A 57,671-nucleotide genomic window follows, 5' to 3' on the forward strand; every position below is an offset into this window, starting at 1 on the left:
GGGCCTGCCGACGTTTGGCTGATACAATGGTCGCCCGCGCATAGGTTATTGCCGGAATGAGCGAGGCTATGATGGCCACCAATACGGCGATCAGGCCAAGCAGGATCGCTTCTTTCGATATCCCGATCGGAATGGATTTCCGATCAACGAACGCCAGGAATCCGCTGGCTGAACCGATACTTTTGGCCATAAACCATCCAAGAAAAGGTCCTATAACGAGCGCAATCGCTCCCAAAAATATGCCTTCAAGCAGATAGAGAGAGAAGATCTGCCGGGCAGAAGCTCCGCGACTGCGCAGGACTGCGATGTCACTTTCCTGCTTCTGCAGCGACTGTCTGGCATTCATGGCGATAAAATAAAAGACCATCGCAATCATCGGTGCTGCCAGCGTGAACAGCATGGTCTGCAATTGCAGACTCTGACTGCGGAATTGCTTCAGCAGATCTCCGAAGGTAATATCCACTTTTGTATCCTTCAACCGCTGATACAGATCGATATCGAGCCTTTCCAGCATAGAGGTCAGCCCCGGGAGCTGGCTCGTTTGAATTTCTTTCAGATCAAATGCATAATACCAACGGGAATTCTGAAGCGGAATCCCTTTTTCCTTCAGCAAAACATCATTAAATACCGATTCATCCACATAAAGCCCATTCATCATGCCGTCAAATCCCTGCACCCAGTATGGGCTGCTTGGATCATCCGCTTTAAATGAACCTGTAATCTTCACACGCAACGTAATATCAAGACCGCTGTATACCGGATATTCCAGAACATCTCCGATATGCAGATCGTTGCGATACATTCCCTCTTCCAGCATGACCGCTTCAATGATATCGTCCTTGACCTGGTTGCCCGGCTTCACACCCGAAGAATAATTAACCTGTGCATCCAGGCCTGTCATCGTGCCGAGACTCATACTGCGGACCCGGCTGGCATCCACTTTGGTTGGATCTTCCGGGTTCACCTCCGTACTGCGGATGGAACGGGTGTTCACATACGTATGAAAAGGAAAACCAATATCGCGCGGCACATCCTCACGAATATATCGATCCACTTCTTCCAAACCACGTGTGTCTGTCTTCACACCACCAGGTGCCTGGTAACTCATCAGCAACGAGCCGGCTGGCAGTCCCTCACTGTTATCCTGCAGCGTCTGGGCCACGACCCGCTTCAGCGCACCATCGGCATACATCGGAATACTGACGGTGAACGCTACCGCCACAATCAGTCCGATCAGTGTGCTGAACGTCATCCAGCGAGTGTTCCACATTTTGCGGAACAACAGTCGAAGCAATGGCAGCCCCATTAGCGGCCCACTACTTTCTGTCCGACAGTCAGACCTTTCAGAATCTCCACGTCCGTAGACGTCTGCTGCCCGACTTCCACGTCCACTTCACGTTTGCTTCCATCACTTTCCACCACTTGCACGTACGTTCTTGAACCGATGGAGCGCAGAGCAGATACCGGAATTACAATCGCGTTCTCTGTACGCTGGGTGACAATCGACACCGTCAGCGGTGTGCCGCGTTCAACACCCTTGGGCATCTTCGCCAGCGAGACGATAACATATTTATCGAGGCTTTCTTTCGCTGGAGGTGTTCCACCTTCCCCCGTACCTTCGCCGCTGCCGTTGCCACTTCCCGATGCTTGAACTACAGGCATAACTTTAACTTTACCAGCTACTTTGCCTGCACCATTAATGTCCACATCCGCCTTCATGCCTGCTGAGAACTTCTCCAGATCTTCCTTGGCAAATGTAGCCGCCACAACCAGATTGGAAGTATCCGCTATGGTCGCAATTGGGTCATAGGCTTTAACAGCTGCGCCTTTCTCCACCTGCACGGCAATGATCGTTCCCCCGAACGGAGCGGTCAATGTGGCTTTACCCAATTTTTCCTCCAGATCGGCAAGTTCCTGACGAAGCTCTTCAAAGGCAATCGTGGACTCTTCGAACTCCACCGGGTCCATCTCATCCCGTTTACGAAGCGTTTCCTTCATTTGAACTTCCGATTTGCGAATCTGCAGGTTTTTGGCCCGGATTTCCTTCTCCACACTCTCTACATCAAGAACAGCGAGAAGTTGACCTTTTTTCACTTTATCTCCCGGTTTAACATTCAACTCTTTGATATGCATGCCATCCAGCGTAAAATATACCTTTTCTTCCCGCTGGCTCATCATCTTGCCGCTTCCGCTTACTTTCTTCTCCAACGTCTCTGTCCGAACTTCATATTCCGGCTTCTTGGAGATCGTTGGCGGTGTAATTGGCGGAAGTACTTCTTCCTCTGTTTCTGCCGGCAGCAAAGAACAGCCGGACATCGTTGCAGCCACTATCGCACTAAGCACAATAAGCGCTGCGCGTTTCCCCCTCTTCGGAGCGGCCCCCTTACTTAATAAATCTGCCGTCCGCCATTTCATAAACATGGTCTGCAACCTCCAAAATCGTAGGATCGTGTGTAGTCATACAGATGGTCACTTGTTCAACTTCAATAATATTGCGAAATACCGCCATCACCTGTGCTCCCATTTTGGAATCGAGTTCCGCTGTCGGCTCATCTGCGAGCAATAATCTCGGTCTGTGGGCTATTGCCTTGGCGATGGCCACCCGCTGCTGCTCTCCCCCGGACATCTCGAATGGACGGTGCTTGACCCGTTTGGTGAGTCCAACCAGATCCAGACAATGACCTACCCGGTCCTTCCATTCCGAACGCGGCACGTCTGCCATCCGCAAGGACAGCTCTACATTTTCCCAAGCTGACAACAAGGGCATCAGCGCATACGCCTGAAAAATAAAACCGATTTCCTTACGCCGCAAAGCGGTCCGCCGCCGGTCTCCCCAATCCTGAAGAGGCTGGCCGGAGAACAGAATATCTCCACTTGATGGTTGATCCAGCCCACCCAGCATATTGAGCAGCGTTGTTTTCCCTGAGCCTGATCGCCCTTTCAACATCACCAGCTGCTGCGGATTCACTTCCATATCAATGCCTTTGAGTACATGAATAATGCGGCTTCCTGTTTGAAAACTGCGATGAACATTGCGAACCTCCAGCACAGGTCCGTCATATGGAGGCAATAGCTCCTTTTGCGAGGAGTTGGGCTTCGCCTCCGGTTCAGCAGCTGCAACGGCGATCTCATCCAGGCTGGTTTCACTGGTTATGTCGTGCGAGTCAATGGATGGGTGCTGCGTTTCACTTATGTATGTCGTGGCATCCTGCCCGACTGAATCTTGCTGCTCCGTTTGCCCGACTGCACTGTCCTCGCCTGACTGGCTCTTGGCAGGTCTGATTTTGGAAAATAATTTCTTCATGCCAGCAATCACGCTCATCCTTTCTTCATTTCCCTTTCACTTCATCAAGGCACTAAAAATAGAAATCTATTCCATACTACACTGCATTATAAACGACGGATCACAACTAAAAGTTACAAGCTTTTTACAACGTTCCAGTGAAAAAGTTAATATTTTGATGAACAAACGAAAAAAGCACCCCAACGAACGGGATGCCTCTTGCCTATTCCATGAATTTGCCACTATGACGGCAATCGTTACAATTTTGATACCGTTCACAAGCAAACTGTTCAATCCGCTGTGAATGATATTATTTACCAAATGAAGAAGGATCTTCACGCCAGGATTTGAGCAGTTCAAAATCACTCTCCTGAATGGTCCCCTCAGCCAAAGCCACATCCATCAAAGCGGTGTAATTGGACAGAGTTTGCAGCGGAATTCCTGCTTCTTCAAAAGCTTTAATCCCTTTGTCCAGCTGATAGCTAAAAATCGCCAGCACCGCCAGCGGAGTCGCCCCGGCTACGCGTACTGCTTCTGCGGCTTTGATTGAACTGCCTCCAGTCGAGATCAGGTCTTCAATGACAACAACCTTCTGCCCTTCAGTGATCAGACCTTCAATCAGGTTCTCTTTGCCATGTCCCTTGGCTTTATCACGAATGTAAGCCATGGGCAGATTCAGCTTCTGAGCCACCCATGCAGCATGCGGGATACCTGCGGTTGCTGTACCTGCGATGACTTCTGCGTCGGGATATTGATCACGAATAATCGCAGCAAAGGCTTCAGCGATGTCGTTGCGAATCTCGGGATAAGACATCGTTAAGCGGTTATCGCAGTAGATTGGTGATTTGATGCCGGATGTCCAGGTAAATGGCTGCTGCGGACGCAGCGCCACCGCTTTAATTTTCAACAATTGGGAAGCAATATGGTTAGGAATCTCAGTAAGTTCGATCATGCGTTCAACATCTCCTTCAAAATGGTTTCTGCCGCTTCACGCGGATGGGGAGCGCCCGTAATTGGTCTGCCTACAACAATGTAATGGCTTCCTCTGGCAATGGCTTCACCCGGTGTCAGGACACGAGTCTGGTCTCCGAGGCCACTACCTGCAGGACGAATGCCTGGTGTGACTGTGTGAAAGTCACTGCCACAGGCTGCCCGGATCGCAGGTACTTCCAACGGAGAAGCAACGACACCATCGAGACCTGCCTCACGAGCCAGTCCTGCATAACGGACTACTGCTGCCTCAACGCTTCCCTGGATGCCGATCTCGGCATTCATCGTTTCCTGACTGGTACTGGTCAGCTGGGTAACCGCAATAATCTCAGGTCTGCGAAGAGAAGGATCAGCAGCCAGAGCCGCCTCAGCACCTTCACGGGCAGCACGCATCATGCTTGTACCTCCAGCTGCATGCACATTAAACATATCGACACCCAACCGGGTTATGCTTTCAGCCCCTCCACGTACCGTGTTTGGAATATCATGCATCTTCACATCAAGGAATACCGAGTATCCCTTTGACTTCAGCTCTCGAATGAAGTTCGGGCCAGCCGCATAGAACAGCTGCATGCCCACCTTCAGATAACAGGGAATACCTTCGAGGGCCTGTACCAACGCCTGCGCCTGCTCCGCACCGGGATAATCGAGTGCCACCATCAGACGGCCAGCCATTTCGTTGAAATTCGGGTGATTCATCATTCAGCGCTCCTTCCACAAACTTAATCGTTCCGTTTTTGCCCGATATAAAGGACATCCCGCCAGCCCGAAGGCTGACTGATGTCCTTGATCAGTGACAAATCGTCTTATTTATTTTACAAGGGCCGGCATAGCCTCAGAGGAGAAATTGATCGTTTGCAGCATGATCAACAGGGCACGGATCGTATCCAGTGAAGTCATACATACAATGCCATTCTCTACTGCCTCACGACGAATACGGAATCCGTCACGCTGCGGGGTTTTACCTTTGGTGAGTGTATTGAACACAAAGTTTGCTTCGCCGCTGCGAATCATATCGAGAATGTTCGGCGAACCTTCACTTAATTTGTTCACCGTCGTCACCGGAATGTTCGCTGCTTCAAGCGCAGTCGCCGTGCCTCCGGTAGCCATGATTTTGTATCCCAGTCTGTAGAAACCTGCAAGCAGGGGAACCGCTTCTTCTTTGTCTTTATCTGCTACCGTTACCACGATTGCTCCAGTGGCTGGAATCTTCATGCCTGCACCGATGAGACCTTTGAACAACGCTTTGGCGTAGTTCGGGTCACGCCCCATAACCTCACCTGTGGATTTCATCTCAGGTCCAAGCGTTGGTTCCACACGACGCAGCTTCGCGAAGGAGAAGACTGGAACTTTTACAGACACATGATCCGACTCGGGCCACAAACCATCGACATAACCGAGGTCTTTCAGCTTCACGCCCAGAATGGCTTGTGTTGCCAGGTTAGCCATCGGAATGTTGGTTACTTTGCTCAGGAAAGGTACGGTACGGGATGAACGCGGGTTCACCTCGATGATGTACACTTGGCCATCATGGATAACAAACTGGATGTTAACCAAACCGATCGTCTTCAGTTCTTTTGCAATCTTGATTGTAATCTCTACAATTTTCTCTTTCAGATCCTGGGACAGGTGCTGTGGCGGATACACCGCGATGGAGTCACCGGAGTGAACCCCTGCGCGCTCGATATGCTCCATAATACCCGGGATCAATACCGTTTCACCATCACAGATCGCGTCAACCTCAACCTCTTTACCCATCATGTAGCGGTCGATCAGGACCGGATGCTCCGGATTGATTTTAACGGCCTGCTCCATATATGTCAGTAATTCAGCATCGGAGTAAACAATCTCCATTGCACGACCGCCGAGTACATAAGAAGGACGAACCAGTACCGGGTAGCCCAGACTTTGAGCCGTTTCAACCGCATCATCTACCGAGATGACTGTTTTACCTTTTGGTTGTGCAATTTCCAGACGGGAGAGCAAACGCTCGAACTTCTTGCGATCCTCCGCTTCATCAATGTTTGCCAGATCGGTTCCGAGTATCGTTACACCAGCGGCACGCAGAGGTGCTGCCAGGTTGATTGCCGTTTGGCCACCAAACTGTACGATAACACCTACAGGCTGTTCCTGTTCGATAACGTTCATGACATCTTCGAAGAACAGGGGTTCAAAGTACAGGCGATCGGATGTATTAAAGTCCGTAGACACCGTCTCCGGGTTGTTATTAATGATTACCGCTTCATAGCCTGCTTTTTGCAGAGCCCATACGGCGTGTACTGTCGAGTAGTCAAACTCAATCCCTTGACCGATCCGGATTGGACCCGAACCTAGTACAACGACTTTTTTCTTGTCAGAAGGGATGACTTCATTCTCCGTTTCGTACGTCGAGTAATAGTATGGCGTTGTTGCTTCAAATTCAGCTGCACACGTATCTACCATTTTGTAAACTGGGCGAAGGTTCTCTTCTTCACGACGTGCTCTGACTTCAGCTTCTTTCGTCAACGTACCTCCTGGTTGACCTTGAGCACGCAGCTCAGCGATGGCACGGTCAGTGAATCCAAGGCGTTTGGCTTGATATAGTGTCTCGGAGGACAGTTCCGATTCCTCACGAATGCGATCTTCGAATGCGATCAGACCTTCGAGCTTATCCAGGAACCACCAGTCAATTTTCGTCAGATCTTGAAGCTGTTGCAAGGTATACCCTCTGCGGAAGGCTTCAGCGATCAGGAAGATACGCTCATCATCGGCTTTGACCAGACGCTCGTTCAGCGTTGCTTCATCAAGTGTTTCGGCATCTTTCAGATACAGACGGTGTACACCGATTTCCAGGGAACGCACGGCTTTGTGAATCGACTCTTCGAATGTCCGGCCAATCGCCATAACTTCGCCTGTTGCTTTCATCTGTGTACCCAGTTTGCGGTTCGCCGAAATAAACTTGTCGAACGGCCAGCGTGGGATTTTGCTCACGATATAATCCAGTGTTGGCTCAAAGCATGCATACGTTTGGCCCGTTACCGGATTCACGATTTCGTCCAGTGTATAACCCATGGCAATTTTGGCAGCCATCTTGGCAATCGGATATCCCGTTGCTTTAGAAGCTAGTGCCGAAGAACGGCTTACCCGTGGGTTCACTTCGATAACATAGTATTGGAAGCTGTGCGGATCAAGCGCAAACTGTACGTTACATCCACCTTCGATGTTGAGGGCGCGGATAATTTTCAGGGAAGCCGACCGCAGCATTTGATATTCACGGTCAGACAGTGTCTGGCTTGGTGCTACAACGATACTGTCTCCTGTATGAACACCTACCGGGTCAAAGTTTTCCATGTTGCAGACCACGATGCAGTTATCGTTTTTATCCCGCATAACCTCATACTCGACTTCTTTCATGCCTGCAATGCTTTTCTCGACCAGACATTGGCCGATCGGGCTATAACGAATGCCCGCTACAACTGTCTCACGCAGTTCTTCTTCGTTGGCACAGATCCCGCCGCCTGTTCCGCCAAGCGTATAGGCTGGACGGACGATGATTGGATAACCGATCTCATTTGCAAACTCAAGAGATTCTTCAAGTGTTGTCACGATAACACTCTCAGGTACAGGCTGTTCCAGTTCACGCATCAGATCACGGAACAAGTCACGATCTTCCGCTTTTTCAATGGAGGTGAGCTGTGTTCCAAGCAATTTGACATTCTCACGTTCAAGGACGCCTGCACGTGCCAGTTCCACGGCCATGTTCAGACCCGTTTGGCCGCCAAGGGTTGGAAGCAAACCGTCTGGACGTTCCTGACGAATAATTTGCGTTACAAAATCCAGTGTAATGGGCTCAATGTATACTTTGTCAGCCATGTTCGTATCCGTCATAATTGTAGCCGGGTTGCTGTTGATGAGTACAACTTCCACGCCTTCTTCTTTCAGTGCCTGGCATGCTTGTGTACCGGCATAGTCGAACTCGGCCGCTTGACCGATGACGATTGGACCTGAACCAATCACCAGGATTTTTTTGAGATCTTTGTTAATCGGCATGTTATTGTGCTCCTTTCACTGCGGCTGCCAATACGGCTTGACGCGCCTGTTGCGGGTGAGTGATCTTGTGCTCCCGAATCATCTCGATGAAGCGATCAAACAGATAGCTGTTATCATATGGTCCTGGCGCTGCTTCCGGGTGATACTGTACGGAAAACGCCGGGAAAGTTTTATGTTTCAGACCTTCGATGGTCTTATCGTTATTGTTGATATGTGTCACTTCAAGCTCCGTATTTTTCACGGATTCTTCGTTTACGGTGTAACCGTGGTTCTGGGATGTGATGAAGCAACGTCCGCTCTCCAGTTCTTTAACCGGGTGGTTTCCGCCGCGGTGTCCAAATTTGAGTTTCTCTGTATCGGCACCTGCCGCAAGTGCGAACAGTTGGTGCCCCAGGCAGATTCCGAAGATCGGATATTCGCCGAGCAGTTCACTGATCATTTTAACGGCGTGAGGTACGTCTTTCGGATCCCCAGGGCCGTTGGACAGCTGGATGCCATCCGGGTTCATGCGACGAATTTCGTCCGCTGTTACATCATGTGGAACTACGACAACGTCACAGCCCCGTTTGCTGAGTTCACGCAAAATCCCTGTTTTTGCACCGTAGTCAACCAATACAATGCGTTCAGCCGTTCCCGGGCTGTTGTAAACATGTTGAGTAGAAGTCATAGGAACCTGGTTACGCAGCTCAGCGATGCTGGTGTCTCCCATCATCTCCAGCAACTCTTCCACAGGTTTCGATCCTGTTGTGAGAATTCCTTTCATTGTGCCGTGGTGACGAATCCGGCGAGTCAGCATGCGTGTATCAATCTCGCTGATGCCTACGATACCGTACTCCTTAAGCAAATTGTCTACGCTGTATTCCGCACGCCAGTTACTTGGTGTCGGCTCATGACGGCGTACCACAAAACCGTGTACGAATGGACGGATCGACTCGAAGTCGTCACGCGTAATACCGTAGTTACCAATCAGTGGATACGTCATGGTTACGATTTGACCGCAATAAGAAGGATCCGAAAGCACCTCTTGATAGCCTGTAATTCCCGTATTAAAAACGACCTCACCTGTTGTTTCACCTTCAGCACCGAACGCTTTCCCGGTGAACAGTGTGCCGTCTTCCAACAATAATCTTGCCTGTGCCTGCATCCCATTTCACTCCTCTGTGTTTATCAACGTTGAATACTTTGAGTTGAACATGGGGGACGTTACGTTTGGTGCGGCTCCGTGGGCAGAAAACCCTTTGATCGCTGTTATCCCCGGATTACTTTGATCCCATTTTTCAAATGGTGTAATCCGGTGATAAAGGCGAACGCTTTGCTTCTTCGGGTTCTTTCTGCCCACTCCGCAGTTACGTTGGTGTCCATGTTCAAAAGCATTATTCAACTTTTCTTTGTTTCGTATATTGAACTCTCGGCATGATCTGCCTCGAGTTAGTTGAAAAGTGTTACTGGTGTAAAAATTAAATTTTAGAGTTATTAAATGCTGCTTGTTGTTTTTAATAAGTTAAAGATGTTGTAGAAGTTTAATGATTTAATGAGTTGCTATGGTACCTGTTTATTGCTGTACCGTGTTGTTCCACACGCTTTTGCCGTCCACCCATGTTTGTACCGGCCAGCCTTTCAGCTTCCAGCCTGTGAATGGCGTGTTTCTTCCTTTGGTAGCAAAAGCTGCCGGGTCAACCGCTTGTTCCTGGTTCAAGTCAATCATGGTAATGTCTGCAGGTGCTCCTTCTTCCAGCTTGCCAGTATCCAGTCGGAATACTCGTGCCGGATCAGCTGTCATTCGTTTGACGAGAAAATCCAGACTCCAAAGCCCTTTTTCCACAAACTTCGTGTATAGCAGCGGGAAAGCAGTTTCGAATCCGACGATGCCGAATGGTGCCAGCTCCATACCTTTTGCTTTCTCTTCTTCGCTATGCGGCGCGTGATCGGTAACGATCATGTCCAGCGTTCCATCCAGCAAACCTTCGATACAAGCCTGCACATCACGTGGCGAACGAAGAGGCGGGTTCATCTTCCAGTTGGCATCCATGCCCGGGATATCTTCATCCGACAATACCAAGTGGTGCGGACATACCTCAGCAGTTACTTTAATGCCGATGGATTTTGCCAGGCGAATCAGGCGAACCGATTGCTCCGTACTTACGTGGCAAACGTGGTAGTGTACTCCAGTTGCCTCTGCGAGCAGGATATCACGTCCTACGTGGATAGCCTCGGATTCATTTGGAATACCTTTGATACCGTGACGCTTCGAAAACTCGCCTTCCGTCACATATCCGCCGACTACCAATGAATCATCTTCACAGTGAGCGATAACTGGCATATCCATGCTTGCTGCGAGGCTCATGGCATCTTTCATCATCTGAGCGTTTTGTACGCCCACGCCATCATCCGTGAATCCAATTGCGCCTGCTTCTTTCAATGCGGCGAAATCCGTAAGTTCACGTCCAAGCTCGTTCTTCGTAATCGCTGCATAAGGCAGCACTTTAACCAGATCGGCTTCTTTGGCTTTATCCGAAACCAGCTTCACAACATCCGCGTTGTCTGTTACCGGTCTTGTGTTCGGCATGCAGGCGATCGTTGTAAAACCGCCTTGTGCTGCCGAACGGGCACCTGTCTCGATCGTCTCTTTATGCTCGAATCCAGGTTCACGCAGATGCACGTGCATATCAATCAACCCAGGAATAACCAGTTTGCCTGAAGCGTCGGTTACGCTATGCGCTGATTGCTCTGCTTCCAGTACCGCTTCGTCTTCCACTCCAGCGATCTTTTGAATTTTTCCTTCATCTATAATGATCGTTTTCCGTTCAAGCTCCCCTTGTTGATTCAAGACGTTCGCGTTCTTTATAATCTGTAGCATAATTGCCCTCCGCTTCGGTTCTGTCCGACTTGCCAGGCAAGCCGGATGATTTTCTTTATCGTGTACTCTCTCATTGCTCTATAAGAACTTCCACCCCGTCAGCCTATGACCCACAGCCAGACCCTGTTACCGTTTCATCGCGCGTTCCATGACCGCCATTCGGATGGGAACACCGTTTGCCATCTGCGGGAAGATCCGCGATGCTGCGCTCTCCACTACCGCGTCATCTACCTCGACATTGCGATTCACAGGAGCAGGGTGCATGATAATTGTGCTTGGTTTCAGGCGTGACGCCCGTTCTTCCGTCAATCCGTAGTGTTCGCGATAATCCTCAGCCGAAGTAATCAGGCCGTGTTTATGACGTTCCAGTTGAACTCGGAGCATCATGACTACATCCGCATCGAGTGCTTCTTCCAGCCCAACATAAGGTGCGTGTTCTGCAAGCTCCGGTGCTTGCATCGTTTGTGGTGCGCAGAAGCGCACATCCGCACCAAACTTTTGCAGAGCCCACAGATTGGAGCGGGCTACCCGGCTGTGCAGAATGTCTCCGATGATCGACACACGCAAGCCTTTCAGCTCACCGAATGCCTTCCGCATCGTGTAGAGATCCAGCAGCGCCTGAGTAGGGTGTTCGTTATTCCCGTCTCCGGCGTTCACCAGTGGAACATTCACTTTCTGAGCCAGCTGCTGCAGAACACCCGACGGTTTCAACCGGATTACCCCTGCATCAATGCCCATGGACTCCAGTGTGCGTACCGTATCATAGATGGATTCACCCTTCTCCACGCTGGATGCAGCTGCCGTGAAGTTCAGTACTTGTGCACCCAGACGTTTTTCCGCCATTTCAAATGAGAAGCGAGTACGCGTGCTATTCTCAAAGAACATGTTGGCTACGAAGTGGGATTCCAGTACAGGAACCAGTTTCTCCTTCTGCGCTTCCCAGTGTGCTGCTCTGTTCAGAATGGATTCGATCTCATCGCGACTAAGTTCCTTAAGGCCAAGCAAGCTCCGGTCCTTCAATGCTGGTTGTGTAATCATCATGCTTGTTCCCCCCGGTTCTGAATGATTTTGACCTCGTCCTGTCCGTCCGTTTCTATGAGTGCAACCTCGATCTCCTCTGATTTGGAAGTCGGCACATTCTTGCCGATAAAATCAGGTCGGATCGGAAGTTCCCGGTGTCCGCGGTCTGCGAGAACCGCCAGCTGAATGTTCTGTGGTCTTCCACAGTCCATCAGTGCATCCATCGCTGCGCGAATCGTCCGTCCGGTATAGAGCACATCATCGAACAAAATCACTTTTTTGTCATGAATCGAAAGTGATTCAGGTGTCATCGTCAACAGTTCCTTGCGATTCGCTTTGTTCTCATCCAAGCGATCATCGCGATAAGGGGTCACATCGAGCTCTCCCCAAGGGATTGGCGTACCTTCGATTTCTTCAATCTTGGCGGCGATTCGTTCTGCGAGGTATACACCCCGTGTTCGAATACCGATCAGTACACAGCCCTCAATGCCTTTGTTTTTTTCCAAAATCTCATGGGCAATCCGTGTTAATGCGCGGCGGATCGCGGTTTCATCCATAATGACATGTGTCTCTGTGCTCATGCGTTCAGCCTCCTCAGGATTTCCCTTTCAGATCATGGCCCCGTGACGAGGAGAACAAAAAAGACTCCTTGCCGTGTTTATTGGCAAGGAGTCTCCGAACTTCAGACCGCTCTGAAGAAAGTATACTCTCGGGATGCATCGCTTCATTTGCCGCAGCAAAAAAACGATGTATCGTTCACGTTACCTTGCCAGTCTCACGGGACTGATTTAAAGGTGCTATTCATGTCGTTCATATTGAAGGACCTCACAGGGTTCTATACTCAATATGTCCGTTTGTCTTCATGAATTATGACAGAAAGACAACCCTCTGTCAACACCTCAACATCACAGGCGAAATTCCTCTACTGTATTCCCTTAGAATCAGCAGTTCGGCTGAAAAACATCCAAACACATCACATTTCATTCGTTATTCATAATTATACAATGTTTCTGCATATTTATCCATAGGCAATTGCGGAAAACCTTACGGCCAAAATAATCCTCTGACTGTATTAAACATTGAGACAGGGCCCTGCCCTCTTGGAATATGCAGTGTATCCTGTCATGAATGCCTTCAGTTTTGATGGCAGTTTAATATGTCGATACCTTCTAATTTAAAGTTCAACGTCCAGAAACACGGAATACATGAAGACTCTGCATTAGTACCCAGTAAAATGGGTAAAGTTTATAAACATGAAACCATTCATTTGATGCTGCCATAAAGCCGATATACATAAGGATTTACAAATATGCGACATAGAAATAAGATAGGACCTACATTTATTTACATTTAGGAGGAAGTCATGCGTCACATTTGGCAAGTTTACAAAACAGATTGGTTACATATTTTGAAGGTTCCCACAGGTATATTTCTAATTGTGGCTATTATTTTACTGCCCGGGGTGTATGACTGGGTCAACGTGAAATCCGTTTGGGACCCATACAGCAACACCCAGGGGATCAAAATTGCGGTGACAACCGAGGACAAGGGTGCAACTGTTGCAGGAACCGACGTTAATATTGGAGACGAACTGGTATCCAGCCTGAAACAGAACGAAAAGCTGGGATGGACTTTTGTGGACCAGGCTGAGGCTGGTCGGGGTGTGCAAACAGGAGAGTATTATGCAAGCCTGCTCATTCCCGGGGACTTTTCATCCAAAATAACAGGCATCGTTGACGGGAAGCTGGAGCGGCCAGAAGTAATCTATACCGTTAACGAGAAGGTTAATGCCATTGCTCCAAAAATTACAGGCTCCGGTGTATCTGCGATAACAACACAAATCAATGAAAATTTCACCGAAGCGGTCAGTGAGGCTGTTCTAACCAAGTTAAAGGAAGCCGGGGTTGAAATCAATGCCCAGCTTCCAACTCTGCGCAAAATGGAGAATGGCATTTTCACGCTGGAGAAAAATCTTCCGGCGATACAAGCCGCAGGACAAAAGGTATTAGAAGTGGAAAAGGCCATGCCTGGTATTGTAAAAGATGCACAAAAGATCGTCGAGATCGAAAAAAAACTGCCCGAAATCAATGAAGCCGCACAGTATGTGCTCAAGGTGCAGGAGTACTGGCCACAGATTAATGACGCAGCTTCCGAAGTGCTTGCTATTCAGGGACGGATTCCCGATATTCAAAAAGCCGTTAAACGTATTCGGGAAGTGGATGCAAACTTTGGTCAGGTATCAGGCGTCATCCAAATGGCCCTGGATAAAACCGACAAGGCTCTGTCAATCGTAACGGCCGCAGAGCAAGATCTGGACAACGTATCCCAAATCGCGGGCAACGGGATTGAACTAGCCGAGGGCTTAAATCAGTTTGTGGATTCAAGTGAAGAAGCGTTTCAGGCTATCGGCCCGGCGATCCGGCAAAACCTGCTGCTGGTGCAGCAAATCGCAAACGCTGCGGCAGACGTATTTGGGCAATTGCAAAATTCGGACCTTAGTAAACTGCCGACAGCAGAGGATCTGGACCGCATCGCTGCCCGCCTGGAGATTGCCGTGAAACTCGTTGATAGTATGGCGGAACTACTCAGCAAAATCGACAATTGGCTCCCAAGCCATCCACTGAGCGATAAAATTACACAACTGAACACCATTTCAGATAAATTACAGCTGCAAATCCGCCTGGCGGGAATCATCAGTGATGCAATGCGTCGCAATACAACACCGCCGGCAGACGTCATCGCACAGTTAAATACTCTCTCCAAGGACATTAGCAGCGGTATTGGCAATATCCTGAACACCTACGAGAGCGAAATCTCCCCAGCACTTGCAGCTGGTGCGGATAAGCTGAGATCTATTCTCTCTACTTCAGCAGATACACTCCAGGGAGCAAGGGATCGAATTCCGGATATTGCGGACATTCTTGCATCAGCCAAAGAAGGGATTACGTTTGGGCAGACCGAGTTGACGAAGATCCAGAGCGAGCTGCCGCAAATCCAATCTAAGATCCACGAAATATCAGAGACACTCGCGAACAAAAGTGAAGGCTTTATCCAAGCTTTAAACGCAGTGTCTTCATTAATCCGCAACGATCTGCCCAAGCTGGGGACCAAACTGAACGAAGCGGCTGATTTTGTTCGTAATGATCTGCCTAATGCCGAGAAACAGATAGGCAAAGCATCCAACTTTGTGCAGAACCAGCTGCCGGAGGTCGAAAAAGGAGTCCATCGTGTGGCCGCGCTTGTACGTGATGACCTGCCCGCATTGGAGAGTGCCATCAGTAAGGCTGCGGACAAACTCAGGGAGGTTGAAAGCAATAACCAGTTTGCCGAACTTGCCAAGCTTTTGCGCGGCGACATCGAAGAAGAGAGTGCTTTCCTGGCGAGTCCCGTGCAAATCAAGGAACAGCAGCTTTACCCGATTCCGAATTATGGATCGGCAATGTCACCATTTTATGGCGTGTTATCTTTGTGGGTCGGTTCAACGCTGTTGATCTCCCTGCTTCGCGCCGAAGCTGAGAACCCCGAAGGCAAATTCCGGGGATACGAGTTGTATCTCGGACGTCTTGCTACTTTTCTGACCATTGGATTGCTGCAAGCGGTATGTGTAACCCTGGGGGACATCTTAATCCTCGGAACCTATGTCGCAGATAAACTGTGGTTTGTCCTGTTTGCCATGCTGGTGAGTGCCGTATTTGTCACTATAACGTACACCCTGCTATCCGTTTTTGGGAATATCGGAAAAGGGATCGCGATCATCTTCATGGTGTTCCAGTTCTCCAGCTCCGGTGGTACGTTTCCGATCAGCATGACATCACCTTTTTTCCAGGCATTGAATCCGTTCATGCCCTTCACGTATGCGATCAGTCTGCTGCGTGAGTCGGTCGGCGGCATCTTGTGGGCTACTGCCCTCAAGGATATTTTGTGGTTATGCATGTTCATCGCGCTGAGTCTCATCGTTGCTCTCGCTTTGAAACGTCCACTAAGCCGTCTCACCCAACGTTCAGCCGAGAATGCCAAGAAGACCAAAATTATTGCTTAACCCGTTCAAGCGATCCTCTGCATCATGAACGAAGGAATCACGCTAAACAAGACAAGGCCATCGGACTGTAGATCCAATGGCCTTGTCTTGTTGTATAGGTTTATTAAAATTTCTGATTATTTCACTGTACGTTCCTGTTCCAACTGTTCATAGGATTGCTTGATTGTTGTCAGTGTTTCTACATGACGATAGATATTGTTTCCAGCAGTAACGAGTACACACAGCATGATCAAACCTATTAGCACTTTTTTACCCAACCCCTGACGAAGACCGATCACGAAGCCCCCACCGAGGAGGAAAAACGCAAAGAGATAGTGTCCTGCATACAGGTACATATCATATTGAAATACCGCCAGCCCGAAACCAACAACGATATGAAGTACAAATGCAAACAGAATGTATGGAACAAGAGTCCACACTTCCCGTTCACGGATGCCCTTGATAAACCCAGTGAGTGCCAGCAACAGGATAAAAATACCCGTGAGCTGAACATAGATTGGGTTGGAACGGGACAGATCCGTTACAAACGCTACCATGCCCGGATCAAGCAAATGCACTTTGGGAGACAATATCGGATTGATCGTTAGCAAGCTTAGAGCCTTCCAATGAACTGCAAACTGGAATGGAGTGGCATAGCTTGTTCCCCCATTTTGAATGCCAAGCAGCCAATTGCTGACCCAACTGCGACCGCCAAACGCAATATACTGGATCCCTGTCAATACCACAATGAAAGCAACGGCCAGAGCCATAATTCCGATATACTTTTTCCACCCAGACTTGTTACGCCATGTGCGCAAGTTGAAAAACATGGCGGCTGTAAACGGCACAATGTTGGTCGACGTCAGTCCGAAGTTAATGGATGCCAAGAGCGCATTCGGTATATAACGGACATCTTTCCGCTCACGGCTGTATTGCATATATAGTACAGAGAGCAGGATAACAAACTGTACATACGAATAAGAATCCGGAATCAACGCGGTAAACATCAGATACGAGCTGAAACCGAACATTAAAGCGAAAAGCAACGGTATGGTGATTGGTTTATCTTTTTGATTCAAAAACAGGAATACCAGCACAACCGAGACAGCATTCAAAAGTGATTGCAGGATTAGAAAGAACCAATTCCCACCTAGCAGTTGAGCACCTGCTCCAAGCGTAACCGCCAGAAACGAAATTAACGGATGAATAACCGAAGAACTGTTATCTCCATAATACATGGAAGGATCAAAGTTAAATATATTAAGTGGAAACTGCGTAGTACTAAATGGTGTGTATGACCCAAGAAGCTCAATATGCTCTGCAACGTACGTTACGTAGGAGCCGTTCATCAATCCGTAGAAAAGAGCAAACCCTGCAAAAAGGCAGAATGCTGTCCAATTCGTTTTGCGATTATAAAATATGTAGTCCAAAAATTTCATACATTCACATCCAGTTTCAAAATTCTAGAAAACCAATAAACACAACCCGCCCATAATACAAGCGACACCCACCCAGCGTAAAGGACCCACTGTTTCCTTAAAGGCAAAGCTCGCAATGATGAGTGTCCACACATACGTTAGCGCATTGGCAGGCAGTACAACCGTTAACGGAAGAAATTTCAACAAAACAATGTTCAGCAGCGCACCTGTCCCATAGAATCCAAGCCCCATAAGAACATGGAGCTTTTTGCGGCTGTTGGCGTAGGCTTTCAAACCTGCTCCTCCCATCGCTCCACACAGGGTCATTGCGATCAGTACAGCAATCATCCAGCTATCGATCAACACTGGTCAACGTCACCCCGATTCCAAGCAGCACAACAGCGGCCAGCTTCTGCACCGAAATTTCTTCACCTAGCAAAAAGTATCCATAGATCAGCGCAAACACGTAGCTGGCACACATCAAAGGATAGGCTACAGACAGCTTTTCCAAAGCAAAAGCCTTAATCATCAAAATCGCACCCAGTCCATAACACAGAAAGCCGATGCCCAGATAGATCCACTCGGTCAGACCCCATTTCCAGAACAATTGGCCTGTCGCTGTAAGAAAAGCGGAGACCAGCATCAACAGTTTGCCTGTGTGACGCCCTTTTATTTCCCCCACGTTAATGCCTCCATCTCTGGTACTCGCTTGTTAATAAAGTACCGCTGACTCACTAGCTGCATGACTGGAAGATCGGATAAGGAGTCGGAGTAGGAGCAGGACTGTTCATAATCAATCATCATCTTTTTCTCTTCCAGATAGGCCTGAATTCGGCGAACCTTTTCATCGCCTTTGCAATTGCTGCCTTCAATTCTACAGGTATAGCCATTCGAGTGACGAACCAAATCGGTACCAATGACATGATCCACCCAGGGAAAGTTTTTAAAATATTTCATATAGGCATGCGGAGATGCAGTTACGAGTAACACATGGTATCCCGCTTCCTTACGGTGCTGCATCTCAACACTTGCCTCGGTAAAAATGGCAGTACGCAGTCGAGTGTCAAAAAAATGCTCCAGATCTTTTTCGGTCATGCGCTCAATGCTTTTGAAATAGGAACGTTTGACACGTTCAACGGTCATCAGACCTGCTTTGAACAGCGCCGTATGAAATGCAATTACAGGTAATCTCCATACCTGCCATGGGTAACGCCTAACACCGTAATGCACAAACTGAAACATGGAATCTCTGCGTATAATCGTTTTATCAATATCAAAGATGGCGACTTTCGTGCTTTTCACCCTGATCCCCCTCTACCTTCCAGACTCTAACGTTTATTCAAAAATAGCAAAAATCAAAATAACACTTATGACATACAAAATGACCGTGATCAAGATGGGCTTGTCCTCAAACAAAACTCGATCTGGCGAGCCACCTTGGTTCTTCATATGAATCAGATACAGATAACGGAACATGCCGTATATGACCAAAGGAATCGTCCACATAAGATGAATGGTGCGGTCGGAGGTGAATGTAAATAGCGAATAGCTGATAATGGTCGCCGTTGTGACAATGGTATTGAACTGATCCAATAACGTAATCGAGTAGTTATCCAATACTTTACGGTGCGAGCCGGTATTTCCCTCAAGCAGAGTGAGTTCATTCCTCCGTTTGCCTATGGCCAGGAACAAGGACAGCAGCATCGTACAAATGAGGAACCACGGCGTAAATGGTACATGGATCAGCACACCACCGGCAATCGCACGAAGCACAAATCCAGCCGCAATGGTCATCATATCCAAAATAACGAGATGTTTCAGTACAAATGAGTACGACACATTCAGAAGGAAATAAACAATACATAACACTCCGAATAACGGGTTCATCACGAAGGCTGTCCCGACGGAAAGAATCAACAACAGAATTCCAAACAGCAAGGCGTGAGCCGGATTGACCTGTCCAGAAGCAAGAGGACGGAACATTTTCACCGGATGCTGACGATCTCTGTCGCGATCTACATAATCGTTTAAAATATAAACGCAGCCTGCAACCAGGCTAAATAAAATAAAACCTAGCAAAGTCGATAGAATGGTCTCCGTCCGAATTTCCTCAAAAGAAAAAATCAGTGCGGCAAATAATAGCACATTTTTGGTCCACTGTTTTGGCCTCAATAGTTTGAATAAACCTGTGATGGTACTACTCGTTCCTGCAGCAGGGGATGACACCGTATTGGTACGTGATGATAACAATTTCCATAACTCCCTTCAAAAGCAACTTCTGACTAAATACATAACGTAAAGATTTAATCATATGTTGCTTGTATAATTTTGTAAAGGGATTACAGGAAGAATTTATATATTTTTGCATAAAAAAAGAGACCGTTTCCGGCCTCTTCTTCCTTTACATTACATCATTATGATTATGTGAATTTAAATTAAAATTCGAATTGCACGTCGCTCAGGCGGCGTTTAATTTCAGCGATAACACGTTTCTCTTCCTCTTCCCCTTTAGCTTCAAAGGTAACGGAGAAACGAACAAAGTTACCGGCATCATCCCAAGGCACCGAAGAGATCAGTTTCTCACGGATCAGGAACTGGGAGAAGTCTTCGCCGGATTCAAAGCGGCGTCCACCTTCAATACCTTTTGGAGCTTCAACATACAGGAAGAAGGAGCCTTTAGGCTTCTCAGCCTGGAAGCCCAGCTCATTCAGTGCAGCTACCAGCAGATCGTGACGACGAGAATATTTCTCGGCGATTTTTTCCGTGATTTCCGGGTGGTTCAATCCGTAAGCAGCTGCCTTTTGGATCGCGATGAACTGACCGGAGTCATTGTTGTCTTTCACGTCGCTGAATGCTTTGACAACGAGCGGGTTACCTGCTACAAAACCGATTCTCCAGCCTGTCATGTTGTAGGACTTGGACAGGGAGTGCAATTCAACGCCTACATCCTTCGCACCAGGTACAGACAGGAAGCTGAATGGTTTTTTGCCGTCATATGTCAGTGCAGCGTATGGAGCATCGTGTACAACAACTACGCTATATTTTTTCGCCCATTCAACCACTTCCGTAAAGAACTCAACCGTTGCGCTCGCACCCGTTGGGTTATTTGGATAGTTCAGATAGAGCAGCTTCGCACGTTTCGCGATATCCTCCGGAATGGCCGTCAGGTCAGGCAGGAAGTTGTTCTCCTTGGTCAATTGGATGTTGAATACTTCGCCACCCAGATATTTGGTGTGTGTACCCATAACCGGGTACCCAGGCACCGTCATAATCGTTACATCACCTGGATTAATGAAGCAAGAAGGCATCATAGCCAAAGCTGGCTTAGAACCGATGGAATGCACGATTTCAGTTGAAGGATCGATACCTTCGACATTAAATACATTTTTCAGATAAGCCGCTGCTGCTTCCTTGAATTCGGGAATACCGTTATCCGCATAACCACGGTTTTCGGGTTTGGAGGCTTGCTCCGCCAATTCAGCGACGATACCTGCATCGGCCATCTCATCCGGCTCACCTACGCCGAGGTCAATCAATTCTACATTGGGAAAATCTTTTTTAGCCGAAGCTTTGGCACGTTTGATTTTCTCGAATTTATAGATGTTCGTGTCTTTACCATAGTTGGAGCCGCCAATACGGTCGGCAAAATTAGTCTGAATGTACGTTTCCTGATATTTATCAATACTCATGGTTTTGTTCATCTCCTCATTTGACGCAAATTTCTACACTTAAATATGAAGCATTTGCGCGTTCAAAACCATGGACAAATGTTCCGAACATTTGTACTTTCACGAGCTGTCAGCGGCTGCGTAATGAGGCCAGCACATCTTCCATATCCTGCGGAAGTGGAGCTGTAAATTCAAGATATTCTCCGGTGGTCGGATGAACAAAGCCAAGAATCGCGGCATGCAGAGCCTGCCCCTGCATTTTGATCCCTTTGTTACGTCCATACGTCGGATCTCCAACAAGCGGATGACCAATGAACTTCATGTGAACACGAATTTGGTGCGTACGTCCTGTCTCCAGTTTCAACTCCAACAGGGTATAGTCATTTATACGCTCCGTGACGGTAAAATGCGTGACGGCATGTTTACTGTTACGTTCGGTAACAGTGTACATTTTGCGATCATTGGTGTCTCGTCCAATTGGCGCATCAATGGTACCCTGATCATGACTAAGATGGCCATGAACGAGTGCAATGTATCGTCTATTCACACTATGTTCTTTGAGTTGGGCTGCCAGCGAAGCATGGGCTCGGTCATTTTTTGCAGCCATGATCAGGCCGGATGTGTCCTTATCAATCCGATGCACAATGCCGGGACGCAACTCTCCGTTAATGCCTGAGAGATCCTTGCAATGATACATCAGAGCATTAACGAGTGTTCCAGACGTATGCCCTGGTGCAGGATGTACAACAAGGCCGCGCTGTTTGTTAATAACGATCAAATCACTATCTTCATATACCACGTCAAGCGGAATATCTTCAGCAATGATCTCCACCGTTGCCGGCTCAGGAATTTGGAGTTCTATCAGATCACCTTCGGATAATTTGGCGTTTGCTTTGACTTTAGCCCCGTTTACCGTTACGAACCCGTCTCCAATCCACAATTGAACTTGGGACCGCGATACGTTATCCATGGATTCTGTAATATATTTGTCAATTCGTTCTTTCTTATGTTCTGCAGCAACCGTCCATTCCATACGGTCATTGTCATTCAGCAGGAGCTCATCGTCATGTGTTGACATGTCTCCGTTAGTCTGATCTTCATTTTGCGTTTTACTCATGATGTTCATTCCCTTCGATCTTTGCGGCTGCTTTTTCGCGCCGTCCTTCAAGCAACGTTTCCACAATGATCAGTACCACTCCGATACAGATGGCCGAGTCGGCTATGTTGAAAATGGGAAACGTGTAGCTTCCAAAATTAAGCTGAATAAAATCGACAACTTCTCCGGTCAAAGCCCGATCCAGAAAATTACCAATCGCTCCGCCAAGCACCAAACTAAGCGCCACAGGCAGCAATTTGTGCGGAGTATCTTTTACTTTTTGCAAATACCACACCAAAGCCACCACGACAACCAGGGTAACCACAATAAAGAACCAGCGTTGATCCTGCAAAATACCAAAAGCTGCACCTGAGTTGCGATGTGATGTGATGACAAAGAAATTGCCAATCACCGGAATTTCATCTCTAAGTTCCATCCGGGTTGCTATGAGGAACTTCGTTCCCTGATCCACTAAAAATACGATAAAAGCGAGGATATAATACACCACGTTTGTTTGTCACTCCGTTCTTGTCTTTTCCAAACGATACCAGGCCTAACGCCAGACTTGTTCATTGTAGCACAGCTGTTTGGAAATCGTCCACGACGCGTTAGTCGCTGCATGGATGGCAAAAACGATAACATTTCCCTTCTGTAATTGTGCACGAAATGGTACATCCTACAACAGAGTCAAAAACCGGAGTTCACAAGGAACAGAAAGGGGAAAACGATGTCACATTTCACTGCCAAACAACTGCAATTGTTACGTTCCCAACTGATAACCGAAAAGCGTGATATTGAACATAGACTGGAGCAAAACGAACATTATGGTCTTGGTGACTCCATGAAGCTCCAGACAGGTGAATTATCACCGATTGACAACCATCCCGGTGATGTAGCTACCGAGATGTATGAACGCGAAAAGGATATTTCACTGCTGGAGCATGATGAATTTCAACTGGAGCGCATTGATTCTGCCCTGCATTCCATTGAAGAAGGCCATTATGGGACTTGTGCCGTATGTCAACAGCCTATCCCCTATGAGCGCATGCAAGCTGTTCCATACACCAAATACTGCAAAAAACATCAACCGGAAACCGTTGTCTCCGAAAATCGCCCAGTCGAGGAAGAATTCCTCGCTCCAGCCTTTGGCCGCACTAGCCTGGATGAACGTGATGACCAGAACGGCTTCGACGGCGAAGATGCATGGCAGATCGTTGAAAGCTGGGGCACCTCCAACACGCCGGCCATGGCAGAGGGACGGGACATCGACAGTTACGACGTCATGGCGATTGAAGCCACAGATGAAGTGGAAGGGTGCGTTGAGGCGTATGAGAGCTTTGTCGCAACCGACATTTATGGTCACGATGTGTCCATCGTACGCAATCGGCAATATCGACAGTACCTGGAGAACCGTGAAGGCGATGGTCTGTTAGAACCGGATATGGAACCAGACGATTCGTATTAAGCGCACGGGACAACTAATACGTGTTCAACTCCAGTTGTCGTTGCACAATCCGCACAATATCTGCGATGTAATCACCCACAATGGGCAGATTAAGCGCGCCAAGCACTTGTAACACGTAAATGATCGTTGCTGCAAAAAAAGTGAAACCGATGGCAATCCCCACGCCCCTTGCTGCACCAGACAACAAATTAAGTCCGATCAGTTTCCACGGCCGGTTCAACAACTCTGTATACTGTGCGATTCGTGAACGTTCGAGTTCATTGGCGATCCGGTTAGTGAGCTTGTGAAGTTCTTCAATCTTGTCCTCCGCTTTCTTGGAATGCGTGGATTCTGAACTAGATGGCGATTGGGTATCATGTTCGTTCATAAATTTACTCAGTTCCTTTGATGTATATAGAGTGTCTGCACAATAGAAATCATTGCCCATTTGCAGAAAAACCAAACGAGCCAAGATACAGGATTCATCTCCTACATCTGAGGCTCGTTGGCATATCTGTCTCTATATTCTGTCCTATTTGAAATGGAGTTACTCTGTCTCCGTTAAGTCTGGGATAACTGCTCATTCCCAAAGGAACGCTTTACGTATGAAATACTCTATTATCCCTCGATATATACGCCGAAAGTTTTACCTCCAGCTTCAATGCGCTCCATTGATTCGTTCGTACCGAAGGTTACTTCGGTTACGAGAACATTATCACGCAGCACGTCATCAAAGGATTGAATCGCTTCTTGGAGAGACGGGTCCACATCCAAGGTTAAACGTACTCTTTTCTCAATCGGGAGATCGAGCTTCTTCCGCGTGTCTTGTACTGCACGAATGACTTCACGGACCCAGCCTTCCTGCTCAAGCTCTTTTGTGATTTCAGTATTGAGAGCCACTGTCAGACCATAACCAGATGCCGATGCAAAACCGGATTTGGCTTGTTTCTCTACCAGTAGTTCTTCATCCGTCACTTGCAGCTCTTCGCCTTCCGGAGATACGACGTTCAGGACGCCTTCTGTCACCACTTTACGTGTCTCATCCGCAGACATTCCCTTGAAAAAGTTTTGCAGGAAGCCTACATTTTTACCGTATTTTTTACCCGCTACTTTCAGATTCAGCTTCAATGTAAAATCAACGAATTCCGCATCATTATGCTCGGTACGGATACCTTTGACATTGATCTCATCCTTGATGATCTCTTCATAACTCGCCAGATCGAAGCCTTTATCCAGAGAAACGATTAACTCGGACAATGGCTGCCGTGTTTTGATCCCTGTTTCGTTACGAACGTTACGGGCAAGCTCAACAACTCGGCGTGCTGTCTCCATATCCTGCTCCAGATCCAGATCAATCAGGGATTCATTGGCAACTGGATAGTCATCCATGTGTACACTCTCGCCAGTAGTCAGATTCAGATAGATGTCTTCTGCAAGCATCGGTGTGAACGGAGCCACCAGCTTGGCTGTAGTCACCAGTACTTCGGTAAGTGTACGATATGCGTCCAGTTTGTCTTCTGTCAATCCGCTGCCCCAGAAACGATCACGGGAACGACGGATGTACCAGTTACTGAGTTCATCCACAAATGCTTCAATCGCTTTGGAAGAGTTCAGATAGTCATTAACCGCCAGCGCTTTTTCCACTACGAGGATCAGGCTGTTCAGTCTCGACAGAATCCAGCGATCCAGCTTGTGTGCAGACAGTTTGAACGGATGCTCCTGTGGATCAAATCCATCAATGGTAGCATACAGCGTCATGAATGCATGGGTGTTGACCAGCGTATCCACCATTTTGGATTTGGCTTCGGCCACAATGCCCTTGGAGAAACGTTTGCTGTTCCATGGTGCGCTGTCAGACAACAAAGCCCAGCGGAATGCATCTGTACCGTACTCTTCGATAACTTCCCAAGGATCGATAACGTTACCTTTGGATTTGGACATCTTCTGTCCGTTCTCATCGAGAACGTGGCCTGTTGCCATCACTGCTTTATAAGGCGCTTTGCCTGTGAGAAGCGTAGATACCGCCAGCAAGCTGTAGAACCAGCCGCGTGTCTGGTCAATCCCTTCACAGATCATGTCAGCCGGATATTGCTGTTCAAATGTTTCTTTATTTTCAAATGGATAGTGCTGTTGGGCAAACGGCATGGAGCCGCTGTCGAACCAGACATCGATCACTTCTGGTGTACGTTTCATTTCATATTTGCCACAAGAACTCATGACTTTGACGTCATCTACATACGGCTTATGCAGTTCCAGATTCTCAGGCACATCGCCAATCGCACGAGCACGCAGCTCAGCGATACTATGAGGAGCGAATTGTTCGCCCGTCTCTTCACATACCCAGATGTTCAGCGGCGTTCCCCAATAACGGTCACGGCTGATATTCCAATCCACGAGGTCTTCAAGGAACTTTCCGAAGCGCCCGTCACGAACGTGGCCCGGATACCAGTCCACTTCACTGTTGTTGGCAATCAACTGATCCTTGATGGCCGTGGTTTGGATAAACCAGCTGTCCATTGCATAGTACAGAAGTGGTGTATCACAACGCCAGCAGAACGGATAGCTGTGCTCATATTTTTCTTTGCTGAACAAACGTCCTTTTTCCGACAGGTATCTGACGATATCAATATCGCAATCCTTCACAAAACGTCCGGCAAAATCAGTTACCTGTGGGACAAACTTGCCTTCCAGGTCCACCATGTTCACAAAGCTGATGCCATTCTCACGACATACACGATAGTCATCCTCACCATGTGCAGGTGCCATGTGTACAATCCCTGTACCACTTGCATCGGTTACAAAGCCTGCGCCGAGGATGATGTTTGCTTTCTCAGCCTGCACGTAGTTGAACGGAGGATCATACGTTTTGCCAACCAGGTCAGAACCTTTCAGGGCGCCGATGATTTCATACTCACCTTTGGCGTCTTTCATAACTTTCTCAACCAGATTGGTCGCCATGATATACACTTCGTTGTCCTGACGAACACGGGAGTAGTCCATATCCGGATTCACGGCAAGCGCAACGTGTGAAGGCAATGTCCAAGGCGTCGTCGTCCAGGCAAGCACGAATTCGCCGCTGTCATCCAGCTTGAATTTGGCCGTAGCACTGAGGTCTTTGACGTCCTTGTACCCTTGTGCAACTTCATGGGAACTGAGTGTAGTCTGACAAGACGGACAGTAAGGACTTACACGGTGACCCCGATACAGCAGGCCTTTTTCATGAATTGTTGCCAGGATGTTCCACACACTTTCGATGTAGTTGTTGTCGAGTGTGATGTATGGGTTATCCATATCTGTCCAGTAGCCGATACCTTCTGTCAGATCGCGCCATTGCTGTTCGTATTCGAACACGCTCGCTTTACATTCGTTAATGAATTTCTCCACACCGTAATCTTCGATTTCCCACTTGTGGGAGATGCCCAGCTTTTTCTGAACACCCAGCTCTACAGGCAGACCGTGTGTATCCCATCCTGCTTTACGAACGACGCGGTATCCCTTCATCGTGTTATAGCGTCCCACGAAATCCTTGATTACCCGTCCCAGTACGTGACCGATATGCGGTTTACCGTTGGCTGTAGGCGGTCCCTCGTAAAATACGAAGTTCGGCTTGCCTTCCCGGTTTTCGATGGATCTTTTGAATGTATTCTCAGTTTTCCATTTGTTTAACACGCGTAGTTCTCTGGCACGTGCTTTTTCTTTGACGTCTACTCGTTGCATGATGATCATCTCTTCCTTTCAGCTGTGTTAAATTGTGGACCGTCCACAAAAAGCGTTTCAATCCCCCTAAATCCCCCTTGCCAAGGGGGACCCCATAGGCGCTCCGCCCTCTGGACACCCGGAATGTGTTGTCTTTGGCGGGATTGCGGCGGACTTTGCGAAGGTGTGTATGTTGGAGTCGGCCCTTTTGCGGCTGTCCCCTCCGGGAACGCCGCCGGGCCTTACTACGTGGGGGAGTTGCCGGACGCTTCGCTCTTCCGGCGGTCGGCTCTCTCCTTGAGGTCCCTTCGGGCCTCATGGACGCTCGCCTTGGTGAGGCCCGGTGCCGGACGCTTCGCTCCTCCGGCGGGGCGGCTCTCTCCTTGAGGTCCCTTCGGGCCTCATGCACGTTCGCCCTGGCGAAAACACGCTGCCGGACGCTTCGCTCCTCCGGCGGGGTGGCTCTCTCCTTGAGGTCCCTTCGGGCCTCATGTACGTTCGCCCTGGCGAAAACACGCTGCCGGACGCTTCGCTCCTCCGGCGGTCGGCTCTCTCCTTGAGGTCCCTTCGGGCCTCATGCACGTTCGCTTCTTTTTGGACACAAAAAAAGCCTCATCCCTGGAAAGGGACGAGGCTGTGCTCGCGTTACCACCCTAATTCTGTTCATCACAAACCACATCCAATACAAGCTGGGTATGTTCTGTCATCAACAGCACTTATGCCCCGCTAAACTACCGCAGGGTGCCAATATAACGTTTGGCTTACGGTTTCGCTTACACACGGCAATTTGTTCACCGCTTCAGCGTCACTTCTCCGGGGAGATATTCGGCTATAACTCATCCATTGGCTTGCACCAGATCGCCAACTCTCTGAGGGATGAGATCATAACGTACTGAACCCGTCATGGAATCACTATTCATTATGAATATAGTTATAGCCTCTTTACAGGTAAAAGTCAACCGGGCGGATAAACTAATAAATTTCTTTCATTTCCCGCTCACGATCACGGACTTCCTGCTCCCGGCTCTCCAGCGCTTCCCAGCCGTCCTGCGACAACAGTTCAAGCTGCGCTTCCACAAGTGTACGGAAACGGGCACGATAGATGGATGCCTGCTTTTTCAGTTCTTCTACTTCCAAAGCAATTTTACGTGATTTAGACAAAGACTCATTTACGATCCGGTCCGCATTTTTCTCCGCTTCCTTCACGATCAACTGTGCCTCTTTTTTGGCATTGCTCTTCACATCATCGGCAGCTTCCTGCGCGATAATAATGGTTTTGCTGAGCGTCTCTTCAATCGTTGCAAAATGATCAAGCTTCTCCTGAACGGACAGCAGCTGATTGCTCAGCTCTTTGTTCTCGCGAATGACGCCTTCGTAATCTTTGATGACTTGATCCAGGAATTCATTGACTTCATCCTCGTCATACCCGCGTAAGCGTCGGGAAAATTCCTTGTTGTGTATGTCCAGCGGCGTTAATGGCATGCTGTCCACCTCCTGTAAAAGTTCCTTCCCGTACCGAGAAGGTTTGCAGCATATGGGTTCCACCCAAGGGGCCGTATGTGTGATGCCCAATCCTGGCAACTAATACGGAATGCAGGATCAGACTTTGATCCTTGGCAGTCATATCAACCTTAACACTTCAATGTATATCGGAAACACCGAATGTTTTTTGCACCTTTATCTTAAACATTTCGACAAGAAAGCAGGTTTTCCTGCAACACACTTAGGCAAATTTGCCGATTTTCACGCGGCAGCGTCCCTTTTTGGTCAACCCATCCTGTTCCAGTACCTTGAATCGACCAAAACCCTGAATGGATACCACATCCCCAGCTTTCAGCGATTTGGACGGATCTTCCTCCACTTTCCAGTTCACACGACAACGACCAGCCTTAATCGGAACCAACACCTTGCTGCGACTAAGCCGATACACATCTGCACAGATTCCATCCAGACGAAGGGAAGCGACCGTGATGTCCATGATCTCCAGTTTGCTCTCGGACCATTTCATTTGGTCCAATTCCAATAGCTCCGTAAATACATGTACCCGGTGCACCTGATTCAGTTGAAGCGATAAAAAAGCGCCGGTTTCCGACGCCACCACAGTATGGCACCCGTCCTCCAGCACTTGAATATCACCGATCTTGCCACGTTTCATGCCAAGCCCGAGCAGGGCACCCATATAGTCCCCATGCTCCAGCTCCTTGATCTTCTGATCGTCAGATGTAATGCTCATCACCTGCATACCCATATCTTCATCATCCAGATATCGATAATCCGGTGCAATCAGCGCACGTTTGCGTTCAGCGGCTTCATAACCGCCATCCAGACGGATCTGTACATCATCTCGACGGTTGACAAGTGTTTGTAAAATAAAGACCTGTCTCGGATCAAGAAAGTCAGTTAGCTTCATGTCATGAAGCTTGCCTGCACGTTCAATCCAGTCTGAGGCTTTATCCACAAAATCCCGCTCGTCGTGACTAAAATGCTCGTATATTTCACCGCTCATCTATGTTCACCCTACCCTAATATACCAAATACCGGAGTATGGAGATCAGCCCATTAAGCGCGAGTTGAAGAACAATCAACGCCACAATCGGGGAAATATCCAACATACCGAACAAAGGCGGAATAAATCGACGGAAAGGACTCAGGTAAGGTTCCACTAACTTGCCCAGCCATTCACCGATGAAGCTCTCCCGTGCGTTGGGAAGCCATGACATCAATATGTAGACAATGACCATGTAAAAATAAATCTGGTATAGCGTATACAACACAACTTCAATCTGTTGCAAAAGCGGCTCACCTCATTCTGTTATAATCTTGCTCGCTGTCAGCCAGTATTTCCGTAATTGCTCCCTGAATTTCAACCGTATCTGGCGTACAGAGAAAAATGTTACCGCCAATTTTTGAAATACCGCCGCCCAGTGCATACACTGTGCCGCTCAAGAAATCAATAACGCGCAGTGCCTGATCCTGACGCACCCGTTGCAGGTTAACCACAACCGTACGATGGGAGCGCAGATGGTCAGCAATCTCCTGAGCTTCGTCATACGAACGCGGTTCATAAAGGACAACTTTAACATTTTTCTGGGAATGAATGCTCACCACATTATTCCCCCTTTGGTTTCTACGTTTATCGAGACTTGAGGTTTCAGCTTCCTGCTGGTCAGATTCATTTTCCTCTTGTGCCGCCAGCCGCTCACGTTCCACAATTTCTTCCTCTTCCTGAAGCCCGAGGAAATTCATAAATTTATTCATTACGCCCATCGTGAACCCTCCTCTTTTCCTACGAGAATCGATCCCAGTCGAACCCAGGTTGCCCCTTCTTCAATCGCCACTTCAAAATCATTGGACATGCCCATCGACAGCTCAGTCAATGGCTCTTCTGTCAACGCTTGTCCATTCAAATGGTCTCTAAGCTCACGCAGACCGCGAAATACGGGACGGGTTAGCTCCGGATTTTCCTCATGAGGTGCCATGGTCATCAAGCCGATAACCTTCAGGTTGTTAAACGAACGGATTTCATTTAAAAAAGAACTCACCTGTTCAGGCTGCAAGCCATATTTGCTCTCTTCACCTGAAATATTTACCTGCATAAGCGTTTGCACCTGTATGCCAAGAGAAGCGGCCTTTTTATCCAATTCCTTCGCCAGTGACAAACGATCCAGTGAATGAATGTAACGAAATTTACCGATGACGTCCTTCACCTTATTCGTCTGTAAATGACCGATAAAATGCCAGATACCCTGCCCGCCGAATGCTTCCCATTTGGCCTGTGCATCCTGCCAGCGATTTTCTCCAATATGCTCAAGACCGCAGTCCAGCACAGATCCCGTCGTTTCAAGTGAGACATATTTCGTGACAGCAATCACATTTACATCCTCACGTTGACGTCCACTGCGCTGACATGCGGCTTCGATCTTCTGATTTACCTGTTGTATACGCTCCTCCAAAGACACAGAGGGTCACCTCTCTTCCAGCCCAATCCAGCTCGCCATTCTCCCGGTTATGCCATTTTCTTTACGATATGAGAAAAATAGCTCGGGATTGCAGCTTGTACACCAAGTTGTACATTCGATATGATCCGGCAATATTCCTGCTTTCATCATAATGTGTCGATTGCATTCTTTCAAGTTTAACATCGTTTTACCGTTTCCGGCCGACTGATATACTTGGTTTGAAGCAGAATTCCTGTATTCATCATTACCCGGGGACTGGTCCAGCCAAACCCGTACATGCTTCATGACTGCTTCATCCACTTCATAACAGCAATCCCCAATTGAGGGACCAATTGCAGCATGGATATCCTGTCTGCGGCTTCCATATTCCCTCTCCAACGTTTCGACCATCGACTCTGCTATACCAGCAACTGTACCTTTCCATCCGGCATGAGCAAGCCCCACTGCTTGTCGCACAGGATCATAGAAATAGAGGGGCACACAATCTGCATAAAAAGAAGTCAGCAGTACACCCGGGACGTTCGTGACCAATCCATCCGTATCCTGCAAAGCAGACTGTCGATCCAACAATCCTCTTCCTCTGTCTTCCGTTGTAATTACCGCGACATGTTTGCCATGCACCTGTTCACCACAAGTCCATGATTCCAAGGAAAAACCCAGCTTTTCAGCCACAAGTTTACGATTTTTCAATACATCTTCCGGATCATCACCCACGTGATAAGCACAGTTGAGACTGGCATAAGGAGTGCTTCCAACCCCTCCCTGCCTTGTCGTGAAACCGGCTTTCATGTGCTCAAATCGTTGTTTCCATGGCTCCACATATAATAACAACGGGTCAGGACCCATATTGGAATTCTGGTTACCTGACCGTTCGCTTATTTCCTGATCCAACATAAATGGCTCCATTATCTCACCTCACAACTTCCAGTGTACCAAATGAACCCTGTTCTGTCTCGGTTATATCGTCCGGCGCTGACTGCGGTCTAACCGCTCAATACGTTCCACACGGTCTGCGCGACTGTTATGTTGTTCATCATACATACGTGCTTCACGATCTCGTTCATCATAGGTACTCTCCTTGATTTCATCCATTTTAACCAATATCACATCCGAGCCGATCTTCACAATGTTCCGCCAGGGAATGACGAGATCCGTTCCCCCTCCAAACAGCCCCATAAAACGACTGTAGCCTGGTACAACAATCGCTTCAATCCGCCCCTGCTTCAGATCCAGCTCCAAATCACTGATCTGTCCCAGACGCTTGCCGTCTGTAATGTTAATCACATCTTTCGTCTGAAAATCTGAAATTTTCATGCCTCGTGCTGCCGATTCACCTGTGTTTACTTTCACTCGGTTCCGCCCCCCTGCCTTCATCCGCTTCTGCCCGTTCTACGCTTCTATACAATATATGTTCAAGACGCGAAAAATGTCCTGTTTTTCAAAGGTAAAGAACAATCCCCTCATCTCGAATCGAAAAAACAAAAAGACGACCAAGGAATATTTCTCTCCCTTTGGTCATCCTCTTGGTTTACATTATGCTACGACTTCACATGTTTCTGCATTTGTTGTATCGCTGATTTCTCCAGACGGGATACCTGAGCCTGGGAAATGCCAATTTCATCAGCCACTTCCATCTGAGTTTTCCCTTCGAAAAACCGCATCGACAGAATCATTTTTTCCCGCTGACCAAGACGATGCATCGCTTCACGCAAAGCAATCTCCTCAATCCACGACACATCCTTGTTTTTGTCATCACTGATCTGATCCATTACATAAATCGGATCTCCGCCATCATGATAGATCGGTTCAAAGAGCGAAACCGGGTCCTGAATGGCATCCAATGCAAATACCACATCTTCCTTCGGCACATTCAGTACCTCGGAAATTTCGAATATCGTCGGTTCACGGGAATTTTTATTCGTCAGGCTGTCACGCACCTGAAGTGCTTTATAAGCAATGTCCCGCAAGGAGCGAGATACCCGAATCGGGTTATTATCGCGCAGGTATCGACGGATTTCACCGATAATCATCGGCACCGCGTAGGTTGAAAATTTGACATTCTGGGATAAATCAAAATTATCAATGGCTTTCATCAGGCCGATACATCCAACCTGGAACAGATCATCGACAAACTCCCCCCGATTGTTAAAGCGCTGAATGACACTGAGTACAAGTCGCAGGTTGCCATTCACTAATTTCTCTCTTGCTGAGCGATCATGGTGTTGCTGAAGGGAATGAAACAATTCCCGCATTTCTGTGTTGGTGAGGACAGGCAATTTTGCGGTGTCCACGCCACAAATCTCGACTTTGTTTCGGGTCATCGTGATTTACCTCCCAAGGAGAAACATTAATGTACATTATCTCCGGGGCAGGCTTTTTTATTCGCACTTGGCATCCTTGCCATTAATACCCATTATGAAAAATACTCCTGTTCAGACCATCTTATTGAACTCCTTGCGGAGTCTTTTAATGATTCTTTTTTCGAGACGAGAGATATAGGATTGGGAGATTCCAAGCAGATCGGCGACATCCTTTTGCGTCTTTTCTTCCCCATCCGTCAAGCCAAAGCGAAGCTCCATAATCATTCGCTCCCGCTCGGTTAATTTTTCCAACGCTTTATGCAAAAGCTTCCGGTCTACCTGTTCTTCAATATTCCGATAGATTGTATCGTTCTCTGTACCAAGTACATCCGATAGTAATAGTTCATTTCCATCCCAATCAATGTTGAGTGGTTCATCAAAAGAAACTTCTGTACGAATTTTGCTGTTGCGTCTCAGATACATCAATATTTCATTTTCAATACAACGCGAAGCATACGTTGCCAGCTTAATTTTCTTTTCCGGGTCAAAGGTGTTAACGGCTTTGATCAGTCCGATGGCTCCAATGGAGACCAGGTCTTCGATATTAATTCCGGTATTTTCAAATTTACGTGCAATGTATACCACGAGTCGCAGGTTACGTTCAATGAGCATGGCACGAATCGCCGAATCCCCTGATGACAGCTTTTGCAATAAAAATTCTTCTTCTTCACGTGTTAATGGGGGCGGCAGCGCCTCACTGCCTCCGATATAATAGATCTCTTCACTTTTCAAACCAAGCAGAAATAATAAACGATAGTACTGCAGCTGTGCCACCAGTTTCCATTTTACAAGCATGTACGTTCCTCCTATACCACATTCAGCGGCTTTTCTGTTGCTCCCGCAGAGATAGCCGTAGACTGCGCAGAAGCAGCATCTTGCACAAGCTCAGGGTGAATCACGGCCTGGTATTTTCCATCGGATGACAATACGCCCCCGTCCAACCCTATTAATACCTTTGTTGTCTCATAACACATCTCATCCATCGTGACCTTCACCCGGTCCGGCTTAATCGCCAGCATAAACGCAGTTCCTTTGTTGTTGATGCCTCGATAGGGCACAAGCCTTAAACGATCCTGCCAGTGAAAATCCTCCTGATCCAGCTCCATGATAAGGTTGTCCGGCGCCTCATCCTTCAACCTGCCCTTCCATGCAGCAGGCAGCATGTCTTGCCACAACGATACCTCCATTACCATGACAGGCATGCGCGAAAGGGGGTCCGTTAATTGATTTCCTGTATCCAGAAGGCCTGTACAAGAAATGTTGACCTCTTCGATGCAAACCTCCACTTTACCCAAGTACGTTGTCATTCGATCTGTTTTTCGTTTCGAGTTCTGCACGGTTTTGAATAAAAAAAGCATGGCAAAAAATACGATAAACGTGAACCAGAAAGCGATTTTCAGATCAAATGACATTCCACCCGATGCTGTAAACCAAATGCCGTTGAACAGTTCCCCAGAGCTCTGGAGCATGTAATGCACACCCAAAATTCCCCCTGCGGCGACAAAATTGATCACATAGAAGGTACCCAAAGTCCTCATAAATGCCTGAAGACCTTTAAACCCAAATGCAATAACCAGCATCACGAGAGACAATCCAAACTTGATCAAAAAGGTGAACATAAAATCAAACTCCGGCACAAACATCATGACAACATACAATGCACCCACGATCGCGGACAGCAACCATCTCCACCAAACCAGCTTCGTTTTGCGCATCCAGGCAGTCAACCCGATGAGTGCACCGTCAATACACAGGTTCGTCAAAAAAATAAGATCCACATAAACAACCACACTCTTCACCTGCCTGCGCGCAACATATCGAAATAACGTTATCCCGATATTCATGAGCATATTCACAAGTATACGGAGCGCACTTTTCAAAGTCTGTCTAATCATGGGGGGACCGTTTCAACTTTTTTTGTCGGAATTACTCAGGCCTGTTGTTCAGAATTTGTTCAGTTACGGTATGATATGATAATAAGCAAAATAAAAAAAGACCCGATTGCTCCATAAGGAGCATCGGGTCTTCATTAAGATCTATTGAAGTATTAATCGTTGTTATTGTTACGGGAACGATTGCGCAAAAATGTCGGAATATCCAGCTGATCATTGCTCGGCTGATTTCCAAACGGACGCAGGTTCGGCGAACGCGTATCCGTGGTCTCCGTTGCTGGCGTTGGTTTTTGACCAGAAGGTGGCGATGCTGGCTTGTCTTCAAATCCCGTTGCAATCACCGTAACTTTGATCTCCTCTTTCAGGTTTTCGTCAATAATCGCACCAAAGATCATGTTCACTTCCGGATCGGAAGCCGCAGTGACAATCTCTGCCGCTTCATTGACTTCATACAGGGACAGATTGGTACCGCCCGTAATGTTCATGATTACACCGCGTGCACCTTCAATCGAAGTTTCGAGCAATGGGCTCATGATAGCCTTGCGTGCAGCTTCAGCGGCACGAGTTTCGCCAGTTGCTTCACCGATTCCCATTAGGGCAGATCCACGTTCTGTCATAATCGTTTTGACGTCGGCGAAGTCAAGGTTAATGAGACCTGGAACAGCAATCAGGTCAGAAATACCTTGAACGGCTTGACGGAGAACGTTATCTACTTGACGGAACGCTTCAAGCATCGGTGTTTTTTTGTCAACAATTTCAAGCAAACGATCGTTTGGAATCACAATCAATGTATCTACTTTTTCCTTGAGCGCTTCAATGCCCTGTACGGCATGCCTGGAACGTTTCGGTCCTTCAAACGTGAACGGTCGGGTCACTACCCCTACTGTAAGAGCACCACATTCTTTGGCGATCTCAGCAATAACGGGAGCTGCCCCTGTTCCTGTACCCCCGCCCATTCCGGCAGTTACAAAAACCATGTCGGCACCCTTCAAGGTGTTCATCATCAGATCACGAGATTCTTCGGCGGCTTTCTTGCCCACTTCTGGGTTGGCACCAGCACCAAGACCTCTTGTCAACTTATCGCCAATCTGCAATTTATGTTCGGATTTCGCCAAGTGCAATGCCTGCGCATCCGTATTCGCGGTAATGAATTCTACACCTTGCACTCCATTTTCAATCATTCGATTAACAGCATTGCTTCCACCGCCGCCCACACCAATGACTTTTATTTGAGCAAAGCTCTCCATCTCGAAATCAAATTCCAACATATTATTCCATCTCCCCCTCATTGTGCATGGATAGCCCGTCCAATTGGTATTGAACCGAATCAATTTCATATATCGACGAACGAAAGCGTTTATGTTAGTTTACCAGCGCATTCAAACGGCTTCAAGGATTGTATGAAATGGATTCAACCTGTTATATAAATTCGCTGAACATATTTTTCAGCCGTTCAAACAGACCTGGTTTTTGCTCCGATTCCTGAGCCGCATTCGGCTTCGGACGGTTGGTCGGTTTTTTGTTGTTATTATTGTTGTTTCCACCGCCGCTGTTAACTGAGGGACGAATACGCAAACTGCGGATTACACTGTGCAAAATGCCGACTCCACTCGTGAAACCAGGATCACGCACGCCGATATAATCCGGCACCGCAACTCGTACCGAAGCAGCAAGTTCATGCTGAGCGACCTGCAGGACACCCGGCATTGATACCGTACCTCCAGTTAGTATATAACCTCCAGGAAGATCATTGTAACCAAGACGCTTCACTTCTTGAGATATCATCTGGAATATTTCCTGAACCCTTGGTTCAATAATAGCTGCCAGATCCTCTTGAGAGAACTCCTTGTCCACATTGCTGCCGATCCGTGTTACCTTGAACATCACATCTGCAGCAGCATCATCCAACCAGGCACAGCCATATTTCAATTTCACCTTTTCGGCTTGATCTGTCAAAGTGCGAAGACCATAAGCGATATCATTGGTGACGAACTCTCCGCCGATTGGTAGCGTTGAAGTTGCAACGAGACTGTCTTCTTCGAAGATGGCAATGGTTGTCGCCCCTGCTCCAATGTCAACAAGCACGGAACCCATCGTTTTTTCATCCTTGGACAATGCGAGCTGACCTGCTCCAAGTGACATGAGAACCAGATCGCTCACTTTCAGACCCGCTTTTTCCACGCAGCGCAAAAGATTATGTATCGCAGTTTTTGCACCCGTAATGATGGTCGCCTCCACTTCAAGGCGAACACCAATCATCCCACGGGGGTCCTGTATGCCCTCCAAGCCATCAACAACATACTGCTTGGCTACAACATCAATAATTTCCCGTTCCGGCGGAACCGCAATCACTTCGGCTGCTTTCAACACCCGCTCCATGTCTTCTTCTCCGATTTCACGGTCTTCGTTAGACACTGCCACGACGCCGTGACTGCTCATCAGTCCGATATGATTTCCTGAGATTCCAACATATACTTCGGATATTTGAATACCAACCATACGTTCTGCATGATCCACTGCATTGCGGATCGATTGCACCGTTTGATCGATATCTACGATTACACCTTTGCGAATTCCCTCCGAGTCGGCAGATCCAACTCCAATAATATTAAAGGTTCCATTATTCATTTCCCCAATAATAGCGCGAATTTTGGATGTACCGATGTCCAAACTAACAATGATGTCATTGTTGCTCAAGTCTGTGGCACCTCCTGACTCCAATAGTAAAATACGTTCGGGTTTAAACACTCTTAAAACATATTCAACACACTTTAGGCTTTCCCTCTTTTTTCTACAATTTTTTTGGGTGCCAAGATCTGGTTGCGAGACATAAAACCTTGAAGAAAAAAGAAGGAGGCAACTCAGGTGCCATAAGTTCAAGTGTATCATTTTTTCTTCATCTCAGAAAGAATAACTTTCAGTGGTACACAGGGGCTAAACCCCGCTCCCGCCTGGTTTTGCAATACAGTTTAACCAATGAGGGCGAAAATCAGGGTGTAGCTCCTGGCTCAGCATCTTCTTCAGGGGTGTCCGGAACGAAAGGCACGTACGTATCGGCCTCCAGCATCGTAATCTTCCCTGGCCGCTCAGTCTCAATGACTTGATTAAGATATTCAACCTTATCGGATAATAGAGAGACGGTTGTAATGACTTCAAACTGTGACTTGGTATACATCCGGATCTGATCCGGAAATGAAGGCGTAGGATTCGGAATAATCTCCGAAATATCCGTCGTCAGTTCATTCGGGATCTTCGCCAATGTTTCACTCAGTTTGGTCTTAAGCGGATCATTTGCTTTCCACTGGGTCAAAATCGGTTTCTCTACGGCAACTCCGATCGTAGCAGGAACCGTAAGGCTCGTCCCGCTTGCCAGTATGGCTTTTAGCGTACCGTCTGAAGCGAGTTCATACGCTACCGTTGGATATTCCTGGACCTTGATATGAACAATGCCGGGGAATTGTTTATCCACCGTTACAGACGATACCGCCTTGATCGTTTTCAGCCGCCCAATCACATCAGCTGAGCTTGTCCCAAAAAACTGTTCGCCTTCTTTCAGGCCGCTCTTCTCTAGCAATTCCGAAGTCGTAGTATATACATTACCCGTAATCTCAATTGCCGAAATCCGGCTCATCGATGAACGAAAAAAAAGTACAGCAAGTAATACAATAAAGAGTAGTAAGAGAATAAAAACAATTTTACGGCTTGTGTTTCGTTTGGGCCGATTCTTCTTCAGAACCGGAATTTGGCTTTTAGGCATAGGTCGCGCTCCACAAAGCCTCTGGCCCCCTTCCCTTTAAGAAGGGGACTCAAAGGACGTTAATTGGCAAAATCCAGCTGTTTCGAAACGGGGGACTGTCGCTCCACGGAAGCTCCAAGACTCTGAAAAAGCTTCTCGATGCGATCGTACCCTCTGTCAATATGATGCACTTGCTCCACAACCGTCTTGCCCTGAGCAGCAAGGCCAGCAATAACTAAGGCTGCACCTGCACGCAGATCGGTTGCTTCCACTGTAGCCCCGTACAATCGGGGAACACCACGGATAAATGCTGCATTCAGGTCCACCGAAATATCGGCACCCATGACATTCAACTCATCCACATGTTTAAACCTGCCCTCAAATACCGTCTCCTTCATCACACTGAACCCGTCCGCCAGACTGAGCAGCACCATGATTTGCGACTGCAAATCTGTGGGAAATGAAGGATACGGAGAAGTCACAATGCGGTCTACTGATTTTGGACGACTCATACAGCTCACCGTCATTATATCATTGCAGACTGTGATTTGAACACCAGTACGCTTCAACACATGTATAAGTGAAGTAAGATGGGCCGGATTACAGTGTGTAAGCGTTACATTCCCTCTAGTTGCTGCGGCTGCAATCATCACCGTTCCTGCAACGATTCGATCAGGTATAATCTCGTAAGAACAAGGTTTGAGTTTCTCCACCCCGTTAATCGTAATCGTATCCGTACCGGCACCAATAATTCGTGCACCCATAGCATTCAGAAAATGTTGCAGATCCTGTATTTCAGGTTCTCTCGCTGCATTATATATCGTTGTTGTACCCTCAGCCGTGACAGCTGCCATCATAATATTCTCAGTGGCACCTACACTGGGGAAGTCCAGATGAATGTCTGTCCCCACCAGCTTGCGCCCGCGACAAATGATTTGCTGATCCTGCTCTTCGATTGAAGCTCCGAGCACTTCCAGGCCCCGGAGGTGAAGATCAATTTTACGTTCTCCTATGGCACAGCCACCTGGCTGGTACACGGATACTTGCCCAAACTTAGCCAGCAATGGGCCCATCAAAAAAATGGAAGAACGCATCTGTTTCATTAGATCCTCAGGCACATCATATGACCGAATGGACGACGTATCTATCGTCACTGTTCCTTGTTCATGCCGACACGTGCATCCAAGCCGTTCCAGGATATACAGCATCACTTCAATGTCCAGCAAGTGTGGTACGTTGTGCAGCGTAACTTCTCCATCTGCCAACAAACTTGCGGCCATGATCGGTAAAGCGGCATTTTTTGCTCCATGGATGCGTATGGATCCTGAGAGGGGTTTCCCGCCTTCAATCACCAATTTGTCCAATGTATCACCTCCGGGGTTTACCGCTCACCCACTACGAAGACTTCCGGTATCAGGTTTATACCGTTTTGAGATGATATAGTGCTCTGTATCTGCTGCATTAGGGTGATAACGTCCTCTGCTGTCGCCTGCCCTGTATTGACAATGAAATTGGCATGCATGGTGGATACCTGTGCGCCCCCCTGAGTCATACCTTTAAGCCCCGCTGCTTCTATCAGTCGGGCAGCATGATCACCGGGTGGATTTCGGAATACGCTACCTGCACACGCCATCTGCAGTGGCTGTGTACGTCGCCTGCGATCTTTGTAAGCCGCCATTGCTTCCGAAATGACCTTGCGTTCCCCATGCTGGAGTGCAAACGTAGCCTCCAGCACGATGCCTCTCCGTTCGTGCAGAACAGAGTGCCGATACGCAAATTCCATGTCCTCCTTGCTGTAACGTACCAATTCTCCTGTCTCCAAGACAATCTCAGCGGATTGAAATATCCGTGACACATCCGATCCATGGGCACCAGCGTTCATGTATACGGCTCCGCCGACCGTTCCGGGGATGCCGCTGCCAAATTCCAAACCGGTCCACTCTTTTTTGGCAGCAACCACACTGAGTTTGACAAAGGAATGGGCCGCTCCGGCCGTTACGCCTTCCTCATGAAACTCGGCATAATCAAAACCTTCTCCCGGTTTCACGACAACTCCGCGTATCCCCTTGTCAGACACCAGCATGTTGGAACCCCGTCCAAGCTGCATCCATGGAATCTGATGCTCGTGCAGCAATTGGATGAGATTGACCATTTGCTCCTTGTTTTCCGGTATGATCAGCGCATCTGCAGGACCGCCGATCTTCCATGTGGTGTATTTGGCTAGCGGCTCGTTTTCAAGAACTTTGCCGACATTGTTCTGGGATAATAGCGATATCCACTGCTGCATATTTATATCCTCCTTTACTTCAAAACCGATGAGCAGGCTGCTGTTTTCGTTTCTGCAGACCGTGCTGCGCTCCCATGGAACGATTGTCACAATTTATACGGTATCTTATGTCAGTCCCGCCGCGTGTGTGACAAACGCCCAAAACGCACTTTACCGCCCTGCAGCAAGACGCCGAATCTCGCTCACAAGCACTTCGGCTGCATCAGGTTTACCCAGTTTTCGGGAGGCTTCAGCCATCCTTCTGCGTGCCGGTTCATCTTTCATAATTCCAGCAACCGCTTCATATAACGCCTGCCCTGTGAGATCCTTCTCCAGCATGGTGAGTGATGCACCACCACCCTCAAGCGTGCGGGCATTCGCCTCCTGATGATTATTCGTCACGTTCGGTGAAGGAATCAGGATGGACGGAATGCCAAGAGATGTAATCTCGGCAAGGAATGAAGCCCCTGCACGATTCACAATCAGTGACGTACAAGCAAGAACCTCTGGCATATTGTGTACGTAGGGCAGCACATGCAGATGATTCGGCATGGTGCCAAGTGAACTGCGAATGGCTTCACGTGTTTCATCAAAATACGAATCGCCTGTGACGTAAACCACATGCACATCATCAAGCTGTTCCAGCATCGGTGCCATGTCCACCATGGCCTTGTTAATTGCTTTCGCACCACGGCTGCCGCCAACCACAAGAACAACTCTGCTGTTCATTGGTACACCCAGCGTCGCAAAGCCACGATCACGGCTGGCCTGAGCAACCGTGGTAGCTCTTGGATTGCCGGTATACACGACCCGTTTAGCTCCAGAAAATGCTTTTTCCGATCCCTCAAAACTAACAGCTACCGTATCCACATACCGGGTCAGGAACTTGTTCGTTAATCCGGGAATGGCATTCTGCTCATGAATGACACTTGGAATACCGAGTTTGGCTGCCGCATACACGACAGGTCCACACACATAACCACCGGTACCTATGACGACATCGGGCTTGAATTCCCTGAGCATTTTTTTGGATTTGCGAACACCTTGAAGAAATCTCATGACCGTCTTCAGGTTGTCTATGGATAACTTCCGGCGAAAACCTGTAATATCAATCGATTGAAACGGAATATTTTCCTGTGGCACCAGTTTGCTTTCCAGCCCCCGGGTACCACCAATATATAGAAATGTCGAGTCGGGATTCTCCGCCTCACATTGTCTTGCTATAGCAACGGCCGGGTAGATATGACCACCGGTACCGCCGCCGCTTAGAACGACTCGCATCGTAGATTCACCTCGCATAACGGGATAAGTTTAATAATATACCTAGCGCTGTCAACATCAATGTCAGAGAGGATCCGCCATAACTAATAAGGGGAAGGGTGATCCCCGTAACGGGCATAAGCCCAATAACGACACCAATGTTAATGATGACCTGTACAGCCACCATACCCACAATCCCGACACCCAGCAGACTTCCAAAAGCATCCGGTACTGTCATCGCTACGCGCATCCCTCTCCAAACCAGTATCAGGAACAGCAATAATACAATCATTCCACCAATGAAGCCAAGCTCTTCTGCCAAAATGGAGAAAATAAAATCCGTTTGCGGCTCGGGAACGTAGCTGTATTTTTGTCGGCTCATCCCCAGCCCCAAGCCCGCAAGTCCTCCGGGGCCGATCGCATATAACGATTGAATAATCTGATATCCGGCACCAAGTGGATCAGACCACGGGTCCAAAAAAGCCGTTATTCGCTGCAATCGGTAAGGAGCTGCTGCAATCAACGCGGCAAACCCTGCTACCCCGCCAAGGGCGAGCAGCAAGAGATGTTTCATCCGTGCTCCTGCTGTAAAAATAATAAGCATGGATGCACCCAGCATTACGGTGCCTGTCCCCAAATCGGGCTGAAGCATAATAATACCAAAGGCCAAACCAATCAATCCAAGCGGTGGCAAAAGCCCCGTGGTGAACGTTTTGATTTTACCAGGTTCTTTGCTTAACCAGTGAGCAAGAAACAGGATCATGCCCAATTTCATGAATTCAGAAGGCTGTATGCCGAACGAGCCAATGCCCAACCAACTTCGCGCCCCTCCACGAACTACTCCGATGCCGGGAATCAGCACCGCAATCAGCATGATAAAACAGGCAATCAGTATAGGTTTGGCATATTTTCTCCAGACCCGGTAGTCCACATTTGCGGTAACAAACATGGCAGCAAGCCCAAGTCCGGCGAACAACAGCTGTCTTTTGACAAAATAAAATGAATCACCATAGTCATGGAAAGCCAGCACCGAGCCCGCACTATAGACCATAATAATGCCGATGGCAAGCAATGCCAGAATACAAATCAGGAGCCAGATATCCGGCGCCGGTCGCGACTGTTTCATCAGGAGGCCACCCCTTGCATGGAAGTAGGGGCTTTTCCACCCCCCTACTTACAAGTTATGCGCCGCCTCTTTAAAAATGCGTCCTCGCTCTTCATAGGAAGCAAACATGTCCCAACTTGCACATGCCGGTGACAACAAGACGACATCACCCGGAGCTGCAAGCTGCGAAGCTTCCTGCACGGCAGCGGTTAACGTTTGGGCAGCGTCCTCCTCATTATCGACGACCTTAATTTGCTTTAATCCCGCCAGTTCTGCGACCTTGGCAATTTTGGTGCGTGTCTCACCAAGTGCAACTACAGCTTTCACCCGCTCCTGGAACAGTGGCAGCAATTCCATCATGTCTGAACCACGATCCAGTCCTCCGGCAATGAGCACGACTGGTTCCTTGAATGAGTTCAGCGCCATTACGGTTGCCTTGGAGTTGGTCGCTTTGGAATTGTTGTAATACTTAGCTCCATCATGTTCAAGTACATACTCAAGACGGTGTTCAACCCCCTTGAAGTCAGCCAGAGGCGCAGCAAGCACAGATGGGTCGGCTCCAGCGGACACAGCAATAGCCACTGCTGCCAATGCATTTCCGACATTGAATCGTCCCGGGATTCCGATGTCTTCCACATCAATAATGACGTGATGGTTGCCCTGACCGTCTGCATAGATCACCTGGCGCTTCACATCATCCTCTTCCCCGTCCACGTATGGAGGATCAGCATATACCCCTGCTTCAAGCTTCTCTGTCAGCGAAAATGGGAGCAGTTTTGCTTTGATATAAGGAACCAGTCCGCGGCATACCGGATCATCCCAGTTCAGGATAGCTACATCCTCCGGCTGCTGGTTGGAAAATAATTTGGCTTTGGAAGCCACATAATCATCCATGTCTCCATGATAGTCCAAATGAGTCTCCGCTACGTTTAACAAACTGGCAATACGCGGCCGGAAATCGGCTGTTCCTTTGAGTTGGAAACTGCTAAGCTCTACCACCATCCAGTTATCCGCAGAAGCCTGCTCTGCTGCCTCACTCAATGGCGTTCCAATATTACCGGCAACGATAGGTTTCAAACCGGCAACCTCCAACATGTTGCCTACCCACGTTGTTGTAGTCGTTTTCCCATTGGAACCCGTAATTCCGATCATAGGGGCAGCGCATAGATGATAAGCTACCTCCACTTCGGTCACTACTTCGATGCCTAATGCAAGCGCCTGCTGCACAGGAGGTGCCTGATACGGAATGCCCGGATTTTTGACCACAAGCTTCACATCACTTTGAATCAAGTCGTCGGGATGACCTCCGCACACAATAGAAATTCCCAAAGCCTCCAATTCGGATGCTTCGGGACACTGTTCTCTCTCTTTTTTATCATTAACTGTGACCTTGGCGCCGGCACGATCCAATACTTTGGCAACCTGCACACCACTCTTCGCGAGTCCAAGTACAACCACTTTTTGTCCACGATATGATTCAGGATGGTTCATTGTTTACAACCCCTTGTTGAGATAAAGTCCAAGAGCGGCCAATATGGCTCCTACCGCCCAAAAAGTAATGACAACTCGCCATTCCGACCAGCCGCTCAGTTCAAAGTGGTGATGAATCGGGCTCATTTTGAATATGCGTTTGCCACGTGTTTTAAATGATACCACTTGAATAATAACGGACAGAATCTCGATAACGAAAATACCGCCAATAATAACAAAAAGAAGTTCTGTCTTCGTCACAATAGCGACTGCACCAATCGCACCGCCAATTCCCAGGGACCCTGTATCTCCCATAAATACTTTGGCAGGGTGTGCATTGTATACGAGGAAACCAAGCACCGCACCGATCATTGCTGCTGCACATACTGCTGCTGGCATGGATGTTGCTTGCATGGCCACAATGGCAAATGCGCCAAATGCAATGGCGCTCACCCCGGACAGCAAGCCGTCCAGACCGTCCGTGAAGTTGACTGCATTCGTGATGGCAAGCATCATGAATACTACAAACGGATAGTAAAACCATCCCGTCCAGTCAAAAGAGAATGATGTACCTGGAATCGATATGGCTGTACTGTGTCCATTTTGGATCAGTAAGTAGCACATCACGGCACTGAAAAACAACTGACCAATCATCTTTTGTTTAGCCGTCAGCCCCAGTGAACGTTTGAATACAATTTTGATGTAATCATCCAGGAAGCCGATCAGACCGAAACCGAGAGTAGCCACAAGCAGGACATAAAAGTCCGTATTTTTGACCGCTGAAAATTTCAAAAAGGCCAATGTGAACGCGAGTAAAATAACAACTCCGCCCATCGTAGGTGTTCCGCTTTTTTTCAGATGGCTCTGTGGCCCATCTTCCCGAACCTGCTGCCCGAATTTCATTCGACGCAGCAACGGAATCAAGAGCGGTGCGGCAATCACCGCCAAAATAAATGAAACACCGATTGTTAACAGTAATACCTGAAAATCCATGGGTTCACCCCTCTAGTCTACTCTATTCTGTAATGGAGCTATTTTAAGCGCTTCGACCACATCCTCCAGCTTCATGCCCCGTGAGGCCTTGAACAAGACAACATCTCTCGGATGGAGCTTCTCCAGCAGAAAACGGGTCAATTCTTCTTTGCTCTCAAACGCATGTACGGCGTCCGCAGGCATGTGCTGTCTCGCCCCTTCAGCGATACTTGATGACAAAGACCCATAAGCCAGCATCATATTCATTTTGGCAGGTGTAATATACTCCCCGATGCCACGATGAAGCTCTTGCTCCTGAGGTCCCAGTTCGAGCATATCGCCAAGTACAGCTACTTTATTACGATATCCCTTAAGGCTTTCTAGAACATCCACTGCGGCCTTCATGGAGGTCGGGCTTGCATTGTATGCATCATTGAGCAGGGTCAGACCACTCACACCCTGAAGAACTTCAATGCGCATGCCTGTCAATTTCAATCCGGACAGCCCTGCTGCAATTTGCTCGGATTCCACTCCATAATGTCGTGCAACCGCTAGCGCAGCAAGACAGTTAACCACATTATGAGTCCCCAGCAATGGCAATGTAAGAGCAGCTTCTCCCAACTGCTTGGTCGTAAAAGCAACCCCGTTTTGCACATTCATGAGTCCAGTTGGATAATCATCATTATCTGTATGCAAGCCAAATGTATAACGCTGAAGGCCTTCAGGCTGCTTCGTCGCCGGCTCTGCCAATACTTGTTCAATCAAAGGCTCGTCTCCGTTGTAGATCAGTAAACCGCCTGGTTTCATGCCAGCAGCGATTTCAGCCTTGGCACGGGCAATCTCCAATCGGGACCCCAGTTGAAGCAGATGAGACTCCCCAATGTTCGTGATGATCGCGACATCCGGCTGGGCGATCACAGACAATTCTTCGATCTCCCCCCGGCCGCTCATGCCCATTTCAAGAATCACAATTTCGGTATCGGGCTCCATGCTTAGTACGGTGAGTGGCAGGCCAATATGGTTATTAAAGTTGCCTTGGGTTTTGTGCACTTTGAACGTGGTAGACAGAATGGCATCCACAATGTCTTTCGTTGTTGTTTTGCCATTGCTGCCCGTAATACCCACGACTGATGCATCGCTTTCCCGCAAATAGGATGAAGCGAGCACCTGCAATGCAACAAGGGTATCCTCTACCACAATGACAGCACCTCGTGGTTCAGTCCCATGGTCCCTTTGCCATAGGGTTCCAGCAGCACCCTTCTCTACACAGGTTTGCACAAACTCATGTCCATCAAACCTTTCGCCAACCAGCGGGATAAAGAGACTTCCCTGGGTGGGCTTACGTGAATCTGTAAATACACCTTCAACAGACACATCTCCATAAGCGGCAACGTCAGTTAGTGTTCCTCCACACATCTCGGCGATTTGTGCCAATGTTTTTTTTATCAATTGGATTTGCCCCTTATCGCTTCTTTCGCTATGATCCGGTCGTCAAAGTCCGTTTTGGTTGTACCAATGATTTGATAAGTCTCGTGGCCCTTGCCCGCAATCAATACTACATCGGCAGGGCTTGCCATTTCAATAGCTTCATGAATCGCCTGGCGCCGATCCACAATCATGGTATACCGATCCGCTTGAATGCCATCTTCAATCAGTCCCTGTTCAATGTCTTTAAGAATCAAATCAGGATCTTCTGTACGCGGATTATCGGAAGTAACCAATACAATGTCGCTATATTTCGCTGCAATTTTGCCCATTAACGGGCGTTTCGTACGATCTCGGTCACCACCGCACCCAAATACACAGATTACACGTCCCTCAGCAAATTCTTTCACTGTCCGCAGTACGTTCTCCAGGCCATCCGGAGTGTGTGCATAATCAACAATAACAGCAAACGGCTGTCCTTCATCCACAGCCTCTACACGTCCATCTACACCAGGTACCGTCTCCAGGCTACGTTTGATCTCTTCCAACGGAACATTCTCAACCAACGCAGCAGCAATGGCAGCCATTGCATTGTACACATTGAATTTGCCGACCATCCGTAGACGAATATCCGTGCTGCCACGGAAGGTGTCCACATGGAAAGAAGTACCTTGAGAGGTAATGGATATTTGGGATGCGCGAACATCTGCATGGTCTTCCATGCCGTATGTAATCACTTCAGCCGCTGTAACAGAACTAAAATATGCTGCTGCAGGATCATCTGCGTTGATCACAGCAAATTTGCGCTTCGAAGCATCCTCCGTATAACCGTTACCCAGCCTTGCAAAGAACAATCCTTTGGCTGCGCGATATTCTTCCATGGAATGATGGTAATCCAGATGATCCTGCGTCAGATTGGTAAACACGGCAGTTCGGAATTCCGTTCCCTTAACACGACCTTGCTCCAGAGCGTGGGAGGATACTTCCATAACACAGCAGTTCGTACCTGCTTGAACCATATCATGCAGACTGCGCTGCAAGTCGAGCGCTTCCGGCGTTGTGCCTGACATTGGGTATGTGCGACCGTCATAACGCATTTGAATGGTCCCGATCAACCCCGTTTTCTGACCAAAATCACTCATGATTTTTTCTATCAAGTAGGTTGTCGTTGTTTTCCCGTTGGTTCCCGTTACACCAATCATATTCATCTTGCGGCTTGGCGAGTCAAAAAAGGAATTTGCCAATACAGCCATTGCAAAACGGCTGTCTTTGACCAACAGTTGCGGAACAGGCAGATCCAGCTCACGTTCCACTACCAGAGCAACAGCTCCAGCGTTTACGGCCTTCTCCGCAAAATGATGTCCATCGACCGTATGTCCCGGAAGACAGATAAACAGATCTCCCGGTTGTACCTGGCGAGAATCTGTCTGTAGGTTTTGGCATTCTGTATTTGGTTCGCCAATAACACGGGCGGTTGTCAGCGTTGATAAAAGTTGTTTTAAAAGCACATGAATAACCTCACTTTTCCAAGTTTACTTCGACTTCGATATCTGTCTGTATTCATACTATCGACAATACAGCCCATTAATGAAACGCAAGTTAGTGAATTTTGTTGCGGTGTGGGGATCAAGAGCCCGGTCAGGGCTCTTGTCCTTCCTCCTTGGTATGATCATGAATATCATTCAGAACATCGCTCATATAGATGCGTATGGTAGATCCCTGTTCCACCCGTGCTCCTGGCTTTGGCGCCTGGTTAATAACATATTTGCCACTGCCGGATTTGGCCAGCATAAAATTCATATTCAGATCCTCATACAAGTCTTCGACCGTAGCTCCTGTCAGATCGGGAACCGTCACAATTTTGGTCTCTCCATACTTGTATTGTTTGGCTACCTGATCCTTACGAACAGGAACATTCATGTAATGCAACGAATCCTCAAGAATGTTCTGCACAATCGGAGCCGCAACCACGCCACCAAACTGAATCCCTTTCGGATTATCCACCGCAGTATACACAACAATCTGTGGATCGTCAGCTGGAGCAAAACCAATAAAAGATACGATATGCTCGGTAGAAGAATAACGTCCATTAATGACCTTCTGGGCTGTACCCGTTTTGCCGCCAACCCGATATCCATCGATGAACGCGGGACGTCCCGTTCCTTTGGCAACTACACTTTCCAGGGCTTCACGCACTTGCTTGGACGTAGCTTCCGAGATCACTTGTCGAACCAGTTCCGGCTTGGCTTCTTCCATCACTTCTCCCGTTACCGGATGAACCCATGCCTTAGTAACATAGGGCTTGTATAGTTTGCCACCATTAATGGCTGCTGACACAGCAGCTACTTGTTGAATCGGTGTAACGGAAACCCCTTGACCAAAAGCAGTGGTTGCAAGCTCTACAGGTCCTACACGTGACAGTTTGAACAGAATACCGCTGGCCTCACCACTCAGGTCGATTCCTGTTTTCGTGCCGAATCCAAAGTCTTTAATGTAAGAAAATAACGATTCTTTGCCAAGCTTCTGCCCTAAAGCAACAAACCCGGGGTTGCAGGAGTTTTCCACGACCTGCAGGAAGGTCTGACTTCCATGGCCGCCCTTTTTCCAGCAGCGCAAGCGAGCGCCCCCGACTTCAACAAATCCGGGATCATAGAACTGATCCTGGGTCAGATTGACCTTTTTCTCTTCCAGTGCCGCTGCGAGCGTAATGATCTTAAACGTTGAACCTGGTTCGTAAGTCATCCAGATCGGTAAGTTCCGGTTGTATACTTCGGAAGGATATTGCTGATAATCCGCCGGTTCATAGCCCGGTCTGCTGGCCATGCCAAGAATTTCGCCCGTTTTGGGATTCATGGCAATGGCAAGCGCCGAGTTGGCCTGGAATTTGACCATGGCCTGATCCAGCTCTCGTTCCATGATGGACTGTATCGATTTATCAATAGTCAGTTTCAGGTTCAGACCATCCTTCGGTTCCACATACTTCTCAGATGAGCCCGGCATAAGCCTTCCGGCCGCATCGGACAAGTAGGACACACTGCCATTCAAACCGTTCAACTTGTCATCATATTTTTTTTCGACGCCCGTCAGCCCCTGATTATCAATGCCCGTAAATCCAAGAATATGAGCCGCCAGATCGTCATAAGGATAAAAGCGTTTATTATCCTCGGCAACAACGATACCCGGAAGCTTCAAATCACGGATGTGCTGAGCCTTCTCCATCGTAATTTTGCGGCCACCGGGTTGTAGTCGGACAATTAATTCTCTCTTCTTGATGGTTGCCAGCACTTTCTCTTCGGTCATCCCCAGCAAAGGAGCAAGCGCTCTTGCTGTTGTTTCCGCTTCTTTCACCTGAGCAGGAATCGCCATAATGGTCGGAGTTGTCACGTTATAGGCCAGAGAAGTTCCATTCCGATCCAGAATTTCTCCCCGTTTGGCTGAATAGGGGATGTTGCGCCGCCAGGATTCTTCCGCTTTCGCCGACAATTCCGGGCCTTCCCCAAGTTGTACATAAGCAAGCCTGATCACCAGGGCAGAAAATAACAACACTAAAATCATTAAACTCCACAGCAGCCTGCGCCGCAGATTTACGCTTGATCCCTTCACGAAAAGATCCCCCCACTCGTCCCAAAATCATGATTGTGTTCCATTCATGAATATTCAGGACAACCGGGGGTTAGAACAAGCTGTCAGTGATCCCTATGGAAGCGAAGTCTCATCTGATGTCTCGGCAGACGATTCGGTCTCATTTGAAGGTGTGGTTGTCGTACTTGTTTTCCCCGCTTCTTCCGTGTTCACCGCTTCATCAGATTCCACTTGGTTATTAGCCTTATCTTCTGACGTTGGATCAGAAGACTCAGGAGCCTCATCTGCTATACCGGTAACCGCCGCTTTGGCTGTCTGCAAGCTAAGCTGAACCGTTCTCTGTTCGCCTGACACCTGCTCCGTTTGCTTCACGACATACCCTTCGCCTTTAACGGTTACGCCCACTTTCATAAGAGAAAGTACTTCAAGTGCATCCCGGAGAGATTCACCTGTCAGATCAGGGATTTTCATCTTGCTACTCTCTTCGGTCAGCAGATAGATTCGCTGACCCGGATTCATGGACGCACCCGGTACAGGGTACTGACGAATAACACTTTCACCTTGACCGAGCGTTTCATAGGCAATCCCTGCGTTCAAAAGCTGGCTTCTGGCCTGTTTCGCTGTCTTACCTGACAGATCAGGAGCTTTGGCTTGAACGACCGGAGTTGTTTTTGACTTTTTGTCAGTGGTTTTCACCGTATCTTTCGGGACTCCCATATATTGAAGAGCTTGACTGGCAATCTTTTTGAATACCGGTGCGGCGGCTTTCCCTCCGCCAATATTGGCACCGTCCGGCTGGTCAATCACAACCAGGATCGCAATTTTAGGATTATTTACGGGTGCAAAACCGATAAACGAAACGACGTCTTTGGATTTACTGTAATCCCCGTTGACAACTTTTCTGGCCGTACCGGTTTTACCAGCCACACGATACCCTTCAATGTAAGCATTACGTCCTGTACCAATCGTCTGATCTGCAACAACCTGCTCTAGGTACCCGCTCACCAGTTTGGAAGATTCTTTGGAAATGACCTGACGAACGACTTTAGGCTTGATCACTTCGGATGAACCGTCATTTGGATTGATAATCTCCTTCACCAAGTGCGGCTCCATGAGTTTCCCACCGTTGGCAATGGCCGAAACGGCTGCTACCTGCTGGATTGGTGTTACCTGTACAAGACCATGACCATAGGCGGCTGTGGCAATTTCGGATTTATAAACCAGCGGCTTGATTGGTGAAGCTGATTCACTCGGCAGATCAATGCCCGTCTTTTTACCAAAACCGAATTGGTCTATGTAATGACGCAAACGTTCACCGCCAAGCATGTTATAGCCCAAATTAACAAACGCAATATTACTTGAACGTTTAACACCTTCCAAGTAGGAAATTCGACCATAAGCGTGACCGTTGTCACTGATTGGGTAACCCCCGATATAGATCCGCTTGGATTCAAACGTGGCGTTAGGATCAAACAGCTTCTCTTCAACTGCACCCGCCAAGGTAACAATTTTAAACGTAGACCCTGGCTCATAGATCGATTGTATAGCATGGTTAATAAAATTTTTCTGATCTGGCGTATTCCCATAGGTATTAGGATTAAAGGTTGGCCAGTTCGCCATACCGAGAATTTCCATCGTATTGGGATCTGCAGCAATGACAGTCATACTCAGCGGATTGTACTGAGCTACTGCTTCTTTCATTGCATTTTCGATGTAGAACTGAATGGTATCATCGATTGTCAGCTTCAGATTATTCCCGTTTTGCGGAGGAAGATAGCTGTCCTGTGAATCGGGAAGCTTAATACCTTTGGCATCCTTCTGATAGTTCAGATAACCATCTGTACCTGTAAGCTGTTCATCGTAGGATAATTCCAGACCGTTGACAGCCTTCCCATCACGACTCATATACCCCAGGAGATGAGAGGCAAGGGTTTCTTCAGGATAATATCTCTTCGATTCCTGTGTCATGACAATCGCGTTTTGACCCTTGTAGTCATCTTTCAGTTTTTCGCGAAATTCTTCTACTTTTGCAGCCAAATCAGGGCTGATTTTATACCCTTCACTGCGTACTTCACGTTGCTGAAAGAATGTCCCATCTTCCTTTTTGGCTGTTACAAGCGCACGCATTTCGCTCTCGTTTTTACCCAACAAACCAGACAATTTGTCAATAACCACATCTTCAATGCCGAGCTGGTTAATTAGCTCCGGATTCACAGACACGGTGTATGCAGGAGAATCTGTCGCCAGAATGTTACCATTCCGGTCTGTGATTGAACCACGACTAGCCTTGATAGTTTGTTCACGCTCTACCAAACCAGCGGCTTCTTCCTGCCAAAAACCGCTATTAACAACCTGAATAAAAAATATGCGGATTATTAATACAAGAAAAAAGAGGGTAATGCATCCCCCTATAAGCAACGTGCGCATCTTTATTCTTTTTACCATCGGTACACCTCTTTTGCTTCAGCATTTTGTATGGATGGATACAAAATGTTCTACTTATTGGCTGGATCCGAGGATGATTCAGTACCTGCCGAGTTCGATGTACTCGTTGAGCGAGGCACAAAAATGACATCCTTGCCGGAAGCCTCAACATAACCAAGTTTGCGAGCATTCTCGATGACCAAATTGTTCAGTTTTTCTTTTTCTACTTGCAGATTTGCAATGGCTTTCTCTGCTTCTCTCACGTCGGACAACGTCGTCTGTGCCTGCTTGTTAAGCTCATAGATGTGAGCATAGCGCGACATCATTACACCGCCGACAACAATAACAGCAATCAGAGTAATCAGATACAAAAATTTTTCGCGTGCCGGAAGACCGGTACGACGGGTCACCACTTTGGTGGTTTCCTTGTACCGCTGCTGGGTCACACGCTCTTGGGACGCTTTTTCTTTCACTGCCAGATTACCACGTGTATATGCCATACAAAGGCTCCTCCACTCTGTTTTTACAATTTCTCGGCTACGCGCAGCTTCGCTGAACGAGCACGGGAGTTCTCGGCCAGTTCCGTTTCCGTCGGACTTAGCGGCTTTCTGTTCACTAAACGCAAGACACCCTTACCACCGCATACACACAACGGAAAATCGGGAGGGCATGTACATTTCTCCAGATAACTGCTAAAGATCTGTTTGCAAATCCGGTCTTCAAGTGAGTGAAAGGTAATAACAGAGACACGTCCACCTGGCGCCAGACACCGAACCGCCTGATGTAACCCTTCCTCGAACGCACCAAGCTCATCATTTACTGCAATTCGCAACGCCTGGAAGCTGCGCTTCGCAGGATGTCCTCCGGTACGACGCGCTGCCGCAGGAATGCCTTCTTTAATCAATTCTACCAGTTCACCAGTCGTCTCAATCGTCGATTGCTTCCGTTTCTCTACAATGACACGAGCAATTCTTCTAGAGAATTTCTCTTCACCATAACGATACAATACGCGTGCAATCTCCTCTTCCGGCCATTCGTTAACGATCTCCTTGGCAGTGAGGGATGCATCCTGATCCATACGCATATCCAGAGGAGCATCGTGATTGTAGCTGAATCCACGTTCCCCTTCGTCAAATTGTGGAGAGGATACCCCCAAATCGTACAAAATCCCATCAACCTGTGGTACGCCATCTTTCATCAGTACATCCAGTTCCTTAAGAACCTGCTCCAGATCACGAAAATTGGTTTTGACCAATGTAATTCGCTCTCCGTACGGAGCCAATTTTTCACGTGCGTTATCCAAAGCCCAATCATCCTGATCAAGTGCGATCAGACGTCCCTCTGGACCGAGCTTGGAAGCAATCACGGAACTATGTCCCGCGCCGCCTAAAGTGCAGTCCACGTATATACCGTCCTGCTTGATGTTTAAACCCTCTGTTGCCTCTTCTTTGAGTACGGTTATGTGGTGAAACAACCTGCACCCCTCCTGACTTTATAGATCAAAATTAAAATCGACCAGCTTTTCGGCAATGTCGTTGAATGCTTCTTCGGATTGATTGAAATAACTCTCCCATATGCCTTTGCTCCAAATCTCCACCCGGTTCGACACACCAAGGACAACGCAATCTTTGTCCAGCTTGGCATACTCTCTAAGATTGCCCGGCAAATTTACCCTGCCCTGTTTGTCCAATTCACATTCGGTGGCACCCGAGAAAAAAAAGCGGGTAAACGCACGTGCATCAGATTTCATTAATGGCAGTGCTTTGAGCTTCTGTTCCATGACCCCCCACTCCTCCATGGGGTACACGAAAAGACACTGGTCCAAACCCCGTGTGACAACGAAAGAAGGTCCCAGAGATTCGCGGAATTTAGCCGGAATAATAACCCGACCCTTATCATCAATGCTATGTTGGAACTCCCCCATAAACATTGGCCCACTCACTCCTCACCCGTTTCTCCCACTTTGCCCCACTTTCCACCACCTAAGCATAATAGATTCGCACAAAAAAATCAAAACCCTTCTTGCTTGCTTTACTTTTTTAATTTCGTAATTGCAAAAAAACGTCTTTGATCCTGTCAGTCAGGATCAAAGACGTTTCCCGTTTACGAACAATCGCACGTACACCGCATATGAGCCATTCATCAATTAACCATTGTAAACCCTTTGAATCACTTTATCAGCTTGTAATTAATGGATTCCTCTTAGAATTTCCAGCTATCCAGATATTTTTCCTGCTCCGCTGACAGGGAGTCGATGGCAATGTTCAAGCTTTCCAATTTGTAACTTGCGACCTGCTGGTCGATGTCATAAGGTACATTAACAACGGTTTTACCCAAGCTCTCATAGTTCTCGCTTACATAACGCAGACCCAGCGCCTGCAAAGCAAACGTCGTATCCATAATCTCGGCAGGATGTCCATCTGCTGCACCCAGGTTTACAAGACGTCCTTCAGCCAGCAAATACATTTTACGACCATCTTTGAAACGATATTCTTCAATGTTGCGGCGTACTGTGCGGATTGAATCCGAACGTTTGGCAAGCTCAGGTTTGTTCACTTCCACATCAAAGTGTCCAGCATTGCTCAGGATCGCTCCATCTTTCATTACATCGTAATGCTCTCCAGTAATCACATCTTTATTGCCCGTAACCGCGATGAAAAAATCACCCAGCTTGGCTGCTTCCACCATGGTCATAACACGGAATCCGTCCATATGCGCTTCTACAGCCTTGATAGGATCAATTTCCGTTACGATTACATTCGCTCCCAATCCTTTGGCTCGCATCGCTACGCCTTTACCACACCAACCGTAACCCGCTACAACCACATTCTTGCCTGCAACGACCAGATTCGTTGTACGGATGATCCCGTCAAATGCAGATTGACCTGTACCGTAACGGTTGTCAAACAGGTATTTGCAATAAGCGTCATTGACTGCAACCATCGGGAATCGCAATTGGCCTTCTTTCGCCAAAGCTTTCAGACGAATGATGCCCGTTGTCGTTTCCTCTGCTCCACCACGAATGGTGGCAGCAAGATCCGGACGCTCCGATGCAATAATTGTGGCGAAATCCCCACCATCATCAATAATCAGGTCAGGTTTTACCTCCAGTGCACGGAGCTGCAATTCCTTGAATTCAACAGGATCCGGATTATGTTTGGCGTACACCGTAACTCCATCTTCAACCAGAGCTGCACAGACATCGTCCTGTGTTGACAATGGGTTACTATGCGTAATGGTAACTTCTGCACCACCAGCCTGAATGACTTTTGCCAGATAAGCCGTTTTAGCCTCAAGGTGGAGACAAATTGCTACTTTCAAGCCTTTAAACGGCAGATCTTCTTCAAATTGGCGACGAATGCGGTTCAATACCGGCATATGCGCTTCTACCCAATCAATTTTTAAATGACCTTCCGAAGCAAGTCCCATATCCTTCACAATACTGTTTTGCAAAGCAGGTGTTGTCATTCCTTTTCCCCCTCAATATATTCCTACTATTATAAAGGTCACTACAATGTGATCACTTGGTGTTGTCCACGGAATTCGCACTGACTTTCAATCAGCTGCCCAATCCACTCGGTTCCATAACGATTCAGGTAAAAGAGCGCACTATGTACTCGTTCCTGCGGTTTGTTCATGGGAAAAAGTGAATTCTGAATTCCGTTCCAGTGCCTTAGGCTCACATTGTGTTTTTCTTTGAT

Annotated in this window: 50 protein-coding genes and 1 other annotated feature (2 of these 51 only partly in view); of the genes, 2 read left to right on the top strand and 48 right to left on the bottom strand. The window is 47.9% G+C overall.

What is annotated here, in order from left to right; translation table 11 throughout:
* The 10 genes from JNUCC31_RS04525 to pyrR all read right to left on the bottom strand — a co-directional run.
* Positions 1 to 1,306, bottom strand: partial view of an ABC transporter permease gene (locus tag JNUCC31_RS04525; RefSeq protein ID WP_192268903.1) — the 5' portion only. 1,598 nt of this gene lie to the left of the window's left edge; 1,306 of the gene's 2,904 nt are visible here — the first part of the coding sequence; the start codon lies at positions 1,304 to 1,306; its stop codon lies beyond the left edge, outside the window.
* A complete protein-coding gene (locus JNUCC31_RS04530) occupies positions 1,306 to 2,421 on the bottom strand; it encodes an efflux RND transporter periplasmic adaptor subunit (protein ID WP_192268905.1) in 1,116 nt (371 codons plus the stop codon). The genes JNUCC31_RS04525 and JNUCC31_RS04530 overlap by 1 nt, the downstream gene beginning before the upstream one ends.
* Positions 2,384 to 3,322: an ABC transporter ATP-binding protein gene (locus JNUCC31_RS04535; RefSeq protein WP_323374362.1), complete on the bottom strand. Its 939-nt coding sequence runs from the start codon at positions 3,320 to 3,322 to the stop codon at positions 2,384 to 2,386. Before JNUCC31_RS04535 ends, JNUCC31_RS04530 begins: the two co-directional genes overlap by 38 nt.
* Before the next feature lie 271 nt (positions 3,323 to 3,593).
* On the bottom strand, positions 3,594 to 4,235 hold the full coding sequence (gene pyrE / locus JNUCC31_RS04540) for an orotate phosphoribosyltransferase (protein ID WP_062326374.1): 642 nt from the start codon (positions 4,233 to 4,235) through the stop codon (positions 3,594 to 3,596).
* Positions 4,232 to 4,972 carry an orotidine-5'-phosphate decarboxylase gene (gene pyrF, locus JNUCC31_RS04545; RefSeq protein WP_323374388.1) on the bottom strand — a complete coding sequence of 247 codons (741 nt, stop codon included), beginning with the start codon at positions 4,970 to 4,972 and terminating at the stop codon, positions 4,232 to 4,234. Before pyrF ends, pyrE begins: the two co-directional genes overlap by 4 nt.
* Before the next feature lie 111 nt (positions 4,973 to 5,083).
* Complete coding sequence (gene carB, locus JNUCC31_RS04550) at positions 5,084 to 8,302, bottom strand: carbamoyl-phosphate synthase large subunit (protein WP_192268907.1); 3,219 nt, start codon at positions 8,300 to 8,302, stop codon at positions 5,084 to 5,086.
* 1 nt (position 8,303) lies between these two features.
* Positions 8,304 to 9,446 carry a glutamine-hydrolyzing carbamoyl-phosphate synthase small subunit gene (gene carA / locus JNUCC31_RS04555; RefSeq protein ID WP_062326377.1) on the bottom strand — a complete coding sequence of 381 codons (1,143 nt, stop codon included), beginning with the start codon at positions 9,444 to 9,446 and terminating at the stop codon, positions 8,304 to 8,306.
* A gap of 408 nt (positions 9,447 to 9,854) precedes the next feature.
* Complete coding sequence (pyrC, locus tag JNUCC31_RS04560; protein WP_192268910.1) at positions 9,855 to 11,159, bottom strand: dihydroorotase; 1,305 nt, start codon at positions 11,157 to 11,159, stop codon at positions 9,855 to 9,857.
* Positions 11,160 to 11,285: 126 nt separating this feature from the next.
* The gene (locus JNUCC31_RS04565) at positions 11,286 to 12,197 is read right to left on the bottom strand and encodes an aspartate carbamoyltransferase catalytic subunit (RefSeq protein ID WP_192272736.1); all 912 of its coding nucleotides are present in this window, start codon (positions 12,195 to 12,197) and stop codon (positions 11,286 to 11,288) included.
* Positions 12,197 to 12,760 carry a bifunctional pyr operon transcriptional regulator/uracil phosphoribosyltransferase PyrR gene (pyrR, locus tag JNUCC31_RS04570; RefSeq protein WP_192268912.1) on the bottom strand — a complete coding sequence of 188 codons (564 nt, stop codon included), beginning with the start codon at positions 12,758 to 12,760 and terminating at the stop codon, positions 12,197 to 12,199. The genes JNUCC31_RS04565 and pyrR overlap by 1 nt, the downstream gene beginning before the upstream one ends.
* 782 nt (positions 12,761 to 13,542) lie before the next feature.
* Here pyrR and JNUCC31_RS04575 point away from each other — a divergent pair.
* Complete coding sequence (locus tag JNUCC31_RS04575; protein WP_192268914.1) at positions 13,543 to 16,218, top strand: YhgE/Pip domain-containing protein; 2,676 nt, start codon at positions 13,543 to 13,545, stop codon at positions 16,216 to 16,218.
* A gap of 116 nt (positions 16,219 to 16,334) precedes the next feature.
* Here JNUCC31_RS04575 and JNUCC31_RS04580 read toward each other — a convergent pair whose 3' ends face one another.
* From JNUCC31_RS04580 to lspA, 8 genes are all read right to left on the bottom strand, one after another.
* The gene (locus JNUCC31_RS04580; RefSeq protein WP_192268916.1) at positions 16,335 to 17,636 is read right to left on the bottom strand and encodes a DUF6080 domain-containing protein; all 1,302 of its coding nucleotides are present in this window, start codon (positions 17,634 to 17,636) and stop codon (positions 16,335 to 16,337) included.
* Positions 17,637 to 17,660: 24 nt separating this feature from the next.
* Positions 17,661 to 17,981, bottom strand: coding sequence for an EamA family transporter (locus JNUCC31_RS04585; RefSeq protein WP_228469512.1), 321 nt, complete (start codon positions 17,979 to 17,981; stop codon positions 17,661 to 17,663).
* Positions 17,968 to 18,258, bottom strand: a complete 291-nt coding sequence (locus tag JNUCC31_RS04590) for an EamA family transporter (RefSeq protein ID WP_192272739.1) — start codon at positions 18,256 to 18,258, stop codon at positions 17,968 to 17,970. The genes JNUCC31_RS04585 and JNUCC31_RS04590 overlap by 14 nt, the downstream gene beginning before the upstream one ends.
* A gap of 26 nt (positions 18,259 to 18,284) precedes the next feature.
* Complete coding sequence (locus JNUCC31_RS04595; protein ID WP_192268918.1) at positions 18,285 to 18,917, bottom strand: HAD family hydrolase; 633 nt, start codon at positions 18,915 to 18,917, stop codon at positions 18,285 to 18,287.
* A gap of 33 nt (positions 18,918 to 18,950) precedes the next feature.
* A complete protein-coding gene (locus tag JNUCC31_RS04600) occupies positions 18,951 to 19,865 on the bottom strand; it encodes a decaprenyl-phosphate phosphoribosyltransferase (protein ID WP_416234367.1) in 915 nt (304 codons plus the stop codon).
* Positions 19,866 to 20,050: 185 nt separating this feature from the next.
* On the bottom strand, positions 20,051 to 21,304 hold the full coding sequence (locus JNUCC31_RS04605) for an LL-diaminopimelate aminotransferase (protein WP_192268920.1): 1,254 nt from the start codon (positions 21,302 to 21,304) through the stop codon (positions 20,051 to 20,053).
* Positions 21,305 to 21,413: 109 nt separating this feature from the next.
* Positions 21,414 to 22,400 carry an RluA family pseudouridine synthase gene (locus JNUCC31_RS04610; protein WP_192268922.1) on the bottom strand — a complete coding sequence of 329 codons (987 nt, stop codon included), beginning with the start codon at positions 22,398 to 22,400 and terminating at the stop codon, positions 21,414 to 21,416.
* Positions 22,393 to 22,887, bottom strand: coding sequence for a signal peptidase II (gene lspA, locus JNUCC31_RS04615; protein ID WP_053784185.1), 495 nt, complete (start codon positions 22,885 to 22,887; stop codon positions 22,393 to 22,395). Before lspA ends, JNUCC31_RS04610 begins: the two co-directional genes overlap by 8 nt.
* A 219-nt stretch (positions 22,888 to 23,106) precedes the next feature.
* On the opposite strand from lspA, the gene JNUCC31_RS04620 reads away from it, so the two are divergent.
* The gene (locus tag JNUCC31_RS04620; protein ID WP_192268924.1) at positions 23,107 to 23,844 is read left to right on the top strand and encodes a TraR/DksA C4-type zinc finger protein; all 738 of its coding nucleotides are present in this window, start codon (positions 23,107 to 23,109) and stop codon (positions 23,842 to 23,844) included.
* Between the two features lie 13 nt (positions 23,845 to 23,857).
* Here JNUCC31_RS04620 and JNUCC31_RS04625 read toward each other — a convergent pair whose 3' ends face one another.
* The 30 genes from JNUCC31_RS04625 to bshC all read right to left on the bottom strand — a co-directional run.
* The gene (locus JNUCC31_RS04625; RefSeq protein ID WP_192272744.1) at positions 23,858 to 24,211 is read right to left on the bottom strand and encodes a DUF5665 domain-containing protein; all 354 of its coding nucleotides are present in this window, start codon (positions 24,209 to 24,211) and stop codon (positions 23,858 to 23,860) included.
* A 230-nt stretch (positions 24,212 to 24,441) separates the two neighbouring features.
* Positions 24,442 to 27,540, bottom strand: a complete 3,099-nt coding sequence (gene ileS, locus JNUCC31_RS04630) for an isoleucine--tRNA ligase (RefSeq protein ID WP_192268926.1) — start codon at positions 27,538 to 27,540, stop codon at positions 24,442 to 24,444.
* A 600-nt stretch (positions 27,541 to 28,140) separates the two neighbouring features.
* Positions 28,141 to 28,433, bottom strand: a binding site (T-box leader).
* 58 nt (positions 28,434 to 28,491) lie between these two features.
* Positions 28,492 to 29,001, bottom strand: a complete 510-nt coding sequence (locus tag JNUCC31_RS04635; protein WP_192268928.1) for a DivIVA domain-containing protein — start codon at positions 28,999 to 29,001, stop codon at positions 28,492 to 28,494.
* 241 nt (positions 29,002 to 29,242) lie between these two features.
* A complete protein-coding gene (locus JNUCC31_RS04640; RefSeq protein WP_192268930.1) occupies positions 29,243 to 30,025 on the bottom strand; it encodes a YlmH family RNA-binding protein in 783 nt (260 codons plus the stop codon).
* A gap of 16 nt (positions 30,026 to 30,041) precedes the next feature.
* A complete protein-coding gene (locus JNUCC31_RS04645) occupies positions 30,042 to 30,311 on the bottom strand; it encodes a YggT family protein (RefSeq protein ID WP_192268932.1) in 270 nt (89 codons plus the stop codon).
* A gap of 7 nt (positions 30,312 to 30,318) precedes the next feature.
* A complete protein-coding gene (locus JNUCC31_RS04650; protein ID WP_062326391.1) occupies positions 30,319 to 30,786 on the bottom strand; it encodes a cell division protein SepF in 468 nt (155 codons plus the stop codon).
* Positions 30,777 to 31,478 (bottom strand): YggS family pyridoxal phosphate-dependent enzyme, encoded by a 702-nt coding sequence (locus tag JNUCC31_RS04655; protein WP_192268934.1) that lies wholly within the window; start codon positions 31,476 to 31,478, stop codon positions 30,777 to 30,779. Before JNUCC31_RS04655 ends, JNUCC31_RS04650 begins: the two co-directional genes overlap by 10 nt.
* Before the next feature lie 6 nt (positions 31,479 to 31,484).
* The gene (gene pgeF / locus JNUCC31_RS04660; protein WP_192268936.1) at positions 31,485 to 32,384 is read right to left on the bottom strand and encodes a peptidoglycan editing factor PgeF; all 900 of its coding nucleotides are present in this window, start codon (positions 32,382 to 32,384) and stop codon (positions 31,485 to 31,487) included.
* A gap of 51 nt (positions 32,385 to 32,435) precedes the next feature.
* On the bottom strand, positions 32,436 to 32,792 hold the full coding sequence (locus JNUCC31_RS04665) for a YlmC/YmxH family sporulation protein (protein ID WP_062326527.1): 357 nt from the start codon (positions 32,790 to 32,792) through the stop codon (positions 32,436 to 32,438).
* 224 nt (positions 32,793 to 33,016) lie between these two features.
* Positions 33,017 to 33,799 (bottom strand): RNA polymerase sporulation sigma factor SigG, encoded by a 783-nt coding sequence (gene sigG, locus JNUCC31_RS04670; RefSeq protein WP_024628410.1) that lies wholly within the window; start codon positions 33,797 to 33,799, stop codon positions 33,017 to 33,019.
* Positions 33,800 to 33,910: 111 nt separating this feature from the next.
* Positions 33,911 to 34,633: an RNA polymerase sporulation sigma factor SigE gene (sigE, locus tag JNUCC31_RS04675; protein WP_017687308.1), complete on the bottom strand. Its 723-nt coding sequence runs from the start codon at positions 34,631 to 34,633 to the stop codon at positions 33,911 to 33,913.
* 11 nt (positions 34,634 to 34,644) lie between these two features.
* Positions 34,645 to 35,628, bottom strand: coding sequence for a sigma-E processing peptidase SpoIIGA (gene spoIIGA / locus JNUCC31_RS04680; protein WP_192272746.1), 984 nt, complete (start codon positions 35,626 to 35,628; stop codon positions 34,645 to 34,647).
* A 257-nt stretch (positions 35,629 to 35,885) separates the two neighbouring features.
* Positions 35,886 to 36,998 carry a cell division protein FtsZ gene (gene ftsZ / locus JNUCC31_RS04685; protein WP_192268939.1) on the bottom strand — a complete coding sequence of 371 codons (1,113 nt, stop codon included), beginning with the start codon at positions 36,996 to 36,998 and terminating at the stop codon, positions 35,886 to 35,888.
* Positions 36,999 to 37,149: 151 nt separating this feature from the next.
* Positions 37,150 to 38,427 (bottom strand): cell division protein FtsA, encoded by a 1,278-nt coding sequence (gene ftsA, locus JNUCC31_RS04690; RefSeq protein WP_192268941.1) that lies wholly within the window; start codon positions 38,425 to 38,427, stop codon positions 37,150 to 37,152.
* Positions 38,428 to 38,719: 292 nt separating this feature from the next.
* A complete protein-coding gene (locus JNUCC31_RS04695) occupies positions 38,720 to 39,487 on the bottom strand; it encodes a cell division protein FtsQ/DivIB (RefSeq protein WP_192268943.1) in 768 nt (255 codons plus the stop codon).
* A 59-nt stretch (positions 39,488 to 39,546) separates the two neighbouring features.
* A complete protein-coding gene (gene murA / locus JNUCC31_RS04700) occupies positions 39,547 to 40,830 on the bottom strand; it encodes a UDP-N-acetylglucosamine 1-carboxyvinyltransferase (protein ID WP_192268945.1) in 1,284 nt (427 codons plus the stop codon).
* A 17-nt stretch (positions 40,831 to 40,847) separates the two neighbouring features.
* Positions 40,848 to 41,753, bottom strand: a complete 906-nt coding sequence (gene murB, locus JNUCC31_RS04705) for a UDP-N-acetylmuramate dehydrogenase (RefSeq protein WP_192268947.1) — start codon at positions 41,751 to 41,753, stop codon at positions 40,848 to 40,850.
* 150 nt (positions 41,754 to 41,903) lie between these two features.
* Positions 41,904 to 43,013, bottom strand: coding sequence for an undecaprenyldiphospho-muramoylpentapeptide beta-N-acetylglucosaminyltransferase (gene murG, locus JNUCC31_RS04710; protein WP_192268949.1), 1,110 nt, complete (start codon positions 43,011 to 43,013; stop codon positions 41,904 to 41,906).
* A 7-nt stretch (positions 43,014 to 43,020) separates the two neighbouring features.
* Positions 43,021 to 44,118, bottom strand: a complete 1,098-nt coding sequence (gene spoVE / locus JNUCC31_RS04715) for a stage V sporulation protein E (protein WP_192268952.1) — start codon at positions 44,116 to 44,118, stop codon at positions 43,021 to 43,023.
* Between the two features lie 48 nt (positions 44,119 to 44,166).
* On the bottom strand, positions 44,167 to 45,588 hold the full coding sequence (gene murD, locus JNUCC31_RS04720) for a UDP-N-acetylmuramoyl-L-alanine--D-glutamate ligase (protein WP_192268954.1): 1,422 nt from the start codon (positions 45,586 to 45,588) through the stop codon (positions 44,167 to 44,169).
* A gap of 3 nt (positions 45,589 to 45,591) precedes the next feature.
* Complete coding sequence (gene mraY, locus JNUCC31_RS04725; RefSeq protein WP_192268956.1) at positions 45,592 to 46,560, bottom strand: phospho-N-acetylmuramoyl-pentapeptide-transferase; 969 nt, start codon at positions 46,558 to 46,560, stop codon at positions 45,592 to 45,594.
* Positions 46,561 to 46,572: 12 nt separating this feature from the next.
* Positions 46,573 to 47,985: a UDP-N-acetylmuramoyl-tripeptide--D-alanyl-D-alanine ligase gene (locus JNUCC31_RS04730; RefSeq protein ID WP_323374389.1), complete on the bottom strand. Its 1,413-nt coding sequence runs from the start codon at positions 47,983 to 47,985 to the stop codon at positions 46,573 to 46,575.
* Positions 47,985 to 49,472, bottom strand: coding sequence for a UDP-N-acetylmuramoyl-L-alanyl-D-glutamate--2,6-diaminopimelate ligase (locus JNUCC31_RS04735; RefSeq protein ID WP_192268960.1), 1,488 nt, complete (start codon positions 49,470 to 49,472; stop codon positions 47,985 to 47,987). The genes JNUCC31_RS04730 and JNUCC31_RS04735 overlap by 1 nt, the downstream gene beginning before the upstream one ends.
* 130 nt (positions 49,473 to 49,602) lie before the next feature.
* Complete coding sequence (locus tag JNUCC31_RS04740) at positions 49,603 to 51,567, bottom strand: stage V sporulation protein D (protein ID WP_192268962.1); 1,965 nt, start codon at positions 51,565 to 51,567, stop codon at positions 49,603 to 49,605.
* A gap of 93 nt (positions 51,568 to 51,660) precedes the next feature.
* The gene (locus JNUCC31_RS04745; RefSeq protein ID WP_228469513.1) at positions 51,661 to 53,991 is read right to left on the bottom strand and encodes a penicillin-binding transpeptidase domain-containing protein; all 2,331 of its coding nucleotides are present in this window, start codon (positions 53,989 to 53,991) and stop codon (positions 51,661 to 51,663) included.
* Positions 53,992 to 54,041: 50 nt separating this feature from the next.
* Positions 54,042 to 54,470 (bottom strand): FtsB/FtsL family cell division protein, encoded by a 429-nt coding sequence (locus JNUCC31_RS04750; protein ID WP_192268964.1) that lies wholly within the window; start codon positions 54,468 to 54,470, stop codon positions 54,042 to 54,044.
* Between the two features lie 23 nt (positions 54,471 to 54,493).
* The gene (rsmH, locus tag JNUCC31_RS04755) at positions 54,494 to 55,444 is read right to left on the bottom strand and encodes a 16S rRNA (cytosine(1402)-N(4))-methyltransferase RsmH (RefSeq protein WP_192268967.1); all 951 of its coding nucleotides are present in this window, start codon (positions 55,442 to 55,444) and stop codon (positions 54,494 to 54,496) included.
* An 18-nt stretch (positions 55,445 to 55,462) separates the two neighbouring features.
* Entirely contained in the window at positions 55,463 to 55,900 is a 438-nt protein-coding gene (gene mraZ / locus JNUCC31_RS04760; protein ID WP_017687291.1) for a division/cell wall cluster transcriptional repressor MraZ, read from the bottom strand.
* A 272-nt stretch (positions 55,901 to 56,172) separates the two neighbouring features.
* A complete protein-coding gene (locus tag JNUCC31_RS04765; RefSeq protein ID WP_192268969.1) occupies positions 56,173 to 57,438 on the bottom strand; it encodes an adenosylhomocysteinase in 1,266 nt (421 codons plus the stop codon).
* Positions 57,439 to 57,479: 41 nt separating this feature from the next.
* A protein-coding gene (gene bshC, locus JNUCC31_RS04770; RefSeq protein ID WP_192268971.1) for a bacillithiol biosynthesis cysteine-adding enzyme BshC crosses the window boundary here: on the bottom strand, positions 57,480 to 57,671 show its 3' end. It continues 1,440 nt past the right edge of the window; the window shows 192 of its 1,632 coding nt (coding positions 1,441–1,632); its start codon lies beyond the right edge, outside the window — the gene reads right to left on this strand; its stop codon occupies positions 57,480 to 57,482.

It is taken from the genome of Paenibacillus sp. JNUCC-31 (assembly GCF_014844075.1).
GTDB lineage: Bacteria > Bacillota > Bacilli > Paenibacillales > Paenibacillaceae > Paenibacillus.

What these genes read in the sequence shown, in the direction of transcription:
- JNUCC31_RS04745 (WP_228469513.1), bottom strand. Translation starts at nt 53,991, where the DNA reads ATGGTAAAAAGAATAAAGATGCGCACGTTGCTTATAGGGGGATGCATT.
- ftsZ (WP_192268939.1), bottom strand. Translation starts at nt 36,998, where the DNA reads ATGTTGGAATTTGATTTCGAGATGGAGAGCTTTGCTCAAATAAAAGTC.
- murD (WP_192268954.1), bottom strand. Translation starts at nt 45,588, where the DNA reads ATGAACCATCCTGAATCATATCGTGGACAAAAAGTGGTTGTACTTGGA.
- JNUCC31_RS04640 (WP_192268930.1), bottom strand. Translation starts at nt 30,025, where the DNA reads ATGAGCGGTGAAATATACGAGCATTTTAGTCACGACGAGCGGGATTTT.
- pyrE (WP_062326374.1), bottom strand. Translation starts at nt 4,235, where the DNA reads ATGATCGAACTTACTGAGATTCCTAACCATATTGCTTCCCAATTGTTG.
- pgeF (WP_192268936.1), bottom strand. Translation starts at nt 32,384, where the DNA reads ATGGAGCCATTTATGTTGGATCAGGAAATAAGCGAACGGTCAGGTAAC.
- JNUCC31_RS04665 (WP_062326527.1), bottom strand. Translation starts at nt 32,792, where the DNA reads ATGAAAATTTCAGATTTTCAGACGAAAGATGTGATTAACATTACAGAC.
- carA (WP_062326377.1), bottom strand. Translation starts at nt 9,446, where the DNA reads ATGCAGGCACAGGCAAGATTATTGTTGGAAGACGGCACACTGTTCACC.
- JNUCC31_RS04580 (WP_192268916.1), bottom strand. Translation starts at nt 17,636, where the DNA reads ATGAAATTTTTGGACTACATATTTTATAATCGCAAAACGAATTGGACA.
- JNUCC31_RS04650 (WP_062326391.1), bottom strand. Translation starts at nt 30,786, where the DNA reads ATGGGCGTAATGAATAAATTTATGAATTTCCTCGGGCTTCAGGAAGAG.
- JNUCC31_RS04635 (WP_192268928.1), bottom strand. Translation starts at nt 29,001, where the DNA reads ATGCCATTAACGCCGCTGGACATACACAACAAGGAATTTTCCCGACGC.
- pyrR (WP_192268912.1), bottom strand. Translation starts at nt 12,760, where the DNA reads ATGAGCACAGAGACACATGTCATTATGGATGAAACCGCGATCCGCCGC.
- murG (WP_192268949.1), bottom strand. Translation starts at nt 43,013, where the DNA reads ATGCGAGTCGTTCTAAGCGGCGGCGGTACCGGTGGTCATATCTACCCG.
- JNUCC31_RS04530 (WP_192268905.1), bottom strand. Translation starts at nt 2,421, where the DNA reads ATGTTTATGAAATGGCGGACGGCAGATTTATTAAGTAAGGGGGCCGCT.
- JNUCC31_RS04620 (WP_192268924.1), top strand. Translation starts at nt 23,107, where the DNA reads ATGTCACATTTCACTGCCAAACAACTGCAATTGTTACGTTCCCAACTG.
- ileS (WP_192268926.1), bottom strand. Translation starts at nt 27,540, where the DNA reads ATGCAACGAGTAGACGTCAAAGAAAAAGCACGTGCCAGAGAACTACGC.
- pyrC (WP_192268910.1), bottom strand. Translation starts at nt 11,159, where the DNA reads ATGCTACAGATTATAAAGAACGCGAACGTCTTGAATCAACAAGGGGAG.
- JNUCC31_RS04750 (WP_192268964.1), bottom strand. Translation starts at nt 54,470, where the DNA reads ATGGCATATACACGTGGTAATCTGGCAGTGAAAGAAAAAGCGTCCCAA.
- mraZ (WP_017687291.1), bottom strand. Translation starts at nt 55,900, where the DNA reads ATGTTTATGGGGGAGTTCCAACATAGCATTGATGATAAGGGTCGGGTT.
- JNUCC31_RS04565 (WP_192272736.1), bottom strand. Translation starts at nt 12,197, where the DNA reads ATGATTACACAACCAGCATTGAAGGACCGGAGCTTGCTTGGCCTTAAG.
- JNUCC31_RS04590 (WP_192272739.1), bottom strand. Translation starts at nt 18,258, where the DNA reads ATGCTGGTCTCCGCTTTTCTTACAGCGACAGGCCAATTGTTCTGGAAA.
- JNUCC31_RS04625 (WP_192272744.1), bottom strand. Translation starts at nt 24,211, where the DNA reads ATGAACGAACATGATACCCAATCGCCATCTAGTTCAGAATCCACGCAT.
- pyrF (WP_323374388.1), bottom strand. Translation starts at nt 4,972, where the DNA reads ATGAATCACCCGAATTTCAACGAAATGGCTGGCCGTCTGATGGTGGCA.
- spoVE (WP_192268952.1), bottom strand. Translation starts at nt 44,118, where the DNA reads ATGAAACAGTCGCGACCGGCGCCGGATATCTGGCTCCTGATTTGTATT.
- carB (WP_192268907.1), bottom strand. Translation starts at nt 8,302, where the DNA reads ATGCCGATTAACAAAGATCTCAAAAAAATCCTGGTGATTGGTTCAGGT.
- sigE (WP_017687308.1), bottom strand. Translation starts at nt 34,633, where the DNA reads ATGCTTGTAAAATGGAAACTGGTGGCACAGCTGCAGTACTATCGTTTA.
- sigG (WP_024628410.1), bottom strand. Translation starts at nt 33,799, where the DNA reads ATGACCCGAAACAAAGTCGAGATTTGTGGCGTGGACACCGCAAAATTG.
- mraY (WP_192268956.1), bottom strand. Translation starts at nt 46,560, where the DNA reads ATGGATTTTCAGGTATTACTGTTAACAATCGGTGTTTCATTTATTTTG.
- JNUCC31_RS04765 (WP_192268969.1), bottom strand. Translation starts at nt 57,438, where the DNA reads ATGACAACACCTGCTTTGCAAAACAGTATTGTGAAGGATATGGGACTT.
- JNUCC31_RS04575 (WP_192268914.1), top strand. Translation starts at nt 13,543, where the DNA reads ATGCGTCACATTTGGCAAGTTTACAAAACAGATTGGTTACATATTTTG.
- JNUCC31_RS04605 (WP_192268920.1), bottom strand. Translation starts at nt 21,304, where the DNA reads ATGAGTATTGATAAATATCAGGAAACGTACATTCAGACTAATTTTGCC.
- JNUCC31_RS04695 (WP_192268943.1), bottom strand. Translation starts at nt 39,487, where the DNA reads ATGCCTAAAAGCCAAATTCCGGTTCTGAAGAAGAATCGGCCCAAACGA.
- JNUCC31_RS04610 (WP_192268922.1), bottom strand. Translation starts at nt 22,400, where the DNA reads ATGAGTAAAACGCAAAATGAAGATCAGACTAACGGAGACATGTCAACA.
- murB (WP_192268947.1), bottom strand. Translation starts at nt 41,753, where the DNA reads ATGCAGCAGTGGATATCGCTATTATCCCAGAACAATGTCGGCAAAGTT.
- JNUCC31_RS04535 (WP_323374362.1), bottom strand. Translation starts at nt 3,322, where the DNA reads ATGAGCGTGATTGCTGGCATGAAGAAATTATTTTCCAAAATCAGACCT.